This is a genomic window from Metapseudomonas cellulosilytica (assembly GCF_049334135.1).
Taxonomy (GTDB): domain Bacteria; phylum Pseudomonadota; class Gammaproteobacteria; order Pseudomonadales; family Pseudomonadaceae; genus Metapseudomonas.
This window is the reverse complement of record NZ_JBHZGN010000002.1, coordinates 392706-447132: the sequence shown is the minus strand read 5'-3', so window position 1 is coordinate 447132 and position 54427 is coordinate 392706. Positions and strand designations below refer to the sequence as shown.

The 54427-nt window shown below is 64.6% G+C and carries 55 protein-coding genes, 3 tRNA genes and 2 pseudogenes (2 of these 60 only partly in view); 34 read left to right on the top strand and 26 right to left on the bottom strand.

All coding sequences use genetic code 11. The features are described 5' to 3' along the window. The 3 genes in view from mksF to mksB are tightly spaced (each overlapping or abutting the next) and all read right to left on the bottom strand, a layout consistent with a single transcriptional unit that may run on beyond the window. Positions 1-2064: the 5' portion of an Mks condensin complex protein MksF gene (gene mksF / locus ACFW0H_RS04240; RefSeq protein WP_422912645.1), read on the bottom strand. The gene continues 771 nt to the left of window position 1, outside the view; only the first 2064 of its 2835 coding nucleotides appear in the window; it begins with the start codon at positions 2062-2064; the stop codon falls past the left edge of the window. Then, on the bottom strand, positions 2061-2762 hold the full coding sequence (mksE, locus tag ACFW0H_RS04235) for an Mks condensin complex protein MksE (protein WP_422912644.1): 702 nt from the start codon (positions 2760-2762) through the stop codon (positions 2061-2063). The genes mksF and mksE overlap by 4 nt, the downstream gene beginning before the upstream one ends. Further along, positions 2762-4018, bottom strand: a complete 1257-nt coding sequence (gene mksB / locus ACFW0H_RS04230) for an Mks condensin complex protein MksB (RefSeq protein ID WP_422912643.1) — start codon at positions 4016-4018, stop codon at positions 2762-2764. Before mksB ends, mksE begins: the two co-directional genes overlap by 1 nt. A gap of 235 nt (positions 4019-4253) precedes the next feature. Between mksB and ACFW0H_RS04225 the strand changes: the two genes are divergently transcribed. The 11 genes from ACFW0H_RS04225 to ACFW0H_RS04175 all read left to right on the top strand — a co-directional run bounded on the left by ACFW0H_RS04225 (position 4254) and on the right by ACFW0H_RS04175 (position 15771). Continuing rightward, positions 4254-4862, top strand: a complete 609-nt coding sequence (locus ACFW0H_RS04225; protein ID WP_422912642.1) for a hypothetical protein — start codon at positions 4254-4256, stop codon at positions 4860-4862. A gap of 175 nt (positions 4863-5037) precedes the next feature. Beyond that, positions 5038-6081 (top strand): DUF6160 family protein, encoded by a 1044-nt coding sequence (locus ACFW0H_RS04220; protein WP_422912641.1) that lies wholly within the window; start codon positions 5038-5040, stop codon positions 6079-6081. Between the two features lie 2 nt (positions 6082-6083). Continuing rightward, entirely contained in the window at positions 6084-7115 is a 1032-nt protein-coding gene (locus ACFW0H_RS04215) for a hypothetical protein (protein WP_422912640.1), read from the top strand. Then, positions 7105-7710 (top strand): DUF6160 family protein, encoded by a 606-nt coding sequence (locus ACFW0H_RS04210; RefSeq protein WP_422912639.1) that lies wholly within the window; start codon positions 7105-7107, stop codon positions 7708-7710. The genes ACFW0H_RS04215 and ACFW0H_RS04210 overlap by 11 nt, the downstream gene beginning before the upstream one ends. A gap of 10 nt (positions 7711-7720) precedes the next feature. Then, positions 7721-10045, top strand: coding sequence for a DUF6160 family protein (locus tag ACFW0H_RS04205; RefSeq protein ID WP_422912638.1), 2325 nt, complete (start codon positions 7721-7723; stop codon positions 10043-10045). A gap of 300 nt (positions 10046-10345) precedes the next feature. Beyond that, positions 10346-11896 (top strand): 2-isopropylmalate synthase, encoded by a 1551-nt coding sequence (locus tag ACFW0H_RS04200; RefSeq protein ID WP_422912637.1) that lies wholly within the window; start codon positions 10346-10348, stop codon positions 11894-11896. Then, complete coding sequence (locus tag ACFW0H_RS04195; protein WP_422912636.1) at positions 11893-12693, top strand: energy transducer TonB; 801 nt, start codon at positions 11893-11895, stop codon at positions 12691-12693. The genes ACFW0H_RS04200 and ACFW0H_RS04195 overlap by 4 nt, the downstream gene beginning before the upstream one ends. Further along, the gene (gene rimI, locus ACFW0H_RS04190) at positions 12690-13142 is read left to right on the top strand and encodes a ribosomal protein S18-alanine N-acetyltransferase (RefSeq protein ID WP_422912635.1); all 453 of its coding nucleotides are present in this window, start codon (positions 12690-12692) and stop codon (positions 13140-13142) included. The genes ACFW0H_RS04195 and rimI overlap by 4 nt, the downstream gene beginning before the upstream one ends. A gap of 69 nt (positions 13143-13211) precedes the next feature. Beyond that, positions 13212-13856, top strand: coding sequence for a carbonate dehydratase (gene can, locus ACFW0H_RS04185; RefSeq protein ID WP_422912634.1), 645 nt, complete (start codon positions 13212-13214; stop codon positions 13854-13856). 3 nt (positions 13857-13859) lie between these two features. Further along, a complete protein-coding gene (locus tag ACFW0H_RS04180) occupies positions 13860-14771 on the top strand; it encodes a DMT family transporter (protein ID WP_422912633.1) in 912 nt (303 codons plus the stop codon). 4 nt (positions 14772-14775) lie between these two features. Further along, entirely contained in the window at positions 14776-15771 is a 996-nt protein-coding gene (locus ACFW0H_RS04175; protein WP_422912632.1) for an isocitrate/isopropylmalate dehydrogenase family protein, read from the top strand. Positions 15772-15903: 132 nt separating this feature from the next. On the opposite strand, the gene ACFW0H_RS04170 is transcribed toward ACFW0H_RS04175, so the two are convergent. Next, positions 15904-16137, bottom strand: a complete 234-nt coding sequence (locus ACFW0H_RS04170; RefSeq protein ID WP_422912631.1) for a hypothetical protein — start codon at positions 16135-16137, stop codon at positions 15904-15906. Between the two features lie 600 nt (positions 16138-16737). Here ACFW0H_RS04170 and ACFW0H_RS04165 point away from each other — a divergent pair. From ACFW0H_RS04165 to ACFW0H_RS04155, 3 genes are all read left to right on the top strand, one after another. Further along, the gene (locus tag ACFW0H_RS04165; RefSeq protein WP_422912630.1) at positions 16738-18132 is read left to right on the top strand and encodes an amino acid permease; all 1395 of its coding nucleotides are present in this window, start codon (positions 16738-16740) and stop codon (positions 18130-18132) included. A 156-nt stretch (positions 18133-18288) separates the two neighbouring features. Continuing rightward, positions 18289-18567 (top strand): type II toxin-antitoxin system RelE/ParE family toxin, encoded by a 279-nt coding sequence (locus ACFW0H_RS04160; RefSeq protein ID WP_422912629.1) that lies wholly within the window; start codon positions 18289-18291, stop codon positions 18565-18567. Between the two features lie 10 nt (positions 18568-18577). Then, positions 18578-18883, top strand: a complete 306-nt coding sequence (locus tag ACFW0H_RS04155) for a HigA family addiction module antitoxin (RefSeq protein WP_422912628.1) — start codon at positions 18578-18580, stop codon at positions 18881-18883. A gap of 74 nt (positions 18884-18957) precedes the next feature. On the opposite strand, the gene ACFW0H_RS04150 is transcribed toward ACFW0H_RS04155, so the two are convergent. Together ACFW0H_RS04150 and ACFW0H_RS04145 are read right to left on the bottom strand one after the other, a co-directional pair. Continuing rightward, entirely contained in the window at positions 18958-19161 is a 204-nt protein-coding gene (locus ACFW0H_RS04150) for a hypothetical protein (protein ID WP_422912627.1), read from the bottom strand. 58 nt (positions 19162-19219) lie between these two features. Continuing rightward, the gene (locus ACFW0H_RS04145; protein ID WP_422912626.1) at positions 19220-19489 is read right to left on the bottom strand and encodes a DNA-binding protein; all 270 of its coding nucleotides are present in this window, start codon (positions 19487-19489) and stop codon (positions 19220-19222) included. 120 nt (positions 19490-19609) lie between these two features. On the opposite strand from ACFW0H_RS04145, the gene ACFW0H_RS04140 reads away from it, so the two are divergent. From ACFW0H_RS04140 to ACFW0H_RS04120, 5 genes and pseudogenes are all read left to right on the top strand, one after another. After that, positions 19610-19882 (top strand): DNA-binding protein, encoded by a 273-nt coding sequence (locus ACFW0H_RS04140; RefSeq protein WP_422912625.1) that lies wholly within the window; start codon positions 19610-19612, stop codon positions 19880-19882. Positions 19883-20646: 764 nt separating this feature from the next. Beyond that, a complete protein-coding gene (locus ACFW0H_RS04135; RefSeq protein ID WP_422912624.1) occupies positions 20647-21474 on the top strand; it encodes a phage integrase in 828 nt (275 codons plus the stop codon). Between the two features lie 24 nt (positions 21475-21498). Then, positions 21499-22071 (top strand): annotated as a pseudogene (locus ACFW0H_RS04130) (tyrosine-type recombinase/integrase); the annotation flags it as partial. 35 nt (positions 22072-22106) lie between these two features. After that, positions 22107-22352, top strand: a complete 246-nt coding sequence (locus tag ACFW0H_RS04125; RefSeq protein ID WP_422912623.1) for a FitA-like ribbon-helix-helix domain-containing protein — start codon at positions 22107-22109, stop codon at positions 22350-22352. Next, the gene (locus ACFW0H_RS04120; protein WP_422912622.1) at positions 22349-22771 is read left to right on the top strand and encodes a type II toxin-antitoxin system VapC family toxin; all 423 of its coding nucleotides are present in this window, start codon (positions 22349-22351) and stop codon (positions 22769-22771) included. The genes ACFW0H_RS04125 and ACFW0H_RS04120 overlap by 4 nt, the downstream gene beginning before the upstream one ends. Before the next feature lie 32 nt (positions 22772-22803). Here the strand turns inward: ACFW0H_RS04120 and ACFW0H_RS04115 are convergent, their stop codons facing one another. The 11 genes from ACFW0H_RS04115 to ACFW0H_RS04065 form a co-directional block, all read right to left on the bottom strand. After that, positions 22804-23673, bottom strand: coding sequence for an OST-HTH/LOTUS domain-containing protein (locus tag ACFW0H_RS04115; protein WP_422912621.1), 870 nt, complete (start codon positions 23671-23673; stop codon positions 22804-22806). Between the two features lie 166 nt (positions 23674-23839). Beyond that, positions 23840-23916: transfer RNA gene (locus ACFW0H_RS04110), tRNA-Met, on the bottom strand. A gap of 232 nt (positions 23917-24148) precedes the next feature. After that, positions 24149-25249: a redox-regulated ATPase YchF gene (gene ychF, locus ACFW0H_RS04105; RefSeq protein WP_422912620.1), complete on the bottom strand. Its 1101-nt coding sequence runs from the start codon at positions 25247-25249 to the stop codon at positions 24149-24151. Positions 25250-25275: 26 nt separating this feature from the next. Further along, positions 25276-25860, bottom strand: coding sequence for an aminoacyl-tRNA hydrolase (pth, locus tag ACFW0H_RS04100; RefSeq protein WP_422912619.1), 585 nt, complete (start codon positions 25858-25860; stop codon positions 25276-25278). Positions 25861-25898: 38 nt separating this feature from the next. Beyond that, complete coding sequence (locus ACFW0H_RS04095; protein ID WP_422912618.1) at positions 25899-26501, bottom strand: 50S ribosomal protein L25/general stress protein Ctc; 603 nt, start codon at positions 26499-26501, stop codon at positions 25899-25901. A gap of 108 nt (positions 26502-26609) precedes the next feature. Continuing rightward, entirely contained in the window at positions 26610-27551 is a 942-nt protein-coding gene (locus ACFW0H_RS04090) for a ribose-phosphate pyrophosphokinase (protein WP_028629917.1), read from the bottom strand. An 86-nt stretch (positions 27552-27637) separates the two neighbouring features. Continuing rightward, a tRNA-Gln gene (locus ACFW0H_RS04085) sits at positions 27638-27712 on the bottom strand. Between the two features lie 60 nt (positions 27713-27772). Beyond that, positions 27773-27847 (bottom strand) — tRNA-Gln (locus ACFW0H_RS04080). Between the two features lie 32 nt (positions 27848-27879). Then, positions 27880-28731, bottom strand: coding sequence for a 4-(cytidine 5'-diphospho)-2-C-methyl-D-erythritol kinase (gene ispE, locus ACFW0H_RS04075; RefSeq protein ID WP_422912617.1), 852 nt, complete (start codon positions 28729-28731; stop codon positions 27880-27882). Between the two features lies 1 nt (position 28732). Then, a complete protein-coding gene (gene lolB / locus ACFW0H_RS04070) occupies positions 28733-29350 on the bottom strand; it encodes a lipoprotein insertase outer membrane protein LolB (protein WP_422912616.1) in 618 nt (205 codons plus the stop codon). 3 nt (positions 29351-29353) lie between these two features. After that, positions 29354-31084, bottom strand: a complete 1731-nt coding sequence (locus tag ACFW0H_RS04065; protein WP_422912615.1) for a tetratricopeptide repeat protein — start codon at positions 31082-31084, stop codon at positions 29354-29356. Positions 31085-31270: 186 nt separating this feature from the next. Here ACFW0H_RS04065 and hemA point away from each other — a divergent pair, with 186 nt between their 5' ends. The 6 genes from hemA (at position 31271) to ACFW0H_RS04035 (ending at position 36611) form a co-directional block, all read left to right on the top strand. Next, a complete protein-coding gene (hemA, locus tag ACFW0H_RS04060; protein ID WP_422912614.1) occupies positions 31271-32545 on the top strand; it encodes a glutamyl-tRNA reductase in 1275 nt (424 codons plus the stop codon). Continuing rightward, complete coding sequence (gene prfA / locus ACFW0H_RS04055) at positions 32542-33624, top strand: peptide chain release factor 1 (protein WP_422912613.1); 1083 nt, start codon at positions 32542-32544, stop codon at positions 33622-33624. The genes hemA and prfA overlap by 4 nt, the downstream gene beginning before the upstream one ends. 1 nt (position 33625) lies before the next feature. Beyond that, positions 33626-34456: a peptide chain release factor N(5)-glutamine methyltransferase gene (prmC, locus tag ACFW0H_RS04050; protein WP_422912612.1), complete on the top strand. Its 831-nt coding sequence runs from the start codon at positions 33626-33628 to the stop codon at positions 34454-34456. After that, positions 34450-35205: a molybdopterin-synthase adenylyltransferase MoeB gene (locus tag ACFW0H_RS04045; protein WP_422912611.1), complete on the top strand. Its 756-nt coding sequence runs from the start codon at positions 34450-34452 to the stop codon at positions 35203-35205. Before prmC ends, ACFW0H_RS04045 begins: the two co-directional genes overlap by 7 nt. Further along, positions 35198-35992: a glutamate racemase gene (gene murI, locus ACFW0H_RS04040; protein ID WP_422912610.1), complete on the top strand. Its 795-nt coding sequence runs from the start codon at positions 35198-35200 to the stop codon at positions 35990-35992. Before ACFW0H_RS04045 ends, murI begins: the two co-directional genes overlap by 8 nt. A 103-nt stretch (positions 35993-36095) precedes the next feature. After that, positions 36096-36611 (top strand): acyloxyacyl hydrolase, encoded by a 516-nt coding sequence (locus tag ACFW0H_RS04035; protein WP_422912609.1) that lies wholly within the window; start codon positions 36096-36098, stop codon positions 36609-36611. A gap of 72 nt (positions 36612-36683) precedes the next feature. Here ACFW0H_RS04035 and phrB read toward each other — a convergent pair whose 3' ends face one another. The 3 genes and pseudogenes from phrB to ACFW0H_RS04020 all read right to left on the bottom strand — a co-directional run bounded on the left by phrB (position 36684) and on the right by ACFW0H_RS04020 (position 40031). Further along, positions 36684-38105, bottom strand: coding sequence for a deoxyribodipyrimidine photo-lyase (gene phrB / locus ACFW0H_RS04030; RefSeq protein WP_422912608.1), 1422 nt, complete (start codon positions 38103-38105; stop codon positions 36684-36686). A 15-nt stretch (positions 38106-38120) separates the two neighbouring features. After that, positions 38121-38666: pseudogene (locus ACFW0H_RS04025) on the bottom strand (YbgA family protein); the annotation flags it as partial. A gap of 381 nt (positions 38667-39047) precedes the next feature. Continuing rightward, positions 39048-40031 carry an NAD(P)/FAD-dependent oxidoreductase gene (locus ACFW0H_RS04020; protein ID WP_422912607.1) on the bottom strand — a complete coding sequence of 328 codons (984 nt, stop codon included), beginning with the start codon at positions 40029-40031 and terminating at the stop codon, positions 39048-39050. 197 nt (positions 40032-40228) lie between these two features. Here ACFW0H_RS04020 and ACFW0H_RS04015 point away from each other — a divergent pair, with 197 nt between their 5' ends. From ACFW0H_RS04015 to ACFW0H_RS04005, 3 genes are all read left to right on the top strand, one after another. Then, entirely contained in the window at positions 40229-41137 is a 909-nt protein-coding gene (locus ACFW0H_RS04015) for a TIGR01777 family oxidoreductase (RefSeq protein WP_422912606.1), read from the top strand. Next, complete coding sequence (gene hemH / locus ACFW0H_RS04010; protein ID WP_422912605.1) at positions 41137-42168, top strand: ferrochelatase; 1032 nt, start codon at positions 41137-41139, stop codon at positions 42166-42168. The genes ACFW0H_RS04015 and hemH overlap by 1 nt, the downstream gene beginning before the upstream one ends. 193 nt (positions 42169-42361) lie before the next feature. Further along, positions 42362-43732, top strand: coding sequence for a spinster family MFS transporter (locus ACFW0H_RS04005; protein WP_422912604.1), 1371 nt, complete (start codon positions 42362-42364; stop codon positions 43730-43732). Between the two features lie 133 nt (positions 43733-43865). Here ACFW0H_RS04005 and ACFW0H_RS04000 read toward each other — a convergent pair whose 3' ends face one another. Further along, a complete protein-coding gene (locus tag ACFW0H_RS04000) occupies positions 43866-45143 on the bottom strand; it encodes a uracil-xanthine permease family protein (RefSeq protein WP_422912603.1) in 1278 nt (425 codons plus the stop codon). A 3-nt stretch (positions 45144-45146) separates the two neighbouring features. Continuing rightward, the gene (gene upp, locus ACFW0H_RS03995; RefSeq protein ID WP_422912602.1) at positions 45147-45785 is read right to left on the bottom strand and encodes a uracil phosphoribosyltransferase; all 639 of its coding nucleotides are present in this window, start codon (positions 45783-45785) and stop codon (positions 45147-45149) included. A gap of 279 nt (positions 45786-46064) precedes the next feature. On the opposite strand from upp, the gene ACFW0H_RS03990 reads away from it, so the two are divergent. Next, a complete protein-coding gene (locus tag ACFW0H_RS03990) occupies positions 46065-46622 on the top strand; it encodes a hypoxanthine-guanine phosphoribosyltransferase (RefSeq protein ID WP_422912601.1) in 558 nt (185 codons plus the stop codon). Positions 46623-46625: 3 nt separating this feature from the next. Beyond that, on the top strand, positions 46626-47099 hold the full coding sequence (locus ACFW0H_RS03985; protein ID WP_422912600.1) for a WbuC family cupin fold metalloprotein: 474 nt from the start codon (positions 46626-46628) through the stop codon (positions 47097-47099). Here the strand turns inward: ACFW0H_RS03985 and dauA are convergent. Further along, on the bottom strand, positions 47066-48820 hold the full coding sequence (gene dauA / locus ACFW0H_RS03980) for a C4-dicarboxylic acid transporter DauA (protein ID WP_422912599.1): 1755 nt from the start codon (positions 48818-48820) through the stop codon (positions 47066-47068). The genes ACFW0H_RS03985 and dauA overlap by 34 nt on opposite strands. Before the next feature lie 128 nt (positions 48821-48948). On the opposite strand from dauA, the gene ACFW0H_RS03975 reads away from it, so the two are divergent. Then, entirely contained in the window at positions 48949-49437 is a 489-nt protein-coding gene (locus ACFW0H_RS03975; protein WP_422912598.1) for a hypothetical protein, read from the top strand. 64 nt (positions 49438-49501) lie between these two features. Next, on the top strand, positions 49502-49789 hold the full coding sequence (locus ACFW0H_RS03970) for a PA4642 family protein (protein ID WP_422912597.1): 288 nt from the start codon (positions 49502-49504) through the stop codon (positions 49787-49789). A gap of 235 nt (positions 49790-50024) precedes the next feature. On the opposite strand, the gene mqo is transcribed toward ACFW0H_RS03970, so the two are convergent. Together mqo and ACFW0H_RS03960 are read right to left on the bottom strand one after the other, a co-directional pair. Then, complete coding sequence (mqo, locus tag ACFW0H_RS03965) at positions 50025-51542, bottom strand: malate dehydrogenase (quinone) (protein WP_422912596.1); 1518 nt, start codon at positions 51540-51542, stop codon at positions 50025-50027. A 349-nt stretch (positions 51543-51891) separates the two neighbouring features. Then, entirely contained in the window at positions 51892-52125 is a 234-nt protein-coding gene (locus ACFW0H_RS03960; RefSeq protein WP_422912595.1) for a hypothetical protein, read from the bottom strand. Positions 52126-52302: 177 nt separating this feature from the next. Between ACFW0H_RS03960 and ACFW0H_RS03955 the strand changes: the two genes are divergently transcribed. Together ACFW0H_RS03955 and ACFW0H_RS03950 are read left to right on the top strand one after the other, a co-directional pair. After that, entirely contained in the window at positions 52303-52884 is a 582-nt protein-coding gene (locus ACFW0H_RS03955) for a YajG family lipoprotein (protein ID WP_422912594.1), read from the top strand. A gap of 233 nt (positions 52885-53117) precedes the next feature. Continuing rightward, positions 53118-53402, top strand: coding sequence for a hypothetical protein (locus tag ACFW0H_RS03950; RefSeq protein ID WP_422912593.1), 285 nt, complete (start codon positions 53118-53120; stop codon positions 53400-53402). Positions 53403-53465: 63 nt separating this feature from the next. Here ACFW0H_RS03950 and ACFW0H_RS03945 read toward each other — a convergent pair whose 3' ends face one another. Next, positions 53466-54427 carry the 3' portion of a 1-acyl-sn-glycerol-3-phosphate acyltransferase gene (locus ACFW0H_RS03945; protein ID WP_422912592.1) on the bottom strand. It continues 202 nt past the right edge of the window, so only the last 962 of its 1164 coding nucleotides appear in the window; its start codon lies off the right edge, out of view; it ends in the stop codon at positions 53466-53468.

Sequence of the window (54427 nt, the reverse complement as noted above, 5' to 3'; positions counted from 1 at the left end):
GGTCAGGGCCTCGTCCTGGCGATGGGCATAGGCGTTGATCAAAAGCTGCAGGCGGCGCTCGGCGTCGTCCTCGCTGTCGAACTTGGCCACGCCTTTCAAGCGCACCTGGGCGTAGAGCGCTTCGATCTGGCCGTCGACGCGCTGCAGCGCCTGCCAGGTGTCCTGGTAGTCGTTGAGCAGCGGCAGCAGGTTGTCCAGGCTGTCGTCCACCGGGTCCATGAAGGGCTTGCCGAAGGGCAGATCGGCGGGCAGCAACTGGCGGCGGCGCAGGGCGTCTTCCAGGGTGCGCTCCTTGGCTTCCAGGTCGGCCAGTTGGCGGCCCACCAGCTGCAGCTTGGCGGAGAGTTGCTGGACGCGCTCGGTGAAGGCGTCGGCAGAGCGCTTGAGTTCGTCCTGGGTGGCTTCCAGCTGCGCCAGCTCTTCCAGCTTGGCCGGTTCCTCGGCGGTGAGCGTCTGGGCCTTGCGGAAGTCTTCCAGGGCCTTCTGCGCATCCAGCACGTCCTGGTACAGCTTCTCGGCCTGAGCCTTGCTCGCGGCGCGGTCGGCGGCTACCGACTGCTGGGTCTTGAGCTGCTTCAGCTCGCGCTCCAGGCGGTCCTTCTGGTCGCGCAGGGCGGCGCGGTCGGCCAGGGCCTGCAGGGTCGGCGGCTCGATGTGGGAGAGGTCGATGGACAGGCCGGGTACCTCGAACTGGCTACCCTTGAACTGGTCAAGCACGGTTTCCAGGGTCTTCACCCAGGTGTCCCCATCGTCCAGCTGGATGCCTTTTTCGCCCAGGGGCAGGCTGAACAGCTGGCCGTTGAACAGGCGCATCAGGCGGTCCACGTCGGCCTGACTAAACTCCTCGCGCAGGCGCGAGTAGCTGTTGTTGTCGGCATGGTCGAGCTGCTGCTTGACCGCCTTCAGGCGTTTCTCCAGGTCGCGCAGGCGCTCGTCCAGGTCCTCGGCGGAGAACTGGCGGGACTGCGCCAGGGCGCCGGCCAGTTCGTCGTGGGCATCCTTGGCAGCGAGCAGCTGCTGCTCCAGCACCTTGGCGTCGTCCACCAGGGCGAAGCGGTTCTTCAGCACCGCCAGCTCGCCCAGCCAGCGCTGGTTCTCGGTGATGGCACGCTCCAGGCGCATCATTTCCTGGGTGCCGCCGCGCTGTTCGTTCTGCAGGCCGTCCTGCTCGTTGCGGTAATGCTCGGCCTGGATCACCAGCTCTTCCTTGCGCGCACCGGAGTAGTCCTGCCAAGTGCCCAGCAGGGAGTCCAGCAGCGGCGAGATGCGGTGCAGCTTGCCGCGCAGGATCTCGCGCTGGGCCACCCCGTTGGCCAGGGCTTCCACCAGCGGGCCGGCGGCCACCAGCGCCTGGTAGTCCTGCTCCATGCGGCGCACGTCGCGGAAGGCCTCCTCGCAGGCGGCGATGTAGTCCACGCTGCCGGAACGCAGGCTGTGCTCGAAGGCATCGAGGAACAGCTGCTTGAGCTTGGCCGCGGTGATTTCGCGCATGTGCAGCAGGTTGATGAACAGCGAGCGGAAAGTCTTAAGGCTCTGTTCGCTGGTGGAGCGCAGCGGGATCAGGGTCAGGTCCAGCGGGATAGAGGTGTGACCGCCCACCAGCAGGCGGCGCAGCTCATCGGGCTTGAGCTCGTAGGCCTTGATGCCTTCGCGCTCCAGGCTGTTGAACAGCTCACGCTGGCGCAGGCAGGTGCCGTCGCGCTGATAGTGCTCCAGGTCCAGCTCGCCGCGGTAGGCGAAGAACTGGTGGCCGAACCCGCCGCCCGGGCCGCGACCGGCGACACCGATCACGTGAGGGCCGTGGGGCAGGGAGACTTCGACGAGGATGTAGCTGGTGTCGGTGGCAAAGTAGAACTTGCGCGACTGCTCCAGGCTGTACTTGCCGAAGCTCATGTCCGACATGCGCGCCAGGATGGGGAACTGCAGCGCGTTGATCGAGGCCGACTTGCCGAGGTTGTTGGCGCCGTAGATCGACAGCGGGGTTTCCAGCGGGAACAGGCCGAGGCTGTATCCGGCGGTGTTCAGCAGGGCGAAGCGGCGGATGCCGTAGCGTTCCTGGCTCATGCGTCTTCCTCCTGGGCTGCGCGTTCTTCGGCCATGGCGCGGGCCAAGGCGTCTTCTTCGGACTCGTTGGTTTCTTCAGGGCTGTCGATGGGGATGATGGCGTCGCCGCTGTCATCGTCCATCAGCACTGGGGCGCGCAGCTCCAGGTCTGTGCTGTGCAGGCTGGCGGCCAGGTCGCGGTCGTGCTGCACGGCCAGGCACACATCGAGGAAGCGGTGCATGGGCGGCAGGAAGCGGTACACGCCGTTGCTGTCCTCGGCGAAGCCGAGTTGGGTCAGGCGGCGGATGACCTTTTCTTCCAGCTCTTCATGGGTGGTCACCTCGGCCTGCATGAACAGGTCGCGATACTTCTCCAGCAGGGCCGGCAGCTCGTCGCGGCCGATGCTGCCGCCGTCGAGCACGGACAGCGGATCGCGGCCCTGGTCGGCCAGGTGCTCCACCAGGATGAAGGTGAACAGCGCCAGGCGCTGCGCGGTCTTGTTCACCTGGGCGCCCATCTGCTCGGGCACGAAGTAGTAGAAACCGCGCGGGTCGCAGACCAGCTCGAAGCCCAGGCCCTTGAACAGGGCGCGGTACTGGTCCTGCATGGTGGACAGCTGGGCGTAGCACTCCGGCTCGCTGCGGGAGAGGTGGTAGCCCTTGAACAGCTCGCGGAAGATGGGCGCGAGCTGGGTCATTTCTTTCAGGTCGATATTCATCAGGAAGTCTTCTCGGCCGCGGCGGGGGGCTTGATCAGGGCATAGGAGCTCAGGCTGACCTGGTGCTCGGCGGTCAGGTACTCACGGCGTTCCAGGCGCTCGCGGGAAAAACGCGCATCGCGGGACAGGCGGGAGAACCAGTAGAGGAGTTCGTCGGTGGCGCCTTCGGGCTCCTGCTCCAGCAGCCAGACCATCAGGTCCGGCAGCGGCAGGGCCTGCTCGCAGCGGTCGAGCATTTCCCGCGCGGTCTTTGGCGAGCGCGGCGCGGCGGCCTTGCGGGGGCCGCCGGATTTGGGGAAGTGGGCCGGTTTGGGCTGGAAGCGCGCCAGGGCGTAGACGTAAGCCTCCACCTGCGAGCCGCTGCCGAGGAACGTGGTCTGCGGCCGGGTGAACAGCGGCATGGCCGCCTGGGGCACGGCGTCCAGGCCTTTCTTGCGGATCACCGACAAGGCAAGGGCGGCGCCGCGGGTCACGGCGTTGTGCCGGCGGGCCTCCTCACGCAGCGGCAGCAGCAGCTCGCGGGCCTTGCGCAGGGTGAGCTGGGCGCTGGTCTGCATCTCCAGGATGCGCGCGTGGGTGCGCAGCAGCAGGTCGTCGTCCACCAGTTGGCCGAGGCGCTGCTGTTCGCCCAAGAGGCGCAGCAGCACCTGCTCGACCCGGCGCACGCCTTGCTCGAAGGCGCCATCGGCGGCCACCAGCTGGATCATCGGCTCGACGTACTCGTCCCAGGTGGCCAGCACTTCGGCATAACGCTGGCGCAGCGGAATCTGCCGGTCGCTGGTCTTGGCGCGGTCGGCCACGGCCACCAGGGCCTGCTCGTCGTTGCCGAGCTTCTTCAGCACGTCGCGCACGCGCATGTCGAGCAGGCGCAGCTGGCGCGCCAGGTCGTTGCCGTCGCGGATCTCGAAGGCTTCCTGGATATAACCGGCGAGGCGTTCGAGGTGGCGCAGGTAGGCTTCGATCTCCAGGCACAGGCCCAGGCGGTGTTCGCGCCGCAGGTAGGCGAGGAAGTCGTGGATCTGCGCGTTCAGCTCGAAGCGGTTCGGGCTCTTGGCCACGGGAACCAGGATATCCAGGCGCACCCAGAGGTCGAGCAGGGCGGTCACGTCGGTGGGCGTGCCCTCCGGCAACTGGCCGGCAAGCTGCACGCGCAGCTCCACCAGGCTCAGGGTGCCGCTATCGAAGCGCTCGCAGAGCGGCTCGAGCAACGTCCAGTGTTCGGCTAGGGCGCGCAGTACGCGCTTGGGATCGATCATCGATTGGCCGGGTTCGCTGAAAAAAGAGGCGATTGTACTTCAGGTTGCCGGTGGCGACTGAGCCTCAACCGATCAGAGGAGCGACAGCCCTACCTGAGTGACGTTTTTCGGCAGATTGCGACTGGCGTCGTGTTAGCGATCATCTTGAACGCCGATAATAGGCCCGGCCAAGTGCTTGAATTCCCTGGCATGTTTTCTGCGTTGGGGGACTGTCCACTGCCTGACCGCTGGAACCATGAACCTCGAATCCGCCCTGATTGCCGACGCCCGCTGGGCCGAACTGGAACGCCAGCCCGACCTGGACTGGGGGCTCGACGCCGTCACCAGCCGGCAGGAAGCCGTCGACTTCCTGCTGCACTTCGAGAACCGTCTGTGCGTCTACTCGGCCTACGTGGAAAAGCTCTACAGCCGCTACAGCTTCGTGGTGCCTGAGGAGGAGCACGGCAGCATCACCATTCTCCCGGATGAGCGGGCCTGGCACGACATCTTCCATGAGATCCCCGCCGACGCCGTGCTGCCTACCGGCGCCCATATCCTGCCCGGCGAGGTGCTGGGCGCGACCGGCCTTTACATGAAGGTTCCCGGCGAGCATCGCCTGAGCAGCTCCCGCGAACTGCCCTTCCACGCCGGCCTCAGGTTGCTGATCCAGCGCTTCCGGGCCCGGGGCGAGCAGTTCCTGCCCGTGCTGGCCAAGGGCGACCTGCGCGAGTACGAGTCGCGCATGCCATCGCTGCACCTGCACCGCATCGACCTGCGGCGCCTGGGGCGCAAGTCCCGGTTGGAGGTGGAGAACATCAAGGGCGCCATCGCCGAGCACCTGATCGGCCTGTTCCGCCCGCGCTGAAGCCTGCGTTACCCCGCTGTGGTGATGGGTAACAGCCAGCCGTCGGGCGGCAAAGGGCCATCGCCGTTCAACTCGACTATGGGTCGGGACGCTTCCCGGCGGCGCTCCCTATAGTGGCCGGAAAGGAGACGGGCCAGCCGCGCGTGTCCGTACAAGAACAAGAAGGGAAGTCGCCATGCGATCGATCCTGCTTCCAGCCAGGCAACTGTCGGCCGTTTTCCTCGCGGGGGTCCTGACAGCATCCGTGGCCCAGGCGCGCATGGAGGAAATGGCCGACGACGAACTCTCCCAAGTCACCGGGCAGGCCTTCATCAACCTCACCACGGACGCCAACGCGGGGATCAACTACACCCGGGTCAACTTCGGCGTGAACGTGGATACCCAGCTCAACCTCAAGAAGCTGCAGCTCGGCCAGTACGACGACGCCCTGACCCGGACGGGCGAAGTAGCGGGCTCGTCCGACATCCTGATCAACAACTTCGCCCTGGGCACGGTCAACGCCGATGGCTCGGTGAACCCTTTCAAGATCGCCAACCCGTTCGTCGAACTGGCCTATTCCGGCAGCAAGGTGGTGGGCGTGCGCATCGGCTTCGGCGAGTCCAAGGGTGTGCTCTCCGGCGACATCCAGCGCCTGACCGGCAGCATCCCGGTGCACATCAAGGGCACCGGCAACGCCATCTATGACAGGTCCAACTTCGCCCAGCAGACTGCTCTGTTCTTCGCCGGCGTGTACCGCAGCAGCATCGTCGAAGCGGATGCGGAACTGGTGACCGCCCAGGGTGTGGCCGACCCGATCCGCGCCACCATGTCCGGCATCAAGAACGGCGACGGCATGACCTGTACCTCGGGTTGCGCCGGCGGCTGGACCGATGCCCTGCTGGGCGCCTTCGCTTCGCAGAACTGCGGCATCCTCGGCATCTCCACCTGCTTCCCGCTGACCCAGTTCCAGTCCCTGCCGGTGGGCAACATCAGCAACATGAGCAGCATGGAAGGCGCGGCCCGGGGCTTTTTCGTCTCCTTCCAGACCCAGGACCTGGCCTGGAAGGACATGGACCGCAACGCGTTCATCACCGCCCTCAAGGGCGCCTTCATGAACATGCCCAAGTACAAGGACGCCAACGGCAACCTGGTGGCACCGATCAACATCAACTTCGACCAGGCGTTCAATGGCATTCCGCGCCAGGACACCTGCCTCGGAACGGCCACCGCGGGGTGCTGAACATGCTGAGACTGCTGCCCCTGCTGGGTATCGCGCTGCTCGCAGGCCCTGCGCGGGCCGAACTCCAGGCCCTGGACGACCAGGAGCTGTCCGGCGTGCAGGGGGCCGGTATCGGCTTCGTGCTGGACAGCGTGCTGATGGATGCCGGCAACGCCACCATCACCATCAACGACATCACCAACGGCAGCGGGCAGAACGTGCCCATCGCGGTGAAGGAGTTCTACCTCGGCGCCACCGGTAGCAACAAAGGGGCGAACCTCAACCCGGTGACCATCGGCCGGCTCAGCCAGCCGTTCGCCCTCAACCTGGCCAAGGGCGAAACCATGCGCACCCTGCGCGACGACGGCCAGTGGGTGCAGACCACGCCAAGTAACGTCACCGTTCTCGAGTTCACCTTTCCCGAACGCCTCACCGGCACGGGTGGCCAGCCCTGCATCGCGGGTTTCGCCGCGGCCGGCAACAACTGCTCCAGCCGTACCAGCGAGAAGGTCGACCTCGGCATCCGTTACGACTTCCAGGTCGCCGCGGGGCGCACCGATATCCTCAACCTGGACTTCGCCGAACTCGCCATGGACGGATCCTACCTGCGCCTGTGGGGCGACAGCGGGCGTAGCCAGATGGTCGGCGAAGCGCGCATCAACCTCTTCGCCAAGGGCCTGCAGTTCATGAGCTGCGCGGCCAATACCAGTGGTTGCACCACGGCCACCGAGCAGCGGGATCGCACCCTGTTCCTCAGCGACGCCTATGCCAACATCGCCCTCGGTTACGGCAAGAGCCAGCCGTTGCTGTTCGACGTGAGCAGCAACGGTCAATTCGTGCTGGAGCTGCCCAATCCCACGGCCTCCGGAGCCACCCAGGCGCAGAAGGACGCCCTGGCCGCTGATTTCTACGCCAACGCCCCACGCACCAACATCGTCATCAACAGCCTCAAGGCCGGCAGCGGCGATTTCGCCAGTGGCGGCTACAACTTCGGCTACAACGCCATCCAGGGCATCGGCATCAACTACCTGAAGGTGACCAGCCATGACCTCTAGCCGCCTTTGCCTGGCGCTGCTGGCGCTGCCGCTGCTGGCCCGGGCCGAACTGCAGCCGCTGGATGACCGCGACCTGAGCGAGATGCACGGGCAGGGTGGGGTCTATCTCTCCGGCGAGTTCAGCATCAACAAGAACGGCGGTGTGTTGTGGAAAAACCCGCTATCCAACAACCCCGCCACCTGGGCGGTCAACGAGCGCAGTTGTGCCGGTGCCGGCGCCGCCACACCTGAAAGCTGTGGTCTGCGCATTGCCATCCGCACCGAGTCCAACGGCGGCTGGTACGTGCTGGACAACCTCAAGGGCATCTTCAGTTTCGAGGGGCTGACCCTCAATACCCGCCTGATAAACAGCGGGTTCGGTGGCGATGGCGCGGCCTTCAACCAGGACGTGCTGGCCCTGGGGCTGCCCAACGAAGTGCGCTTCAAGGGCGCCAGCCACACGTTCGGGGTGGCCAACCAGGGCGGCTGGCGCAATCGGGCCGGCACGGTCGCCAACGGCGGCGATGCCAGTTATCAACAGACCAATATCTTCTCGGCGAAGGTCGACGGCAGCATCCGCATGCAGGGCAGCGTGCTGGTCTTCCCGAAGAACTGAGGCACCGGCCATGCACCCAGCCCCCTTGCTGCTCGGCATCCTCCTCGCGTCCCCGGCCCAGGCCATGGAGGCGCTGGATGACAGTGCGCTGTCCTCGGTCAGCGGCCAGGACGGCATCAGCCTGGAAACCACCAGCCAGGGCTGGTCCGCCGGCAGCGTCAGTTACACCCAGGACGGCCGCAGCTTGAACCTGAAGGCGGTGAGTAACCGGCCCGCCAGCGGCGGCGCCAGCACCTCCAGCACCACCCTCGACGTCCGTGATGGCCAGTTGCAGGTCCAGCACAGCGACAGCCCCCAGGTGCTGGCGGTGAACGACATCGAAATGGACGGCAGCAGCAAGAGCTTCGGGACCTTCCGCGCCTTCTACACCCTCGGCGCCAGCCTGCACCTCAAGGGGGGCGGGGCCAGCGGGGTCAGCGGCATCGCCGTCGACGACAGCCGGCTGTCGCTCGCCAACGTGACCTTCTACTACCGCGACAACGGCTTCGACCTGATCGTCAAAGGCCTGTCCTTCGATACCTACCTGGACAACGCCTATCTGGACATCGTCAGCGGCGGCAGCGGCCAGGAGGTCAAGCTGAACCTTGGGGATGCGCGCTTCGTCGGCACGATCGGCGGCATCAGCCTCGACCTTGCCCATGGCGACCCAACGGCCTCGCCTGTCACCCCCGAAGCGGCGGACCTGCGCGACGCCAATGCCGGCCGCAGCTTCGGCAAGCTCAGCATGGACCTGCGCCTGGGCGGCAGCCTCAGCGTCGCCAGTGGTGGCGCCAGCGGCGACGGCATCCGCATCCGCCCCGACCTGAGCATCGGTAGCAGCCTGTTCCAGTACCAGGACGAAGGCATCCTGCGCGCCGAGAACTTCTCCGGCACCCTGCGCAGCCTCAGCGGCCTGACCCTCGACCTGGCCCAGGACGGCGGCGGCAGTCATGCACAGGTCGCCTTCCAGGACCTCAAGCTGAACGCCACCCTGGGCGGCCTGATCATGGGCAACCCGACCAACCAGAAGCTCGGCAGCCTGGCCATCGACCTCAACTTCGTGGATCAAGGTGCCCGGCAGAACTGGCTGAAACTGCGGCCGGGCGGCGACCCCAACTCCGGCCTCAAGGGCCTGACCGCCGATGTCAGCTGGAACATGGCCAACAGCTCGGTTTCCCTCACCGATAACGGCAACAGCATGTGGTTCAGCGGCCTGCGCACCAACGGCAGCGGCCAGTTCACCCTGGACCTGACCCGAAGCTGCGCCGCCGGGGCCAGCGCCGGTTGCTACGCCGGCACCCAGAGCGACATGGGACAGGGCAGCTACAACGGCCATTTCGATGGCCTGCGCCTGGGCCTTGCCAACATCAAGGGCGGCTACAGCTTCGACGGTTTGCGCGTCGGCTCGTCCACCGCGCCCCTGCAGGGCGGCACCGAGCTGCTGGTGCTGATGGAAATCTTCCCGGCCTACGACTTCACCCTCAACGGCCAGATGACCTTGCTGCCGGGGGGCAGCAGCGGCGACGGGGTGCGCTACAACGGCGACCTGTTCTTCACCGACGCCCGCGCTGCCATTTCCGTGGACGAAACCGGCAAGGGCCTGTGGTTGTCCGGCACCCAGTACGATATGCACTTCCGCGACGGCTCGGTGGACGTCAGCAACAACGGCGTCGAGCTGCGCAAGGGCACCTACTGGTCCAAGCTGGAAGTCAGCGACCTGCGCTGGGGTGACCGCAGCACCGGCGCCAGCCTCGGTCGCCTGGTGCTCAAGCGCTTTGAGCAGGGCTCCACCCTGGCCATCAGCTCCGGCGGCGCCGGCGCCCTCTGTGTCGGCGGCAGCGGGGCGAATGCCGGAGCCTGTTCGGCTAGCGGCGGACGCTGGGAGGATCGCGGCAACGAAGGCCTGTCGGTGAAGCTGAAGAACGTCTTCGTGCGCGACACCAGCATCGAATCCAGCAGCAACGGTGTGGCGACCGACGAGAAGCGCAACCAGATCGTCTGGGAAACCGACCGCGTCAACGGCGCCGCCGGCAGCGGCAGCCAACTGGTTGTGGATAACTTCCACACCTCCGACGGCAATCCCGCCGATCCCAATGCCAACACCTACGGCTTCAACGCCGACCTCAACCTGGACGTGGCGCCCACCAAGGCCTGCACCCGCAGTGGCGGCACCTGCACCCCGGTCACCCCGGCCCCCCTGGGCTTTGCAGTGAACGGGCGGATCCACTTCAAGGAAATCAATGTCGACCGGCTGCAGCACGTCCACCCCACCGGCGGCGCCGTCACCTCCATGTATGGCATCAAGGTGCAGAACGCCGATATCAGCACCAACCTGACGGCCACGCCGATCAATTGAGGCCCTGCTCGTCATCGCCGTAGGGCGGGCGCTTCTGTAGGGGCGAATTCATTCGCCAAGGGCTGCGCAGCAGCCCCCTGGGACCTCCAAAGGCAGCCCTTCGGCCTGCTTGGCGAATGAATTCGCCCCTACAGGTGTTTCCCGACACCATCCCAGCCCTGGACTCACCCGCCCGCCGACCTTTCCGCCCACCGCATTTCACGCCACAATTCCCTGAATCTGGAGCCGTCGCCACAAGCAGTCCGGCACCATCAGCCTGAGCCCCGGCCGCACGCACGGTGGGGCCGTGAGGAGCGAAGCATGAGCAGCAATGATCGCGTCATCATTTTCGACACCACCCTGCGCGACGGCGAGCAGAGCCCCGGCGCCTCCATGACCAAGGAAGAGAAGCTGCGCATCGCCAAGGCCCTGGAACGGCTGCGGGTGGACGTGATCGAGGCCGGTTTCGCCATCGCCAGTCCCGGCGACTTCGAGGCGGTCAAGGCCATCGCCGACAGTATCAAGGACAGCACCGTATGCAGCCTGTCGCGGGCGGTGGATGCCGACATCGAGCGCGCCGCCGAGGCCCTGGCCGGCGCCAACTCGGCACGCATCCACACCTTCATCGCCACCAGCCCCATCCATATGCAGTACAAGCTGCGCATGCAGCCGGACCAGGTGGTGGAGCAGGCGGTCCGCGCGGTGAAACGCGCGCGCAACCTCTGTGCTGACGTGGAGTTCTCCTGCGAAGACGCCGGTCGCTCCGAAATCGACTTCCTCTGCCGCATCATCGAGGCCGCCATCGACGCTGGCGCCACCACCATCAACATCCCCGATACGGTCGGCTATGCCATCCCGCACCAGTACGCGGAGACCATCCGTCAGCTGCTGCAACGCATCCCCAATGCCGACAAGGCGATCTTCTCGGTGCACTGCCACAACGACCTGGGCCTGGCCGTGGCCAACTCCCTGGCCGCCGTCGCCGTGGGGGCTCGCCAGGTGGAATGCACCATCAACGGCCTGGGCGAGCGTGCCGGCAACGCCGCGCTGGAAGAGATCGTCATGGCCATCAAGACGCGCCAGGATGTGCTCGGCGTCTACACCAACATCGACACCCCGCACATCCTCAGCACCTCGCGGCTGGTCTCCGGCATCACCGGCTTCCCGGTGCAGCCGAACAAGGCCATCGTCGGCGCCAACGCCTTCGCCCATGAGTCGGGCATCCACCAGGACGGCGTGCTCAAGCACCGCGAGACCTACGAAATCATGTCTGCCCAGTCCGTCGGCTGGAACACCAACAAGATGGTGCTGGGCAAGCTCTCCGGGCGTAACGCCTTCCGCACCCGCCTCGAGGAGCTGGGCATTGCGCTGGCCAGCGAGGCCGAGCTGAACGCCGCCTTCGCCCGTTTCAAGGAATTGGCGGACAAGAAGCACGAGATCTTCGACGAGGACCTGCAGGCGCTGGTCTCCGACACCCTGGGCGATGAAGCCCCGGAACACTTCAAGCTGGTCTACCTGGAAGTGGCTTCCAAGACCGGCGAGGTGCCCCAGGCCAAGCTGGTGCTGTCCATCGACGGCGTCGAGCAAGGCTCCAGCGCCGAGGGTTCCGGCCCGGTGGACGCCACCTTCAAGGCCATCGAAAGCCTGGCTTCCTCCCAGGCCAGCCTGCAGCTCTACTCGGTCAATGCCATCACCCAGGGCACCGATTCCCAGGGGGAAGTCACCGTCCGCCTGGAAAAAGCCGGACGAATCGTCAACGGCAACGGCGCCGATACCGATATAGTTGTCGCCTCCGCCAAGGCCTACCTCAACGCGCTGAACCTGATGCAGGCAGGCGTGCGCAAGGCTCATCCACAGGTTGCTGACGTTTGATCACTGAACACCGCCGTCGCGCGTATCTCGATGCCATGCAGGTAGCCACCTGGCTACCTCGCGTGGCATTGCCCTTTGCCGCGCCTTCCAACCCCGAATTGCTCGCCCTGGCGCCGGAAGTCCCCCTCGAGGAAGCACCCACGCCGGTTGCCGAGACAAGCACTCCCGCGACCCCGGCCCCCGAGGCCCGCCCGGCCTCCGCGCGCGCGAAGATCGAGATTCCCCGCCCTGGCAGCACGCCGCGCCCGGCCGCGCAGCCCGAGCCTGAGGCTGGCACCGAGCCCGAAACCGCGCCGGCCAAGGCCGAGGTGCTGCCGCCGCCGCGTTTCTCCCTGCAGCTGTTGCGGGCCGGCAACTGCCTGCTGCTGGTGGAATTGCCCACCGGCGAGCCCTTCCAGAGCCGCGACCCGGCTTACCTGCTGCTGAAGGACCTGCTGCGTGCCGCCGGGCTGCCCGATAGCCCGCAGATCCTCGGCGAGCCGGTGCGCTGGCCGCTGCTCAACGGCGGCAGCATGGACCAGGGGCACGACGCCGCCCGTGACTTCGTCCAGGGCTTCGTCGGTGCACGCCTGGAAGAGCAGGGCGCATGCGCCTGCCTCTGGCTGGTGGGGCTGCCGGCAGTGCGCTTCGCCGGCGAGGCCGATGCTGGCGCTTTCAACCGCGAACTGCAGGTCGAAGGACTGGGCGCCGCCTGGGCGCTGCCGGGTCTGGAACCGCTAATGGATGAGCCCGAGCGCAAGGGCGAGCTCTGGCAAGCCATGCGCCGCGTGATGCGCCGCTGGAAGAACCCCGAATGACCGATGCCGTTTCCTTCCGCCCGATGACCGAGGCGGACCTCGATGCCGTACTGAAAATCGAATTCGCCGCCTTCAGCCACCCCTGGACCCGCGGCATCTTCACCGACAGCCTCAAGTCCTACGACTGCTGGCTGATGTTCGAAGGCAGCCAGCAGGTCGGCCACGGCGTGATCAACGTGATAGTGGGCGAAGCCCACCTGCTGAACATCACCGTCAAGCCGGAAAGCCAGGGCCGCGGCCTCGGCCTACGCTTGCTGGAGCACTTGATGGAGCGCGCCCGCGAACTCGAGGCTGCCGAATGCTTCCTCGAAGTGCGCGCCAGCAACCAGTCCGCCTATCGCCTCTACGAGCGCTATGGCTTCAACGAGATCGGCCGGCGCCGCGACTACTACCCGGCCGTGGGCGGGCGTGAAGACGCCCTGGTGATGGCCTGTACCCTGCTCGACTGAGCCCGCGCCGGCCATTGCCAAAGCTCCCGGCGCTCCGTAAGGTGCGCCAGCCAGAAGAGGAGAAGACGCATGAGCGACCTGCAACAGCTGATCGACAACAACGCGCGCTGGGCCGAAAAGATCAAGCAGCAAGACCCGGATTTCTTCGCCAAGCTGGCCAAGCAGCAGGTGCCGGAGTTCCTCTGGATCGGTTGTTCCGACGCCCGCGTGCCGGCCAACGAAATCGTCGGCATGCTGCCCGGCGACCTGTTCGTCCACCGCAACGTGGCCAACGTGGTGCTGCATACCGACCTCAACTGCCTGTCGGTCATCCAGTACGCGGTTGACGTGCTCAAGGTGAAGCACATCCTGGTCACCGGCCACTATGGCTGCGGTGGCGTGCGAGCCGCCATGCGTGACACCCAGTACGGCCTGATCGACGGCTGGCTGCGCACCATCCGCGACCTCTACTACGAGCAGCGCGAGCACCTGGCCACCTTCGCCACCGAGGAGGAGCGGGTCGACCGCCTTTGCGAGCTCAACGTCATCCAGCAGGTGGCCAACGTCAGCCACACCACCATCGTCCAGAACGCCTGGCACCGTGGCCAGGAACTGTCCGTGCATGGCTGCATCTACGGCATCAAGGACGGTATCTGGAAAAACCTCAACGTGACCGTCAGCGGCCTGGAACAATTGCCGCCGCAATACCGCCTGCGCCCACTCGGACAGAACTGAGCCATGCCACAACAAAGCAGCCGGGCCGTCGGCCTGGCCTGGCTCGGCCTGCTCGTCGCCAGCCTCTTCTGGGCCGGCAATGCCCTGGTGGCCCGCGCCTTCCACGATGCCATCCCGCCCTTCACCCTGGCCTTCTGGCGCTGGAGCCTGGCGCTCGCCATCCTCCTGCCCTTCGTCGCCCGGCCCATGTGGGAACACCGCAGCGCGCTGCGCCGCGCCGGCTGGCGCCTGGTGCTGGTGGCGGCCCTGGGGATCAGCACCTTCAGTGTGCTGCTGTACTTCGCCGCTCGCACCACGGTGGCCATCAACCTGACCCTGCTCAACACCTGCCTGCCGCTGGCCACCTTCATCGGCGCCGGGGTATTGCTCAATGAGTGGCCACCGCGCCGTGCCTGGCTGGGCCTCGGGGTGGCAACCGTCGGCCTGCTGGTGCTGATCGCCCAGGGGCAACTGGAGCAGCTGGCCGCGCTGTCGTTCAACCCGGGCGACCTGATCATGCTCGTCGCCGTGCTCGACTGGGCCCTCTACACCCTGCTGCTGCGCCGCTGGAGCCACCACTTCCAGCTGCCGCCGCTGGTGCTGCTGGGAGCGCTGGTGGCCTGCGGCGTTCCCCTGTTGTTGCCGTTCTACTTGCTGGAACTGGTCGCTGGGCAGCGCTTCGAGCTCTCTGTGGAAAACCTCGCCGCCATCGGCTACACCGGCATTTGTGCCTCACTGCTGGCCTATCTGCTGTGGAACCAGGGCATCCGCGTGCTGGGCGTGGCCAAGGCCGTGCTCACCAACTACCTGATGCCGGTGTTCACCGCCTTGCTCGGCTACCTGCTGTTGGGCGAGGGGCTGCAGGCTTACCATTGGTTCGGTGGGGCGCTGATCTTCGCCGGCCTGCTGCTGGCGACACGCCCCTCCCTGAGGTGAGCCCATGCACAAGCTAGTCGTAATCGCCGGGGACGGCATCGGCCGCGAAGTGGTGCCGGTGGCGGTCGAGGTTCTGGAGAAACTCCTGCCCGACCTGCAAACGGTGGAAGCCGACGCCGGCTGGGAGTGCTTCCAGCGCAGTGGCTGCGCGGTGCCCGAGGCCAGCTTCCAGGCCCTGCGCGACTGCGGTGCCGGTATCTTCGGCGCAGTGTCCTCCCCCAGCCAGCGGGTGCCCGGCTACCGCAGCGCCATCCTGCAACTGCGCCAGCAGCTCAAGCTCAATACCAATCTGCGTCCGGTGCGCAGCTGGCCCTGCGTTTCCCACAGGCAGGGCGTCGACCTCATCATCCTTCGCGAGAACAGCGAAGGCCTCTACAGCGGCCGGGAGCACTGGGAGTCCGAAGGCGTGGCCATCGCCGAACGGGTCATCAGCCGCGACGCCAGCGCAGCCCTGGCCCGACGCGCGCTGGAAGTGGCCAAGGCGCGCAAGGCGCGGCGCATCACCCTGGTCCACAAGGCCAATGTCCTGCCCGTGACCTGTGGCCTGTTCCGCGATACCTGCCGCGAAGTGCTGGAAGGGGAGGGCTGGGCCGCGGAAGTGGACGAACGCCTGGTCGACCTTGCCGCCCTGCAACTGGTGGAACAGCCCGAAGCCTTTGACCTGATCGTCACCAGCAACCTCTTCGGCGACATCCTCTCCGACCTCGCCTGCCACTGGAGTGGTGGCCTGGGGCTGGCGCCGTCCCTGAACTGGGGCGACGGCATCGCCCTGGCCGAACCCGTCCACGGCAGCGCTCCCGACATCGCCGGCAGCGGCCGCGCCAACCCCCTGGGCGCCATCCTCAGCATCGCCCTGCTGTTGCGCTACCACTGGCAGAACCCTGTCCTCGCCAAGCGCCTGGAACAGGCTGTGGAAAACTTCCTGCGCGAGGAAGGCAAGGCCGACTTCGGCTTCGAAACCACCCGAGTGGTGGGCCAGGGCATCCTTGCTGCGCTGTAGCCGGAGACCCCGCTCAGCACCCACCCAGCTGGCACGGATAGCTCCCTCTGGGAGAGGGCTGGGGTGAGGGAGGCTGGACATCGCAGGGGCATCGCCCCAAAAGAAAACCCCGCCGAAGCGGGGTGCAAGGAGTCAACTGGAGTCGAGCGCCAGGGACATTGGCATCGGCAGGACACGCTCCTCCAATAACAGCATCCGCTTCGGCGCCCGCAGCTCGATGCGTGCCGTGCCATTGGCTATTGGCCCGACCACGATCTCGATGCCTTCCGCCTTCAGCATCTCCATCAACACTGATTCGCTGACTCCTTCCAGAACCCTCAATGTCAGAACGTCACCTTCCCTGCGTTCGCCAACATGAATCTGCATGTGGATTGCCTCGCATGGATGACCGCGCAACGTCATCACGAAGTGTGAGTTCGGGTCTACGCGGTGAAGAGGCTTTCAGAACTTTCCTAATGGATGACGGGATAGGGGAGTAATAACAGGGCGATGGCCGACTGCCTCGGAAGAAGGGGCGACGAATCGAGGAGGAGGGGGCAAGAAACGCTTCGGACCTGTCTTGGCGGAAATCGGACGGCTTGGACGACGAGCGACGCGAACTGCAGTGAATTCCTGATCCAACGATCAGAAACCGAAAATACCCCGCCAAATCGCTAGAAGAACGAGCGTCCCACTCAATACGCCACTGCCAAAACGTCTTATCGAAGTCGATTTGCCTGTGCTTTATAATCCGTGCGGCAGATTCAGCTGTTTTAAACTCCAAGCCGATTGCCAGGTTGCCCCCTGGCGACCCCGCCTATACAACAGCCAGCCGTCCGCCCCCGTCCGACATCTACCCGGGTGTCCCAGGACAGGAGCGGCCTGCCTCTGCCCCGGACCTGTACCCCAGGCACCGGGATTACGAGAGCACTCGCCAGCCGACCCAGCCAGCGGGTGTCAGCCCTTTTACAAAAATAAGAGGTCCACATGTCCAGCAGCGATCAACTGCAACGTGGTTTGGGTGAGCGGCATATCCGTCTCATGGCTCTTGGCGCCTGCATCGGCGTCGGCCTGTTTCTCGGATCCGCCAAAGCCATCCAGATGGCCGGCCCCGCCATCATGCTGTCCTACATCATCGGCGGTCTCGCCATCCTCGTGATCATGCGCGCCCTCGGCGAAATGGCCGTCCACAATCCCGTGGCCGGTTCCTTCAGCCGTTATGCACAGGATTACCTCGGCCCGCTGGCCGGCTTCCTCACCGGCTGGAACTACTGGTTCCTCTGGCTGGTGACCTGCGTCGCGGAAATCACCGCCGTCGCCATCTACATGCAGATCTGGTTCCCCGAAGTGGACCGCTGGATCTGGGCCCTCCTGGCCCTGGCGAGCATGGGCACCGTCAACCTGATCACGGTGCGCGCCTTCGGCGAGTTCGAGTTCTGGTTCGCCCTGATCAAGATCGTCACCATCATCGCCATGGTCCTCGCGGGCGCCGGGATGATCTTCTTCGGCCTCGGCAATGGCGGTATCGCCACCGGCATCAGCAACCTCTGGAGCCATGGCGGCTTCATGCCCAACGGCATCCAGGGCGTGCTCATGTCCCTGCAGATGGTCATGTTCGCCTACCTGGGCGTGGAAATGATCGGCCTCACCGCCGGCGAAGCGCGCAACCCGCAGAAGACCATCCCCGACGCCATCAACTCGGTGTTCTGGCGCATCCTGCTGTTCTACGTCGGCGCCCTGTTCGTGATCATGTCCATCTACCCGTGGAACGAGATCGGCAGCCAGGGCAGCCCCTTCGTGATGACCTTCGAACGCCTGGGCATCAAGACCGCCGCCGGCATCATCAACTTCGTCGTCATCACCGCCGCGCTCAGCTCCTGCAATGGCGGGATCTTCAGCACGGGACGCATGCTCTACAGCCTCGCCCAGGACGGACAGGCCCCACGCGCCTTCGCCCGCACCTCCAGCAACGGTGTACCGCGCAACGCGCTGCTGCTGTCCATCTTCGCCCTGCTGCTGGGGGTGCTGCTGAACTACCTGGTGCCGGAGAAGGTGTTCGTCTGGGTAACCTCCATCGCCACCTTCGGCGCCATCTGGACCTGGGCAATGATCCTGCTGGCGCAGCTGAAATTCCGCCGCGGCCTGAGCCAGGCCGAGCGCGACAAGCTGCAGTTCAAGATGTGGCTGTTCCCGGTGAGCTCCTACCTGGCCCTGGCGTTCCTGGTGCTGGTGGTGGTGCTCATGGCCTTCTTCGAAGACACCCGCATCGCCCTCTATATCGGTCCGGCCTTCCTGGTGCTGCTCACCGTGCTCTTCAAGGCGCTGAACCTCGGCAGCCGTGAAGAAACCCGCGGCGCAGTGGTCGGTAACGCCGCTTCCTGATCCGGCGCTGCAAACAAAAACACCCCGACTTGTCGGGGTGTTTTTGTTTGGGGGCTCGCCGCTCCGTTGGCGCTGAGTGCCGCTCACCATCCGCCTGATTGACGCCCCCGTCATCTCGGGTATCCTTCATTAACGCTTAACGTTAAGGATTATTGGATGATCCGGGGCTTCAAGTGTGAAAGCACAAGGCGGCTATTCGAGACAGGGCAGTCGCGACGTTGGGGAAACATCTTGAATGTGGCGACGCGGAAGCTTGCAATGCTGCACTACGCCACAGAGTTGCGAGACCTCCGTTCTCCTCCGGGCAATCGTCTGGAGGCACTCCTGCGTGACAGGACTGGTCAGCACAGCATCAGGATCAACGACCAATGGCGTATCTGTTTCGTCTGGACCGATGCCGGCCCGACTGACGTAGAAATTGTCGATTACCACTGAGGAGGTGCACATGGTTGTGAACGGTATGCGACCTATTCACCCGGGCGAGATCTTGCGCGAGGAGTTCCTGGAGCCCCTCAACATCACCCCGGCTGCACTTGCTCGCGCACTTCACGTTTCCGCCCCGACCATCAACGAGATTGCACGTGAGCGGCGGGGCATCACGGCAGACATTGCAATTCGACTGGGGCGTTACTTCGACACGTCCGCCCAGTTCTGGATGAATATGCAATCCGAGTACTCACTGGCCACGGCGTATGCGGAAAAGGGCGAAGCCATCGAGCATGAGATCGAGCCGCTGGCAGCGCATGGCTAGGGTTCGATCGGTTGGCGTCGGCGCAAAAGAAAATCCCGCCTAGGCGGGATCTTCGCGATCTGGTCGGGCTGGCGCTAGGGGATGTTGACCTGAAGGCTTCCCATGGCGAGCTTGGCGACGATCAGCCAGCCAACTGCACTCAGGAGTCCAACCGCGGTATAGCCGACGACGATGCCCAGGGCGATCTGCTTCCAAAGCCCGGAATACTTGTTGGTCTGGGCCTGTCGGTACGGCAGGGCGTCGCGCTCGGCCCGAATGTTCTCGAAGTCGTCTTTCATGCTTTCAATCCAATTTTCTTTCGGGTGTATCAGCGCCTGGCCACTTGCTTGGTGATCGTCATCTCTCGATTTGATCGGTCAAGCCTTGATTGGCCTGGTCATAGTCCGGGCTCCGGTGCCCATTCTCGGGTTCGACCTTTCCAGAAATCAGCCAGAGGGCGTACTGGGGATATGCATCGGCAAGGATGCCTACCTCTTCAGTGCTGATCCTGATCTTTCCCCCGCTGATGTTTCTCCAGCGCTCGTAGTTCTTTCCCCCGAGTTCGCTCAGATGCTTTGGGCCAACCGTCCGGATCAACTGGAGTGCTCTGTTTCTTACAGCGTCCATGGCATTTTCTCAGCCAGAGTAATCTTTACTCAATCCATGCTTATGAGTAAATTTTACTCCTTGAGTGATGTTTACTCTGTTTCTGTGTGGATAACGTCTGGCCGATTATAGGGACATTGTATGGAACAGTCTGGTGTAACGAGGTTCTCCGTCGAAGGGCAGGGCGACCGCATCCCGGATCTTCGCGATCCACCCTTCTGCTCGCAGCTCGCCCTGGCGCGGATGCTGGGCATCGAGCAGATCACCGAAGACGTTGTACGCGGTTGGGTGGAGTCGTCCACGCTGCCGACGGTGAAGATCGGCCGCCGCCGGGTCATCAACCTCCACCGCATCCGCAAGGACCTGGAGCAGGGCAAGACGGTATTCAGCGCGGGGGACTATGCCGGTGGTTGAATCCGTGCCCGTTATGCGATCCCGAAATTTGCGCCCCTGCCAGCTGTGGCTGCTTTGTCTTTTGTTCCGCATGAAGGGCGGCAAGAAGCGATCATTGCCTATCCAGACTCAACATCGACAAGCGCCATTCAAGGGACCGTCAGGCTGCTATGCCAAGGTCCTGAACAACCCTGTGTCCATCGCAGTCGATCTGCGTGGCCTACCAGACGGGCCGGGGATTTACCTGCGCCATGTCGACATTCGCCTACCTCGCACTGAGGTGTTGGTCCGTAGTCAGTGATGGTGCGAGTGAAGGTTTAGCTGTAGGCACTGAATCCAATTGAGACTTGAAGGCCAAGGAACGGCCCGGCGGCAGGAGCTGCAATACCCTACGCGAGGGTTATTGATCGCTGACATGTGAATAACTTTCTCGCCCCGTCAATCTGTTGCTCTCAGTCGCCTGGAGTGCTGTATCTATTGATGAGGGGCGAGCACGACGGGGGGAACTGGGAGGTCTTTGAAACCTATGAGAGGGCTTTGGGCGGGACTGATTCTTGCGCTCATTCCGCTGTGGGTCCTCGCGGCCGTCGTTTACCGGAGCAGTCGGGTGCGTGCTGGACGGAAGCTGTCCAGAAAAAGGATCTGGCTCGAGAACACGCTGTTCGTGGTGGTCGGGCTTGCGCTGGTGCTGCTGGCGTTCAGGCTCGACTGAGCGTCGCATTTGGAGGATTTGCAATGCGGGTTGAATACAGGGACGAGGGCGCGGGGCACGAGAGGAGGGCGGCATGACGGCACGCAGGGAGGGCTCGCGCTGGACGGTGGACTTCTGCGAGAACGGCCAAACGGGGCGACGAGTGTGCAAGCGCGGTTTCAAGTCCCGCAAGGCTGCCGAGCGCTACGAGGTCGACTTCATCGCCTTGCGAAGGCTGGCGGGCTGCCCATTGGACGAACGCCTTTCGGACCTGGTGCTGCTCTGGTACGAGCGGCGCGGCGGCTTTCTCCGGAACTCGAAAAGGCAACTGTCCTTCATCCTGGGCACGGTGAAGCGTCTGGGCGATCCTCGCATCTATGACTTCAACGCAGAGACCTGGACGCGGTATGTGCAATCACGCCGAGATAAGGTTGCTCCCAAGCATCTCAGACGCGAGTGGCTCTGGTTGTCGAGGGTGTATGCGGAGCTGATCCGTTACGGCGACTGGCGCGGGGAGAATCCCTTTGCCGGGCTTGGTGATGCGGACACTGATGACCCCGACTCCATGACTACACCTCGGCGTGGTGCTTGCGGGCGCTTCGCTGGGGTAGGAACCCTGGAGCTGGATCTGCCTTCCCGAAGGTGCAAGGCGCGCGCCGCGCAGTTCAATGATTCGGACTTCACCATTATTTCTGGCCGCGATGCGCCGGACGCCGCGCTGCTTTCGCTCGATAGCTTCAACAGCCTTGTGGAAACCGTCCATCTCCTGAAGTCCCCGGCCAACGCCACTCACCTGGCTCGCTCGCTGGCTCAGATGGAGTCCGGCAAAACGGTAGAGCGGGAGCTCGTAGGGGACGATGAGCAACCCCATAAGGCCGGCACCTGCCAAATCTGCAGCGAAGAAGGTGACTATCCCGGCTGAATCCTTGGGCGGCCGCACCCACTAGGCACTAACCCGCTGGCCAACATCCGCCAGATCAAGACGGACCAGATCGAGCTGTTGTTCCTCTCCCTGCAGCAGATCGAGCAGCTGCTGGAAGAATGCCGCAGGTCAACGAACAACCACACCTATCCGGTGGCGCTGATCTGTCTGGCTACCGGGGCACGTTGGGATGAGGCTGAGTCGCTGCAGCGCAACGCCATCTTCGGCGGCAAGGTGCATTTTCATCGAACCAAAAACCGCCAGTCCCGGTCGGTCCCGATTCCTGGCGAGGTAGAGACCATCGCGCTCAAGGTGGGGTTGCCTGGGAATGGCCGCCTGTTCATGTCCTGCAGGGCCGCATTTCGTAGTGCCTACCAGCGCTGCGGCTTCAATACGCCGGGGCAGATGACGCACATCCTCCGGCATACCTTCGCCAGTCATTACATGATGGGGGGAGGGGACATCCTCAGCCTGCAGCGAATCCTCGGGCATTCCTCGATCGCGATGACGATGCGTTATGCGCACCTGTCGCCGGATCACTTGGAGTCTGCCTTACGTCTGTCGCCATTGGCGCAGAGCGGGCACGTTCCAGTATGATTTCAGTGATTGCAATGATTTCACTGGAGGTTCCCATGGCCAGCATCACGATTCGCAACCTGGACGACGACCTGAAAGCTCGACTTCGTGTCGTTGCCGCCAGCCACGGCCGATCGATGGAGGAAGAGGTGAGGGTGATCCTTGCTGAAGCTCTTGCAAAGCAGGACAAGCCAAGTGGATTGGGAACCCGTATCCACAAGCGCTTTGCGGCATTGGGTGGTGTAGACCTCGAACTTCCCCCGCGCACCGAGAAAGCCCGAGCGGCGGACATTGACGAATGATCCTGCTAGATACCAATGTCATTTCCGAGTTGATGAGGGCCAAGCCAAATCCGAATGTTCTGGCTTGGGTAGACGCGCAGCCAGGCCGTCTCCTGGTGATTTGCTCCGTCTCTGTCGCAGAGATCCTCTTCGGCATCGCGCGGATGCCGGATGGCAAACGGAAGGACGCCCTGCTGGAAGCTGCTACAGCCATCATTGAGGAGGACTTTGCTGGCCATGCCCTGCCCTTCGATGTGGATGCCGCAGTGCATTACGCTGAGTTGGCGGCGATGAGTGAGGCCAAAGGAAGAGTGGCGGGGGTGGCTGACGCACAGATCGCCGCTATTGCCCGACTGCATGAGGCGACGATCGCTACACGTAACGTTCGCCACTTTGAGGCGCTTGGTGTTCCTGTGGTGAATCCTTGGGGAGAGGAATAGGGCCAGCAGCCGGCGACGGGGTCTAAAGCGCCCTAGTTTGCGGCCTTGCTCCGATACCAGGTCTCTCTGCCAACCCCACTGGCGGCCGGCCGCCTTTCGGTCAGGAAGAGCTTCGATTCGTGAAGCACCTGACGCCAGCTACTGCACTCGTACTTCTTCGGAGTCAGCTCCAACGGGTAAGAGCGGATCAGTCCTATGGCCATCTCAAGATTGGTCCAGCCATCAACGCCAAGGTGCCTTTCGACCTCCCGCAGTGCCGAGACGATAGTCGTGTTCGGCCAATTCGTTTCCTGCCCAGCGACAATGCCATATTTCACAAAGTCGTCTAAACCGGGTGTCTGCATAAGATCCACCAGGTCTCTCCTAGCCTGATCGAATGACTTTGCCCAGTTCGTGAGTTGCTGGTGCTTGCGCCTTACCTTGTCCAGAGCTTCGTCAAGGAAGCGAATTGCAGCATGGCATCCTTCCGAGTCGTGGTCAGGGAACTCCTCTAGAAAGTGGTGAACCAGCCTGTTTCGAAGATCGACGAGGGATTGGAGGTCTGAGCAGAGTGCCTCATGGTGCTCTTCGGCGACGCCAATGCTTTGGCGAATTTGCACGAACGAATCGAGCGTCTCTTGCGGGCTGCCGTCGATGCTGAATTCGTCCATGTTGTCGGTAGAGGGACGAAGGACTCTTTTCGTGAACTGTTTTACCAACTGCCCAAGTGTCTGATCGCTGAAGTGTTCTTCGCGGTTTGCTCGGTATCCTGCCAAGGCATCCACGGGACCAGCGTACTCGTGGTGAGCTAGAAGCCTTTTCAACAGAATTTCGTATTGCTGCAGCACCAGGACGCACCGGCCCATCCTCTCCGCAATGGCTGAGCGAAGCTCTTCCAATGAACGGTCTTCCATAGCAGTCATGATTTCCCCGGAGCGAATCCCCATTGGGCTCAATGTAGCGAAGTGGCGCGGGGTGAAAGAAGAGGGGAGGGGGTGACAGAGGGCTAGGTAGACAGGGTGTAGTCACTTCGTAGTCACTACCCCAGAAAGCACAAAGGGCTAGCTTTCGCTAACCCTTTGTTTTGTATGGTGGCTACACCGGGACTTGAACCTGGGACATCAGCATTATGAATGCTGCGCTCTAACCGACTGAGCTATGTAGCCGAGTGGCGCGCATTTTCCGTATCTCTCGGGGGGCTGTCAACCCCTTTGCTTAGATAATTTTGTGATCTTTCAATTGTTTAGGTGGCGGATGCGTTTTCAAGGGGGCGCATCGGGTGGGTGGGCTTTGTTCGAGAGGGGGGCCATGCGGGAGGGCGATGGGTATCGCTTCGCTCCACCCATCCTACGGTTCCGCACAAAGAAAAAGCCCCGGAGGTCCGGGGCTTTTCGTGGATCAGACGTTGAAGCGGAAGTGCATCACGTCACCGTCCTTGACGATGTACTCCTTGCCTTCCAGGCGCCATTTGCCGGCTTCCTTGGCACCGTTTTCGCCTTTGAACTGGATGAAGTCATCATAGGCGACCACTTCGGCGCGGATGAAGCCTTTCTCGAAGTCGGTGTGGATAACCGCGGCGGCCTGGGGGGCGGTGGCGCCGACGCGCACGGTCCAGGCGCGGACTTCCTTCACACCCGCAGTGAAGTAGGTCTGCAGGTTGAGCAGGTCGTAGCCGGCGCGGATCACGCGGTTGAGGCCCGGCTCTTCGAGGCCGAGGGCTTCGAGGAACATGTCCTTCTCTTCACCGTCGTCGAGTTCGGCGATTTCGGCTTCGATCTTGTTGCACACCGGCACCACGATTGCGCCTTCTTCTTCGGCGATGGCTCTCACCACGTCCAGGTGCGGGTTGTTGTCGAAGCCGTCTTCGGCGACGTTGGCGATGTACATCACCGGCTTGCTGGTGAGCAAGTGGAAGCCGCGGACAAGGCGCTTCTCCTCGTCACCCAGGTTCTTCAGCAGGGAGCGCGCCGGCTTGCCTTCGCTGAAGTGGGGGATGAGTTTTTCCAGCAGGGCCTTCTGCGCGAGGGCGTCCTTGTCGCCGCCCTTGGCGTTGCGGGCGACCTTCTGCAGTTGCTTCTCGCAGCTGTCGAGGTCGGCGAAGATCAGTTCGAGGTCGATGATCTCGATGTCGCGCTTGGGGTCGACGCTGTTGGAAACGTGGATGACGTTCTCGTCTTCGAAGCAGCGCACCACGTGGGCGATGGCGTCGGTTTCGCGGATGTTGGCGAGGAACTTGTTGCCCAGGCCTTCACCTTTCGACGCGCCCGCTACCAGGCCGGCGATGTCGACGAATTCCATGGTGGTGGGGATCACGCGCTCGGGCTTGACGATCTCGGCCAGCGCATTGAGGCGCAGGTCGGGCATCGGCACGATGCCGCTGTTCGGCTCGATGGTGCAGAAAGGGAAGTTCTCCGCCGCAATGCCGGACTTGGTCAGGGCGTTGAACAGGGTGGACTTGCCGACGTTGGGCAGGCCGACGATGCCGCAATTGAATCCCATGGAATGTGCCTCTGCGCGGAGTGGTTTCAGGCCTTCTGGCTGTGCAGCTTCTGCATCGCGCGGGTCCAGTCACCAGCGAGCATTTCCGGCAGCACGCCGAGGGCGAAGTCGATGCTGGTATCCAGGAGTTCCTGTTCGCTGCGCGGGGCGCGGCTGAGAACGAAACCGGAAACCAGGCTGCTGTGCCCCGGATGGCCGATGCCAAGCCGCAGGCGATGGAACGAATTCTGGTTGCCGAGCTGGGCGATGATGTCGCGCAACCCGTTGTGGCCACCGTGGCCGCCGCCGGTCTTGAGCTTGGCGACGCCGGGGGGCATGTCGAGTTCGTCGTGGGCCACCAGGATGGCCTCGGGGGGAATGCGGAAGAACCCAGCCAGGGCCGCCACGGACTGGCCGCTGCGGTTCATATAGGTGGTGGGGATCAGCAGACGAACATCGCGACCTTGATGGGAGAACTTTCCGACCAGGCCGAAGTACTTCTTGTCGAGGCTCAGGTTGACGCGTTCGCGATCCGCCAGGCGCTCAACGAAAAGGGCCCCTGCGTTATGCCGGGTCTGGTCGTATTCGGGGCCGGGATTACCCAGGCCGACGATCAGTTGAATGGCAGTCACTACAGGGGCCCTTTGTCAGGCTGACGCAGAGTAAGAACTTACTCGGCTTCGCCTTCTTCCTTCACCACGCGGGAAGCATGGATGTTGGCAACTGCCAGGTCGTTGCCGTGGGCCAGGGCCACCAGCTCGACGCCTTTCGGCAGATTGAGGTCGGACAGGTGAATGATCTGGCCGACTTCGACCTTGGCCAGGTCGACTTCGATGAACTCCGGCAGGTCTTTCGGCAGGCAGGAGACCTCGACTTCAGCGATGGTGTGGGAAACTTCGCCGCCGCCTTGCTTCACGCCAACGGAGGTCGCTTCGTTGATGAAGTGCAGGGGTACGTGGGCGGTCAGTTTCTGGCCGGCAACTACGCGCTGGAAGTCAGCGTGCAGTACGAAGCCTTTGGCCGGATGACGCTGCAGGGCCTTGATCAGAACGGTTTCGGTAGTGCCGGAAACGTTCAGGGCGATCACGTGGCTGAAAGCAGCTTCGTTTTCCAGCAGCTTGGCCAGTTCTTTGGCCAGCAGGCTTACGGATTGCGGGGCTTTCTCGCCGCCGTAGACAACAGCGGGAACCAGGTTGGCGTTACGACGCAGGCGGCGGCTCGCACCTTTCCCCAGGTCAGAACGCGCTTCGGCATTCAGGGCAAACTCAGACATTGCATTTCTCCAAAATAACCAAAACGCCCGTAATGCTTGCGACCAGCATCCGGGCGGTTGGGCAAAAAGCCCCGCCGTAGCGGGGCGCGTTTCGTCAGGGATGCCCGCTTAGCGGAACATCGCGCTGATCGATTCCTCATTGCTGATGCGGCGGACCGCTTCAGCCACAACCGGCGCGATATCCAGCTGACGGATACGCGAGCAGGCTTGTGCCGCGGCGGACAGCGGGATGGTGTTGGTCACCACCAGCTCGTCCAGCACGGAGTTTTCGATGTTCTCGATGGCACGGCCGGACAGCACCGGGTGGGTGCAGTAGGCGTAGACCTTGGCAGCGCCGTGGTCCTTCAGGGCCTTGGCGGCATGGCCCAGGGTGCCAGCGGTGTCGACCATGTCGTCGACCAGCACGCAGGTGCGGCCTTCGACATCGCCGATGATGTGCATGACTTCGGACTGGTTGGCCTTGGGACGACGCTTGTCGATGATGGCAAGGTCGACGCCCAGGGACTTGGCCACGGCGCGGGCGCGAACCACACCGCCGATGTCCGGGGAAACGATCATCAGGTTTTCGAAGCGCTGGTCTTCGATGTCATCGACCAGGACCGGGGAGCCGTAGATGTTGTCCACCGGAATGTCGAAGAAGCCCTGGATCTGGTCAGCGTGCAGGTCGACGGTGAGCACGCGGTCGATACCGACCACGGTCAGCATGTCGGCCACTACCTTGGCGCTGATGGCCACGCGGGCGGAACGCGGACGGCGATCCTGGCGGGCATAGCCGAAGTAGGGGATGACCGCGGTGATGCGGGAGGCCGAGGAACGGCGGAAGGCGTCAGCCATCACCACCAGTTCCATCAGGTTATCGTTGGTCGGTGCGCAAGTCGGCTGGATCAGGAAGACGTCCTTGCCGCGGACATTTTCATTGATTTCAGCACTGATTTCGCCGTCGGAGAACTTGCCTACGGAGGCATCACCGAGGGGAATATGCAGTTGACGTACGACGCGACGCGCCAGATCGGGGTTGGCATTCCCCGTGAAGACCATCATCTTGGACACGCGCAGTACCTGCCGGCTGAGGGTAGACCTGATGAATCAAAAAGCCGTTCAAAGGCCGTGGGCTTTTGAACAGCTTTTCAAGTGTATGGCAGGGGCGGCTGGATTCGAACCAACGCATGGCAGGATCAAAACCTGCTGCCTTACCGCTTGGCGACGCCCCTATGTATGTAACTCGCTCTGCAGGACTTTCGTTTCGTTGTACGCATAACCCGTTGGGTTAATGGCAGGGGCGGCTGGATTCGAACCAACGCATGGCAGGATCAAAACCTGCTGCCTTACCGCTTGGCGACGCCCCTGTATCGTACAACCGACTGTCTTGCAGTCCTTCTCAAGCCAGACCTTGAAGCTTGCGATGCAACATCGAGATGTTGCGCCCCTGGGCGACAAAGCTCGGCAGAGTGGCCGGAAGTTGGCGGCGAACTTTATCAGCATCGCCTTTGTTTGGGAAGCTCCCAAACACACAAGCTCCAGTGCCGGTCAATCTAGCTGATGTGAATTTATTCAACAAGATCAGCGCGTTACGAACATCCGGGTAACGCTTCTCGACCACCGGCTGGCAGTCGTTTCGACCGCCCCCCTCAAGAAGGCTGCGAACTTTAATGGGCGGAGTATCCCGTGTCAACTCGGGATCGGAGAAAACTTCTGCTGTGCTGACAAAGACTTGCGGCACGGCAACGAGGAACCAGGGTTCCGGCAGGTCCACGGGCGTCAGCTGCTCGCCGACGCCCTCGGCGAAGGCCGCGCGGCCACGTACGAAGACTGGTACGTCGGCGCCCAGAGACAGCCCCAGGGCGGCCAGGCGATCCTCGCTCCAGCCCAGGTTCCACAGACGATCCAGGGCAAGCAGGGTGGTCGCGGCGTCAGAGCTGCCACCGCCGATGCCGCCGCCCATGGGCAGGCGCTTGTCGAGCCAGATGTCGGCACCGAGTCGGCAGCCGGACTCGGCCTGCAGCTTGCGGGCGGCGCGGACGATCAGGTTGCTGTCGTGGGGAACGCCGGGCACCTCGGTGCGCAGATGGATTTCACCGTCCTGGCGCACGGCGAAGCCCAGTTCGTCGCCGTGGTCGAGGAACTGGAAGAGGGTCTGCAGCTCGTGGTAGCCATCGGCGCGGCGGCCGAGGATGTGCAGCATCAGGTTGAGCTTGGCCGGCGCCGGCAGGACGAGTTGTGCGTGTTGCATGTCACTGGCCGAGCTGGCGCGGCTGCCAGTCCTTGATCACCAGGGTGACGTCGAGATTCTCGCCGCTGAGCTTGATGCGCTCGGGCAGGGCGTAGCCGTTCTGTTCCACGTAGCTCAGGTACTGCACCTGCCAGCCGTCCTGCTCCAGCTGGGCCAGCCGGCTGGACGCGTCCAGGGTCAGGCGGCTGCGGCTGTCCGGCGCGGGCAGGCCGCGGACCCACCAGAGCAGGTGGGACACCGGCAGGCGCCAGCCGAGTTGTTCTTCCAGCAGGGCCTCGGGTGATTCGGCCTGATAGCGGCCCTGGTTGGCCACTTCCAGCTCGATCTTGCCCGGGCGCCCGGTCAGGCGCGCCGCGCCACGGCCGAGGGGGCCGGACAGGCGAATGTCGTAGTAGTCCTGGCGCTGCAGCCAGAACAGGGTGCCGCTGCCGGAATCCTTGGGCGCGCGGATGCCGACCTTGCCGCTGATCTGCCAGCCATCGAGGGCACTGACCTGGGCCTTGTGGGCCTTCCAGGTGGCCTGGTCGCCCTGGCCTTCGAGTGTTTCGTGGGGGGCGAGGGCGGCACAGCCGGTGAGCAGGAGGAGCGCACCGGCGGCCAGAAGGTTACGTAGACGCATGGATCAGAGGGTTCCGGAGCCGGTCAGGCGTTGCAGGGTGTCACGGAGGATAGAGCTGTCAGGCTGCTTCTGCAGCGCCTCGGCCCAGACCTTGCGGGCTTCGACCTGCTTGCCGCGGGCCCAGAGCACCTCGCCCAGGTGGGCAGCGACCTCGTGATCGGGGAACTCCTGCAGGGCCAGGCGCAACAGCCGTTCGGCTTCGTCCAGATTGCCCATGCGGTAGTTTACCCAGCCGAGGCTGTCGAGGATGGCCGGATCGTCCGGGTTGAGCTGGTGGGCCTGTTCCACCAGCTTCTTGGCCTCGTCGTAGCGGGTGGTGCGGTCGGCCAGGGTGTAGCCGAGGGCATTCAGGGCCATGGCGTTTTCCGGTTCGCGCTCGATGATGAAGCGCAGATCCTTTTCCAATTGGGCCAGGTCGTTGCGTTTCTCGGCGAGCATGGCGCGGGTGTAGAGCAGGTTGAGGTCGTCCGGGAACTGCTGCAGGCCCTGGTGGATGACCTTCCAGGCGCGTTCCGGCTGCTGGCGCTCGGCCAGGCTCTCGGCCTCGATCAGGTAGAGCTGGATGGCGTAGTCCGGCTGGGTTTCGCGGGCCTTGGCCAGGCGCGCTTCAGCTTCATCGGTGCGGCCGCTTTCCAGGAGGATTTGCACCTGGCGCATCTGCGCAGGCAAGTAGTCGTTGCCAGGGCCGACCAGGGCGTATTCGAGCAGGGCGCTGTTCTTGTCGCCACGCTTCTCGTAGACCTGGCCGAGGTTGAAGTGGGCCGAGTCGACGTGGCTGCCGCGATCTACCAGCTCTTCCAGGTAGACCTGGGCTTCGTCCCAGGCTTCGCCTTCCAGGCAGACCAGCGCCAGGGAGTAGCGCAGGTCGTCGTCATCGGGGAACTGCTGGACCAGGCTGGAGAACTCGGCCTTGGCTTCCTCCAGTTTGTCCTGCTCGACCAGCATCCGGGCATAGGTCAGACGCAGGCGCTTGTCGTCCGGGTGTTGCTTGATGGCTTTCTGCAGCAAGGGCAGGGCTTCGTCGCCGCGCTTCAGGCTCTGCAGCAGGCGGGCGCGGAGCAGGATCGGGGCGATTTCCTTGTCGTTCGCGGGGATGCCTTCGAGCAGCGCGAGGGCTTCGTCGGTGCGGCCATCCTGTTGCAGCAGCACGGCCTTGCCGAATACCAGTTGGCTGTTGTCCGGGTGCTTGGCCAGCAGGCGGTCGAAGCTCTGCAGCAGGCCGGCGCGGGTATCGGCGTCGGTCTCCGCGGCGGACAGGGCGAGGAAGTCGAAATGGGTGTCGCCCTGGCCCTGGAGCACCTTCTCCATATAGGTCATGGCTTCGTCGTAGCGACCGGCACGGGCCAGTTGCACGGCGGCGGCGCGCTGGGCGTCGAGGTTGTCCGGGGCGTTCTTGGCCCAGATGAGCGCGGTGTCCAGGGCGGCCTGATCGGCGCCCAGGTACTCGGCAATGCGGAAGGCGCGCTCGGCCACGCCAGGGTCCTGGGTGGCATTGGCCTGTTGCACGTAGCTGCCGAGGGCGATGTCGAAGCGATTGCGTTGCCCGGCCAATTCGGCCGTAAGCAGGGAATAGAGGGCTTCGCGGCTGAACGAACCATAGACCTCGGGCTTGGCGGGCGCGGAGGCCTTGCTGCCATCCTCGACCGGCGGGGTGCCGTCCGGGGACTTGTGGGTCAAGCTCTGACAGCCGCCGAGGAGCAGCAGGGCGGTCAGTAACGCGAGGGATCTATTCATAGAGGCGGAAGGCGTCTAACCAGCGAGTGGCCCATCATGACACAAGCATTCAGGCAAGCCCATGGGGCACGCCGCAACCCGGGCGCGACAAAAAGCTGTTCGAGGAGACAATTATCGGCGGTGGTTGTCGTCGCCAGGGTGAAGTAGGACAATTGCGCGCCCTCCCGATTCAGTTAGCGACCCTGCATGGCCTTCATTGCTCTTGGTATCAACCACAAGACCGCTTCGGTGGACGTCCGCGAACGTGTGGCCTTCACTCCCGAGCAGCTGGTGGAGGCCCTGCAGCAGCTGTGTCGCATCACGCCCAGCCGCGAGGCGGCCATCCTCTCCACCTGCAACCGCAGCGAGTTGTACCTGGAGCAGGATCACCCGGCCGCCGATGAAGTGCTCGCCTGGCTGGCCGGCTATCACAACCTCAGCCTGGAAGAACTGCGTGCCTGTGCCTACGTGCACCAGGACGACGACGCGGTGCGCCACATGATGCGCGTCGCCTCGGGGCTGGACTCCATGGTCCTCGGCGAGCCGCAGATCCTCGGCCAGATGAAGTCCGCCTACGCCGTGGCGCGTGAGGCCGGCACCGTCGGTCCATTGCTCGGCCGGCTGTTCCAGGCCACCTTCAGCACCGCCAAGACGGTGCGCACCGACACCGCCATCGGCGAGAACCCGGTTTCCGTGGCCTTCGCCGCCGTCAGCCTGGCCAGGCAGATCTTCTCCGACCTGCACCGCAGCCAGGCGCTGCTGATCGGCGCCGGCGAGACCATCACCCTGGTGGCCCGCCACCTGCACGAGCAGGGCGTCAAGCGCATCGTGGTCGCCAACCGTACCCTGGAGCGCGCCAGCATCCTGGCCGAGGAGTTCGGTGCCCATGCCGTGCTGCTGGCCGATATGCCCCAGGAGCTGGTCAACAGCGATATCGTCATCAGTTCCACCGCCAGCCAGCTGCCGATCCTCGGCAAGGGTGCGGTGGAGCGCGCGCTGAAGCAGCGCCGACACAAGCCGATCTTCATGGTCGACATCGCCGTTCCCCGGGACATCGAGCCTGAAGTCGGCGAACTGGACGACGTCTACCTCTATACCGTGGACGACCTGCACGAGGTGGTCGCGGAGAACCTCAAGAGCCGCCAGGGCGCGGCCCAGGCGGCCGAAGAGCTGGTGGTCGCCGGCGTCGATGACTTCATGCAGCGCCTGCGCGAATTGGCCGCGGTCGATGTGCTGCGTGCCTACCGCCAGCAGGCCGAGCGTCTACGTGATGACGAATTGGCCAAGGCCCAGCGCATGCTGCAGAACGGCAGCGCCGCCGAAGAGGTGCTGGCTCAGTTGGCCCGCGGTCTGACCAACAAGCTGTTGCACGCGCCCAGCGTGCAACTGAAGAAACTTTCCGCCGACGGCCGCTTCGACGCGCTGGCCGTGGCCCAGGAACTCTTCGCCCTCGACGAGGGCCCGGATAAACGTTCGCAATGAAAGCTTCCCTGCTGAATAAGCTCGACCTCCTCCAGGATCGCTACGAGGAACTCACCGCCCTGCTCGGCGATGCCGAAGTCATCAGTGACCAGGGCAAGTTCCGCGCCTATTCCAAGGAGTTCGCCGAAGTCGAGCCGGTAATCCTGGCCTTCCGCGAGTTCCGCAAGGTGCAGGGCGACCTCGAAGGCGCCCAGGCCCTGCTCAAGGACAGTGATCCGGATCTGCGCGAGATGGCCGAGGAAGAAGTGGCCCAGGCCCGCGAACAACTGGTGGGGCTGGAGGACCGCCTGCAGCGCATGCTGCTGCCCAAAGACCCCAACGACGGCCGCAACGTCTTCCTGGAAGTCCGCGCCGGCACTGGCGGCGACGAGGCGGCGATCTTCTCCGGCGACCTGTTCCGCATGTACTCCCGCTATGCTGAGCGCCAGGGCTGGCGCGTCGAGATCCTCTCCGAGAACGAGGGTGAGCACGGCGGCTACAAGGAAGTGATCGCGCGGGTCGAGGGCGACAACGTCTATTCCAAGCTCAAGTTCGAGTCCGGCGCCCATCGCGTGCAGCGCGTGCCGGAAACCGAATCCCAGGGCCGCATCCACACCTCCGCCTGCACCGTCGCCGTGCTGCCGGAGCCGGACGAGCAGGCCGCCATCGAGATCAACCCCGCCGACCTGCGCGTCGACACCTACCGTGCCTCCGGCGCTGGCGGCCAGCACGTGAACAAGACCGATTCGGCGGTGCGCATCACCCACATCCCGTCGGGCATCGTCGTCGAGTGCCAGGAAGAGCGCTCCCAGCACAAGAACCGCGCCAAGGCCCTGGCCTGGCTGGCGGCCAAGCTGAACGACCAGCAGGAGGCCGCCGCACACAAGGAAATGTCCGATACCCGCCGCCTGCTGGTGGGTTCCGGCGATCGTTCCGAGCGCATCCGCACCTACAACTATCCGCAGGGCCGGGTCACCGACCACCGCATCAACCTCACCCTCTACGCCCTGGACGACATCATGGCCGGCGGAGTGGAAGCGGTGATCGAGCCGCTGCTCGCCGAATACCAGGCCGACCAGCTGGCGGCCCTGGGAGACTGACGTGACCATCATCGCCAGCCTTCTGGGCGAAGCCCGCCTGCCGGACTCGCCCACCCCGCGACTGGATGCCGAACTGCTGCTGGCAGCAGCCCTCGGCAAGCCGCGCAGTTTCCTGCGCACCTGGCCCGAGCGGGTGGTTTCCGGCGAAGTGGCCGAGCGTTACGCCGCTTACCTGGAACGCCGCCGCAAGGGCGAGCCGGTGGCGTACATCCTGGGTCACCAGGGCTTCTGGAGCCTGGACCTGGAAGTGGCGCCGGACACCCTGATCCCGCGCCCCGATACCGAACTGCTGGTGGAAGCCGCCCTGGCCCTGCTGCCGGCGAGCCCCGCCGAGGTGCTCGACCTGGGCACCGGCACCGGTGCCATCGCCTTGGCGCTCGCCTGCGAGCGACTGGCCTGGAAGGTCACCGGCGTCGACCGGGTTTCCGCCGCCGTGCAGTTGGCCGAGCGCAATCGCGCGCGGCTCAAGCTGAACAATGCGCAATTCATGGAAAGTCACTGGTTCGCCGCCCTGGGCGAGCAGCGTTTTGCCATGATCGTCAGCAATCCGCCCTATATTCCGGCCAAGGACCCGCACCTGGCCGAGGGCGACGTGCGCTTCGAACCTGCCAGTGCCCTGGTGGCTGGCGCCGATGGCCTGGACGATATCCGCCAGATCATCCAGAAAGCGCCCCGGCACCTGCTCGCCGGCGGCTGGCTGTTGCTGGAACATGGATACGACCAGGCGCCTGCAGTGCGTGGCCTGCTGACCCGCCAGGGCTTTGCCCGGGTGGAGAGCCGTCGCGACCTGGGCGGCCACGAACGCATTTCCCTTGGGCAATGGCCATGCTGAGTGATCAGGAACTCCTTCGCTACAGCCGGCAGATTCTCCTGCCGCAAATCGACGTCGACGGCCAGCTGCGACTGAAGCAGGGGCGTGTCCTGATCGTCGGCCTCGGCGGCCTGGGCTCGCCGGTTTCCCTCTACTTGGCGGCTGCCGGGGTCGGTGAGCTGCACCTGGCGGACTTCGACAGCGTCGACCTGACCAACCTGCAGCGGCAGATCGTCCACGACAGCGGCAGCGTGGGGCAGAGCAAGGTCGACTCGGCCATGGCGCGCCTCGCCGCGCTGAATCCGGAAGTGCGCCTGGTGCCCATCACCCGAGCGCTGGACGAGGATTCCCTGGCCGCCGCCGTGGCCGCCGTCGACCTGGTGCTGGATTGCACTGACAACTTCGGCACGCGCGAGGCGGTGAACGCGGCGTGCGTGGCCGCCGGCAAGCCGCTGGTGTCCGGCGCCGCGATCCGCCTCGAAGGGCAGCTCTCGGTGTTCGACCCGCGCCGTGACGACAGCCCCTGCTACCACTGCCTCTATGGCCATGGCAGCGAGGCGGAACTGACCTGCAGCGAAGCCGGTGTGGTCGGCCCGCTGGTGGGCCTGGTGGGCAGCCTGCAGGCCCTGGAGGCACTGAAGCTGCTGGCTGGTTTCGGCGAACCGCTGGTTGGCCGGCTGTTACTGATCGACGCTGTGGGCACCCGTTTCCGCGAGCTGCGGGTCAAGCGCGATCCGGCCTGCGAGGTCTGTGGGGTTCGGCATGCCTGAGATGGCGCCGGTAGGCGTTTTCGACTCGGGCGTCGGTGGCCTGTCGGTACTGCGCGAGATCCGTGCGCTGTTGCCCCGCGAGTCGCTGCTTTACGTCGCCGACAGCGGCCATGTGCCCTACGGCGAGAAGAGCGCCGACTTCATCCGCGAACGCAGCCATCGCATCGCGGAGTTCTTCATCGAGCGTGGCGCCAAGGCGCTGGTGCTGGCCTGCAACACGGCGACGGCCGCTGCGGTGGCTGACCTGCGCGATCGCTATCCGCAGCTGCCCATCGTCGGCATGGAGCCGGCGGTCAAGCCTGCCGCCGCCGCCACCCGCAGCGGCGTGGTCGGCGTGCTGGCCACTACCGGGACGCTCAAGAGCGCCAAGTTCGCCGCCTTGCTGGACCGCTTCGCCAGCGATGTGCGGGTAATCACCCAGCCCTGTCCTGGCCTGGTGGAGCGTATCGAGGCCGGTGACCTGATGGGGTCGGATACCCGCAGGCTGCTGGCCGGTTATGTCGAGCCGCTGCTGGCCCAGGGCTGCGACACGCTGATTCTCGGCTGCACCCACTATCCATTCCTGCGTCCGCTGCTTCAGCAGCTGGTATCGGCGTCGGTCAGCCTGATCGATACCGGGGCTGCGGTGGCTCGTCAGTTGCAGCGGTTGCTGGACGCGGACGGGTTGCTGGCAGAGGGCAGGGCCGAACCCTGCCGTTTCTGGTCCAGCGGTGACCCGGCGGCTATGCAGGAGATCCTTCCTACGCTCTGGGGGGACTCTGCCCGGGTGGATAGATTTCCCGGATGACCTCACAGTTCTGCAGATTTCGATCTCCAATTAAAAAGCTATCTATAATCGCTGTCAGGTATTAAAGCTTTCTGTCAGCACTTCCAGAAAAAGGACTGTTTTCATGAAGAATCTTTTCTGCTGGGTCGCAGCTGCAGCTATCACCCTCGGCCAGGCCGTTACCGCCCAGGCTGCGGATGTGTCGCTGGACATCGGCCAGACCGGCGAATCCACCATGACTTATCGTCTGGGCACCCAATTCGACTTTTCCAGCAGCTGGTACCAGAGCGACGTGGGGCGCCTGACCGGTTACTGGGACGCCGCCTACACCTACTGGGAAGGCGATGAGGCGTCGAGCAACCACAGCCTGTCCTTTTCCCCGGTGTTCGTCTACGAGTTCGCCGGTGAGACCGTCAGGCCCTATATCGAAGCCGGTATCGGCCTGGCCGTGTTCGACAGCACCGAGCTGGAAGACAACGACCTGAGCACCTCCTTCCAGTTCGAGGACCGCCTGGGCCTGGGCCTGCGCTTCGCCAACCAGGAAGTGGGCGTGCGTGCCTTCCACTACTCGAACGCCGGCATCAAGCAGCCGAACGATGGCGTGGAAACCTACAGCCTGCACTATCGCCTGTCCTTCTGAGGCGTAGCTGCACGAAAAGGACCGGGCCTCGCGCCCGGTTTTTTATTGGCTGCCGATCCGCTGCCAATCGATTCATACCGAGAGATTTCTGAAGGCCGCCAGCGCCCGCTCGCGGCTGGCGGCAAGGTCCACCAGCGGTGGCGGGTAACCGTCCACCGCGAAGAGTCCGCCGTGGCTGGCGGGGTTGTGGATATCCCGCCTGTCCAGGTGCGCCAGTTCCGGCAGCCAGCGCCGCAGGAAGCGACCGTCGGGATCGAAGCGCTCGGATTGGCTGATGGGGTTGAAGATGCGGAAGTAGGGCGCCGCATCTGTGCCGGTGGAGGCACTCCACTGCCAGCCACCGTTGTTCGCCGCCAGATCGCCGTCGATCAGGTGGCGCATGAACCAGCGCTCGCCTTCGCGCCAGTTGATCAGCAGGTTCTTGGTCAGGAACATCGCCACCACCATGCGCAGGCGATTGTGCATCCAGCCAGTGGCCAGCAGCTGGCGCATCGCCGCGTCGACGATCGGGATGCCGGTGCGGCCCTGCTGCCACGCTTCCAGTTCATCCGGTGCATCGCGCCAGGCCAGGGCCTCGGTATCCCGGCGGAAGGGGAGGTGCCGGGATACCCGAGGGAAGCCCACCAGGATGTGCTTGTAGAACTCGCGCCAGAGCAGTTCGTTGATCCAGCTGATGGCGCCCGGATCACCGCTGTCGAACTCGCCCTGGTTGTTCCGCAGGGCCGCGTGCAGGCACTGGCGGGGGGACAATACACCGGCGGCCAGATAAGGCGAGAGCTGGCTGGTTCCGGATTGGGCGGGGAAGTCGCGGCGCTCTGCATAGCAGCAGAGTTCTTCCATGGCGAAGGCTTCCAGGCGCTCGCCGGCTGCGTCCTCTCCGGCCGGCCAGAGCTGGCGTAGGCTGTCCGGCGGCGTGGGGAAACCGTCCACCGCACTGGGGGGCGTATCGCCGGCGATGCCCAGTGGGGCCTGGGGCCGCGGGGGCGGCAGGCAGCCGGGCAGGGCGCTGTGCAGGCGCTGGTAGCAGACCTTGCGGAACTGGCTGTAGACCTGGAAGTAGCCGCCGGCCTGGGTCAGCAGGCTGCCGGGCCGAAAGAACAACTGGTCGAGGTGGCTGCGCAGGACAATGCCGGCTGCGGCCAGGCGCTCGCTTGCCAGGCGGTCGCGCTCCTGCTCGTTGACGCCGTATTCCTCGTTCACCTGCACCGCGTGGATATCGAACTCATGGCAGAGATCCAGAACCAGGCGCGGGGCGTCGGCCCAGGTGTCGGCATGACGAATCAGCAGCGGCACCTCGAGTTGCCGCAGGGCCTTGGACAGCCCGGCCAGGTTGCGCAGCCAGAAGTCCACTTTGGCGGCGGCGTCGTCGTGGGCCTGCCATTGGCCGGGACTGATGATGTACAGGGCGATGGTGGGGCCGGCCGCAAGGGCGGCGTGGAGGGCGCTGTTGTCCTGCACGCGCAGGTCGGTGCGGAACCACATGAGTTGGCGCATGGCGCTTTCCTTTGATCAGTGATGCGGCAGGCCGAGGTCGTCCGGATGCGACTGCAGGTAGACCTGCCGGGCGATGTAGCGATCCGGGTGGCGGTTGAAGTGGTGCCTGAGTCGGGTGATGGGGACTGCCAACGGCACCATGCCGGTGCGGTACCGCTCGATCAGGCATTGCAGTTCGGCCTTCTCGTCGCGACTCAGGTGGTTCTTGAGGTAGCCGCAGAGGTGCTGCAGCACATTGCTGTGGGTGGAGCGGGTGGCACGTTTCTTCAGACCAGCCATCAGCAACGAGAAGTAGCGTGGGCCAATCTCCTGCGCCGGATAGTTGCCGATGTCGCCGAGCAGGCGTCCCAGGGCCTTGTACTGCACCGGGTCGTTGGCCATCAGTTGGTACTTGTAGCAGGAGTGGAAGTCGAGGATCGCCTTGTGGCTGAGGCCTGCACGGCACAGCGCCTGCCACCGGGCGCAGGCGTAGACGCGGGTGAGGAAGTTCTCCCGCAGTGCGGGGTCGTTGAGGCTGTCGTCCTCTTCCCCCTGCAAGTCCGGGTGCCGGGCGCAGAAGGCGCTGATGTCCAGTGTGGGGCGCTGTGGCTGGTTGAAGGGTGGCGTCATGCTGCTTTGCCTGGACATGAGTTGTACAAAGGGCTTTTCATGTACAGATTTCTGAGAATGATAGGCATGAAGTTGTACAAGTCAAACGACTTGTACAGGATTTGGATAAGAGGTGCGCACCGGCAGCCAAGTCGCCAGTGACGGGGTCAGGTCGGTGCCTACCAAAGGTGCCGTTGTCTGAGATGGCTGTGCGGTGCTTCGCGTGCAGCGTCGTGCGGGTGGCCGGCTCCTTTCCCGATGAGCCGGCTGGCGGAAAGGTGTTTCACACGGCAGGACGGCCGACAGGCCGTCCATTTCGAGCGCAGCAGCTGGCGCGGGTCAGCTGCTGCTTGGTTACAGGTGCTCGAGCAGGCGGCGGGCGGCTTCCTGGCCGCTGAGCCAGGCACCTTCCACGCGGCCGGACAGGCACCAGTCGCCGCAGGCATAGAGGCCAAGGTCGGCATCGGCAAGGGCGCCCCACTGGTGCGCCTGGCTCGGACGAGCGTAGAGCCAGCGGTGGGCCAGGCTGGAATTCGGTGCCGGAACGGCGCAGCCGATCATCTCGGCGAAGGCGCCATGGAGTTGTTCGATCACCGCTTCCTTGGGCATGTCCAGATGCTGCTTGCTCCAGGCGCTGCTGGCGTGCAGGACCCAGGTATCCAGGCTGGCTTCGCGGCCGGGTTTGGAGCGGTTGCGGGCCAGCCAGTCCAGCGGGCTGTCCTGCAGGAAGCAACCTTCGACTCGGGTATCCAGCGGCTCGCTGAAGCCCAGGGCCACGGCCCAGGTCGGTTCCATGGCGACGCTGGCGGCGGCGCCGGCCAGTTTGGGGGCTGCGGCCAGCAGGGCGGTGGCCTGGGGCGCCGGGGTGGCGACTATCACATGGCTGAAGGGGCCGTGGCTGAGCCCTTCGGCGTCCTGCAGGCCCCAGTGGCGCTCACCGCGAAAGACCTCGGTGATGCGGCAGGCGAAGTTCACCGGCAGGGCGCCCAGGAGGGCTCGGGTGATGGCGCTCATGCGCGGGGTTCCGACCCAGCGGATCTGCTCGTCGGGGGAGGGCAGGAGCCTGCCTTCGCTGTAGTTGTAGAGGCTTGGCGACCACTCGGCCACCCAGCCCCGGTCGCGCCATTGCTGCACCACTTCGGCGAAGCGGCGATCGCGGGCGGTGAAATATTGCGCGCCAAGATCCACGGAGCCGGCATCGCTGCGCTTGCTGGCCATGCGCCCGCCACTCCCTCGGCTCTTGTCGAAGAGTTCCACATTCTGCCCAGCCGCATTCAGCGCCTGGGCGGCGGAGAGGCCGGCAATGCCCGTTCCGATGATGGCGATAGGTGCACTCATGGTCTACCTCGTTACCTATGGCTACAGGCTACGCTTTAGACAAGACCTGTACAATATTCAAGCGCTGTATAGGTCGTTCGGTTCCAATCGCGGACTTCTGTGTGTCAGACGGTGCGAGGCCCAATCCGGGGCACGTCGAATCGCCATAAACCAGACTAGGGCGATATCCGCACTTAGCGCCATGCGAGGAGGATGCCATGCACATATTGCTGACCGGCGGTACTGGTCTGATCGGTCGGGCGCTCTGTCAGCGCTGGCTGGTCGACGGGCACCAGCTTACCGTGCTGAGCCGTCGGCCACAGAGTGTCGCCAGCCTGTGCGGTCGTGCGGTGCGCGGCATCGGTCAGTTTTCCGACTATGGCGACGAGCCGTTGGACGCCGTCGTCAACCTGGCCGGCGAACCCATTGCCGACCGGCCCTGGAGCAACAAGCGCAAGGCACAGCTTTGGGGCAGCCGCATCACCCTGACCGAGCAGTTGCTGGAATGGTTGGGCAAGCGCGAACAGAAACCGCGGGTGCTGCTCAACGGCTCAGCCGTGGGCTGGTACGGGGACGCTGGCGAGCGCGAGTTGACGGAGGATTCGCCTCCTGTCACCGACGACTTCGCCAGCCAGCTCTGCGTGGCCTGGGAGGAGACGGCGCAACGGGCCGAGGCATTCGGCATCCGTGTGGTGCTCATACGCACCGGTCTGGTGCTGGCGCGCGGCGGGGGCTTTCTCAAGCGGCTGGTGCCGCCCTTTCGCCTGGGGTTGGGCGGCCCCCTGGGCAATGGCCGGCAATGGGTGTCCTGGGTGCACCTGGAGGATCAAATTGCCTTGATGGATTTTCTCTTGCGGCGGGAAGACGCTCGCGGTCCCTATAATGCGTGCTCGCCGCAGCCGGTACGCAACGGCGATTTTGCCCGCAGCCTGGGACGAGTGCTGGGGCGGCCCGCCGTCATGCCGGCGCCGGCCATCGTCCTGCGCCTGCTGCTGGGGGAGCTGGCCGGCCTGTTGCTGGGTGGCCAGCGTGCGATGCCGGCCCGCCTGCGGGCGGCGGGTTTCACCTTTGCATTCACCGATCTGGACACGGCGCTCGGCGACCTGCTGAAGCCTAAGGATGTTTGATGACTGATCACGCCCTGCTGCTGGTCAACCTGGGGTCCCCGGCTTCCACCAAGGTGGAGGATGTGCGGAGCTACCTCGATCAGTTCCTGATGGACCCCTATGTGGTCGACCTGCCCTGGCCCCTGCGGCGCCTTCTGGTTTCGCTGATCCTGATCAAGCGTCCGGCGCAATCGGCTCATGCCTATTCGTCCATCTGGTGGCCGGAGGGCTCGCCGCTGATCGTCCTCAGCCGCCAATTGCAGGAAGCCATGGCTCCACACTGGCCGAACGGGCCGGTGGAGCTGGCGATGCGCTATGGCGACCCCTCCATCGAAGGCGCCTTGCGCAAGCTGGCCGACCAGGGCGTCAAGCAGGTGACCCTGGCACCGCTCTATCCGCAGTTCGCCGAGAGCACCACCACCACCGCCATCGAAGAAGCGCGCCGGGTCGTTCGCGAACTGGGCCTGAAGCTGCAGGTGTCGGTGCTGCCGCCCTTCTTCGCCGAGCCGGACTACCTGGATGCCCTGGTGGCCAGCGCCAGGCCCTATCTGGAGCAGCCCTTCGACCACCTGCTGCTGAGCTTCCACGGACTGCCCGAACGGCATATCCGCAAGCTGGTGAAAGGCATCGACCCGCAGCACGACCTGCGCGCCAGGGACAGCCGTGGCGTCAGCGACGAGGTCCTGGCGGTCTGCTACCGCAGCCAGTGCCAGCGGACCGCCGAAGCCTTTGCCGAGCGCGCCGGGCTCCAGCCCGGACAATGGTCGGTGTCCTTCCAGTCGCGCCTGGGGCGTGACAAGTGGATCGAGCCCTACACCGAAACCCGCCTCGAGGAGCTGGCGCAGCAGGGCGTGAAGAAGCTGCTGGTCATGTGCCCGGCCTTCGTCGCCGACTGCATCGAGACACTGGAGGAAATCGGCCAGCGTGGCAGCGAACAGTTCCAGGCTGCCGGTGGCCAGGAGTTGGTGCTGGTGCCCTGCATGAACAGCCATCCGCAATGGGTGTCGGCCTTGGCGAAGTTGTGCGAGACGGCGGTGCGGCCACTGGTGTAGGAGCGCGCTTTGATCGCGAAGGCCATTCGCGAGCAGAGCTCGCTCCTGCGAGGTTCTCTATCAACTGGAGGACACGCTGCGCATTCATCTCGCCTATATCGCCTGCTCGGCGGTATTCAGGCCACCCATGGCCACCTAAGCTGGGTTTTCCTTCAACCGTCGTGCGCCGCACCGGCGGCGCCGAGGAGAGCCCATGCAGAACAAGAACAACGGCTACCCCTCGAGCCTGTGTGCCTGGACCACAGTCGCCATTCTGATGGTGGCCTACGTGCTGTCCTTCATCGACAGGCAGATCCTCAACCTGCTGGTGGAACCCATCCGCCGCGACCTCGCCATCAGCGACACGCAGATGAGCCTGCTGATGGGGCTGTCCTTTGCGCTCTTCTACACCGTCTGCGGCATTCCCCTCGGGCGCCTGGCCGACAGCCGCAGTCGTCGCGGGCTGATCGCCATTGGCGTGCTGTTCTGGAGTGCGGCCACCGCGGCCTGCGGCATGGCCAAGCTCTACTGGCAGTTCCTGCTCTGCCGCATCGGTGTCGGCGTGGGCGAGGCGGCCCTGTCGCCGGCGGCCTATTCGCTGATCGCCGACAGTTTTCCCAAGGAGCGCCGGGCTACGGCGATCAGCGTCTATTCGATGGGTGTCTATCTCGGTTCCGGGCTGGCGTTCCTGCTGGGCGGGCTGGTGATCAAGTTCGCCTCGGCCCAGGGCGACGTCCATCTGCCGCTGCTGGGCGAAGTACGGCCCTGGCAGCTGATCTTCCTGGCCCTGGGCGCCGCCGGCGCGCTCTTCACCCTGCTTACGCTGGCGGTGCGCGAGCCCCAGCGGCGCGGCGTCGGAGCTGGCGTAGTGGTGCCCCTGGCGGAGGTCGGCCGCTACCTGCGCAGCAATCGGCGCACCGTGGTCTGCCACAACTTCGGCTTCGCCGGCCTGGCCTTCGCCGGCTACGGCAGCGCCGCCTGGATTCCCACCTTCTACATCCGCACCCACGGCTGGGACGCGGGCCAGGTGGGTATGATCTACGGCAGCCTGGTGGCGGTTTTCGGCTGTCTCGGGATCGTCTTCGGTGGTCGTCTGGCCGACTGGATGGCCAGGCGCGGGCGTGCGGATGCCAACATGCGCGTCGGCCTGTTCGCCGCGCTGGGGGCGTTGCCCCTGGTGGTGCTGTTTCCGCTACTGGACGACGCCTTCTGGGTGACGGTGCTGATGGCGCCCACGGTGTTCTGCCTGAGCATGCCCTTCGGTGTGGCGCCGGCGGCGATCCAGGAGATCATGCCCAACTCCATGCGCGGCCAGGCCTCGGCGGTCTACCTGTTCGTTATCACGCTGCTCGGACTTGGCATCGGTCCTACGGCCGTGGCGCTGGTGACTGACTACCTGTTCGCCGACGACAACGCGCTGCGCTACTCGCTGCTGATCGTCACCAGCCTGGCGGTGGCCAGTTCGGTGCTGCTGCTGGGGGCGGGACTCAAGCCCTATCGCGAAAGCCTCAAGCGCCTGCAGCAGTGGGGCGTGGAGGCTCGGCAGGACGCCACCATGCCCCAGGACGCGCAGCTGTCTTCGTAGGATGGGTAGAGCGGAGCGAAACCCATCAATGCAGGGCGATGGGGTTCGCAGGCTCGCGGAACGCCGCCCGATCCTACGGTGATAATGCCCAAGAAAAAGCCCCGCAATCGCGGGGCTTTTTCATGAAGCTGCCTCAGATATGCGGCGCATCGTCTGCAGCTTGATGCTTCCAGGTCTGGTGGCCCGGCAGGATCAGGTTCAAGGCGATGGCGACAATGGCGCAGAGGGCGATGCCCTTCAGGCCGAAGTCGTCTTGGCCGGTGCCACTGCCCACCAGCATGCCGCCGATGCCGAACACCAGGGTCACGGAAACGATCACCAGGTTGCGCGCCTCGGCCAGGTCCACCTGATGGCGGATCATGGTGTTCAGGCCCACCGCGGCGATGGAGCCGAACAGCAGGCAGAGGATGCCGCCCATGACCGGCACGGGGATGCTCTGCAGCACCGCGCCGAACTTGCCGATGAACGCCAGGCTGATGGCGAAGATGGCGGCCCAGGTCATGATCTTCGGGTTGTAGTTCTTGGTCAGCATCACCGCGCCGGTCACTTCTGCGTAGGTGGTATTCGGCGGACCACCGAACAGGCCGGCGGCCGAGGTGGCCAGGCCGTCGCCCAGCAGGGTGCGGTGCAGGCCGGGGGTCTTCAGGTAGTTCTTGCCGGTCACGCTGCCCACCGCGATCACCCCGCCGATATGCTCGATGGCCGGAGCCAGCGCTACCGGGACGATGAACAGGATGGCCTGCAGGTTGAATTCCGGCGCGACGAAATTCGGCAGCGCCAGCCAGGGAGCGGCGGCTATCTTCGCGGTATCCACTACGCCGAACCAGAAAGACAGCGCGAAGCCGACGAACACACCGGAGATGATCGGCACCAGGCGGAAGATGCCCTTGCCGAACACGGCGACGATCAGGGTGGTCAGCAGCGCCGGCATGGAAATCCACATGGCGGTGGCGTAGGGGATCAGCTCAGCGCCGTCACCGCCCTTGCCCATGGCCATGTTGGCGGCGATGGGGGCCATGGCCAGGCCGATGGAAATCACCACCGGGCCGATCACCACTGGTGGCAGCAGGCGGTCGATGAAGCCGGTGCCCTTGAGCTTCACCGCCAGGCCCAGGAAGGTGTAGACGAAGCCTGCCGCCACCACGCCGCCCATGGTCGAGGCCAGGCCGAACTGGCCCTTGGCGAGGATGATGGGCGTGATGAAGGCGAAGCTGGAGGCCAGGAACACCGGCACCTGGCGGCCAGTGACCAGTTGGAACAGCAGGGTGCCTAGGCCGGCGGTGAAGAGCGCTACGTTCGGGTCCAGTCCGGTGATCAGTGGCATCAGCACCAGGGCGCCGAAGGCCACGAAGAGCATCTGGGCGCCGGAAACGATCTGGCGCCAGAGCGGGTCCTTGAATTCGTCGCTCATCGATCAGGTGTCCTTCTGCTTGGTGCCGAAGATCTTGTCGCCGGCATCACCCAGGCCCGGGATGATGTAGCCGTGCTCGTTGAGCTTCTGATCGATGGAGGCGGTGTAGATCATCACGTCCGGGTGGGCGTCGTTGACTACCTTGATGCCTTCGGGCGCGGCGACTAGCACCATCGCGCGGATTTCCTTGCAGCCGGCGCGCTTGAGCAGCTCGATGGTGGCGACCATGGAGCCGCCGGTGGCCAGCATCGGGTCGATGATCAGCGCCAGGCGCTCGTCGATTTCCGGCGCCAGCTTCTCCAGGTAGGTGTGGGCTTCCAGGGTTTCCTCATTGCGCGCCACGCCCACGGCGCTGACCTTGGCGCCGGGGATCAGGCTGAGCACGCCGTCGAGCATGCCGATACCGGCACGCAGGATGGGCACCACGGTGATCTTCTTGCCAGCGATCTTTTCCACCTGCACGGTGCCGGCCCAGCCCTGGATTTCGTAGCTCTCCAGGGGCAGGTCGTTGGTCGCCTCGTAAGTCAGCAGGGCGCCGACTTCCTGTGCCAGTTCGCGGAAGTTCTTGGTGCTGATATCGGCGCGGCGCATCAGGCCGAGCTTGTGGCGGATCAGCGGGTGGCGAATCTCACGGATGGGCATGAAAGGGGTCTCCGGCGGGCTGGCAAAAAAATTGCGTTAGCTTAATCCAATGACTACAGGCTGTGCTGAACTGACTGGCGGGTCCTGGCCGCGATGTCGCGCCAAAGCAAGGAACTGTCCGCCAGCGGAAGGGGCCTGCTGCAGTATGGTCGACGCTCGTCCGTCAGGGCTTGCTCCGGGGCAGGCGGATGAGTACCTTTGCCGACTTTTATCTTGACGCCCCGATCAAGTTTCCAGCGGGAACCGCGCATGTTCCCCGTCGAACCCAGAGGAATTGCCATGTCCGCCGATCTCGCACATATCCGCCAGGTGATGGCCGAAGCCGATTGCCTGTACAACGACGCCCAGGTCGAAGCGGCCATTTCGCAAGTCGCCGAAGCCATCAACGGCGAGCTGGCCGAGCGCAACCCGGTGGTCTTCTGCGTGATGAACGGTGGCCTGATCTTCGCCGGCAAGCTGTTGCCCAAGCTGAACTTCCCCCTGGAGCTGTCCTACCTGCACGCCACCCGCTACCGCAACGAAACCAGCGGCGGCGAGCTGTTCTGGAAGGCCAAGCCGGAAATTTCCTTCATCGACCGTGACGTGCTGATCATCGACGACATCCTCGACGAGGGGCACACCCTGGCGGCCATCATCGATTTCTGCAGGCACGCCGGCGCCGCCCATGTGCACACCGCCGTGCTGATCGACAAGACCCATGACCGCAAGGCGCGCCCGGACCTGAAGGCCGACTACGTGGGCCTCCCGTGCGAAGACCGCTATATCTTCGGCTATGGAATGGACTACAAGGGCTACTGGCGCAACGCCGCCGGCATCTACGCGGTGAAGGGGCTCTGAACCATGAGCGCGCCGCGTTTCCTTGATCAGGCGCTGTTCGCCGAACTGGCCGAAAAGGCCGCGGCGAGCCCGCGCAAGCGCCAGCACCACAACTTCCACGCCATGGAAGAGCCTTGCCACCGTCTGGCGGTGGGGCTGCAGCCCGAGACCTACATCCCGCCGCATCGCCACCTTTCCCCGGACAAGGCGGAAGGCCTGCTGGTGCTCAAGGGTCGCCTCGGCCTGCTGATTTTCGACGAGGACGGCAACGTCACCGATAAGCGCGAGCTGGTGGCCGGTGGCGACTGCGTGGGCGTCGACCTGCCGCCGGGCGTGTTCCATGCCCTGGTGGTGCTGGAGCCGGACAGCCTGCTCTTCGAATGCAAGGCCGGCCCCTACCGCCCCGTGGGCGAGGGCGAGCAGCCAGCCTGGGCGCCCCGCGAGGGTGAGCCGGGCGCGGCCGGTTATCTCGCCTGGATGCGCTCGCTGTTCTCTTGATGCTGGTCACCCTCCAACCACTGGAGGGCCTTTGCTCGCGCCTGGTCGAGCGATTGCACATAGGCCAGGCGGCCGGTCTCGCGGTGGACGCCGGCGCGGCGCAGTTTCAGCCGCACACGCGGTGAGGTGCCTGCCAGCACCAGTCCTATGCCCTGGCGACCATAGTCGTGCAGCAGGTTTTCCAGGGCGGCCAGCGCCGTCATGTCCAGCATGGGCACGGCGCTCATCTCCACGATCACGACCTTGACCTCCGGATTGAAGCGGCGCAGCACGCTGAGCGCCTTTTCCGCAGCACCGAAGAACAGCGGCCCGCGAATGGCGTAGGCCAGCACCTGCTCGGGCAGTTCGCGCAGGGCTTCGTGGAAGTGGTGGGGGAGGGGCGCCGTATCGGTGAGGTCACTCATCCGCTTGATGAACAGACCGGCCGCCAGCAGCAGGCCGACGCCCACCGCCAGCACCATGTCGAACAGGACCGTCAGTACCAGGCAGGTGAGCAGCACCACCACATCGTTGCGTGGTGCGATGCGCAGGGTGTGCGCCACGTGGCGCGCCTCGCTCATGTTCCAGGCCACCATCAGCAGCAGTGCGGCCAGGGCGGCCATGGGCAGGTAGCTGAACAGCGGCGCCAGGAACAGCATGGCCAGCAGCACCACGCCGGCATGGATGATGGCGGCGATGGGCGAGCGGGCCCCGGCGCGCACGTTCGCGGCGCTGCGGGCAATGGCGGCGGTAGCGGTGATGCCACCGAACAGCGGGGCAACCAGGTTGCCCAGGCCCTGTCCGAGCAGTTCGGCATTGGGATCGTGGCGGGTGCCGGCCATGCCGTCGGCCACCACGGCGCAGAGCAGCGATTCGATGGCGCCGAGCATGGCGATGGCGAAGGCCGGGGCCAGCAACTGGCGGATCAGTTCGAATGACAGGCCCAGGGGCCGGCCATCCGGGCCGGGGAGCTGCCAGGGCCAGGCGAATTCCGGGAGGAAGGGTGGGATGCCGGGATGGCTGACGCCATCCACCACATAGCTGAAGCGCTCGCCCAGGGTGGCGACCGGGACGTCCAGGGCCTCCAGCAGCAGGCCGAGCAGGGCGCCCAGGGCCAGGGCCGCCAGGTGCCCCGGCACCTTTTTCACCAGGCGCGGCCAGATCACCAGCACGGCGAAGCTCGCAACCGCCACCAGGGTATCGCCCAGGTGCGTGGTGGGCAGTGCCTCGGCCAGCAGGCGCAGTTGGTCCACATAGTTCTGCGGTGGTTGGGACAGCTGCAGGCCGAGCAGGTCCTTGACCTGCAGGGTGGCGATGACAATGCCGATACCGGCGGTGAAGCCCAGGGTCACCGGATAGGGAATGAACTGGATCAGGCGACCCAGGCGTGCGAGGCCCATGGTGATGAGGATCACGCCGGCCATCAGGGTGCACAGCAGCAGCCCAGCCACGCCGAATTGCTGGGTGATGGGCAGGAGGATCACCACGAAGGCCGCGGTGGGGCCGGAGACGTTGAAGCGCGAACCGCCGGTGAGGGCGATCAGCGGGGCGGCCAGCAGCACGGTGTAGAGGCCGTGCTGCGGGGCCACGCCGACGGCGATGGCCAGCGCCATGGCCAGGGGAATGGCGATGATACCGACCGTGACCCCGGCGGCCACGTCGCCTCGCAGGGCGTTCAGGGAATAGCCCTCGCGCAGGGTCTGACGTGCGGCCGCGAACAGGGGGGGCAGGTATCGGGACATGGTCACTCCTGTGGCAGAGGCCTGGAGTATAGGGTGCGGGCCGGGGGCCGGTAAGTCGGCGAGGATCGAATGCCAGCGTCCGAAAGGCCCGTGCTAGAGTGTGCGCCCGCCCGAATCCGGAGTTGCCGATGCCTGTTCCCTTGCGTCTCGGGGCCTGTCTGGCCCTGTTCCTGAGCCTGCCCGTCGGTGCCGCCGAAAACGCCCCCATGCATGCCCAGTTCCTGCCGCCGGACGACCTGTCGCTGCGCCAGGAACAGCCCGATCAGCAGCAACTGATCCAGATCACCGAATATTCCGTGGTGCTGGGCAGCCAGCGCCAATCCAACCAGCAGCCGATCCCCATCAGCTCGCCCGCCCTGGTGCGTCTGAAGGGCAAGCCCTTGAGCAAGGGGGCCGATGTCCGCCAGGTGGTGATCCAGTTCGACGTCGAAGGTAAGAGCCTGAAGAAGCCGAGTTACGACCCGCAGAGCCGGGTACTGAGCCTGAATTACCCTCTGGCGCAGTACGCGGCGGTGCTCGACCTGTTGCGCAACGGGCCCGTCTACTGCCAGTTCCTCAGCTACCCCAATGGTCACGTCTGGGCCGATCTGCACAGCGGCGCGGTACGCCTGCGTTGAGCGCGAAGGCCGGCCGGAGGTAAACTGCCCGCCCCCGTGATACCCGGCCCGAGAGAAGTGAGCGATGCGTAAAGACAAGAAACAGGTGATTGGCGAAGAAATCTCCGATGACTCGATCAAGCTGTTCCTCGCGGTCGAGCCGGCCGATGCCACGCCGCCTTCGCTGCACAAGCTGATCAAGGCCTACCGTGGCCTGCGCATCGATGACTTCGAGCGTTTCGTGACCTTCTTCGTCCAGGCCGGCTATGACCTCAATGCCAAGGACGAAAAGGGCAATGACTTCATCGCCCTGATCCAGGACCAGCGTCAGGCCGAGCCCTACATCGAGGTGATCAAGGCCGCGCGCGGCTGATCCCTTGCGTTGTTGAAAGAGCCCGCCATCGAGCGGGCTTTTTTGTGGGCGAGATACGCCGCGTAGTCGGTGGAGTGGGCAGTTCCAAGGGTGGATATCGCTTTTTATATCCACCAACGCGGCCAAGGCCGGACCGCGATGGTGGATCGGTGAAGCGTGATCCACCCTTGGCTGGTGGAGGCGGCGCAAAAAAAACCGCCCCGAAGGGCGGTTTCGTTCAGCGTACTGCCGAAGCTCAGGCGATGCTCTGGGCTGCGGTGCCGACGCTGGTCAGGCCCAGGCGCTCGTCGGAACGGGCGCTGACCTCGCGGTACAGGGCCGCATCGCTTTCCAGGACTTTTTCGCGAGCCGGGAAGATTTCCTTCAGCTTGGCCGTCCACTGCTCGGAGCGGGCCTGCTCGGCGAAGCAACGCTCGATCAGGTTGAGCATGATGGAGACGGTCACCGATGCACCCGGGGACGCGCCCAGCAGGGCGGCGATGCTGCCATCTTCGGAGGAGACCAGCTCGGTGCCGAACTGCAGGACACCACCCTTCTTGGTGTCTTTCTTGATGATCTGCACACGCTGGCCGGCCACTTCCAGGCGCCAGTCCGCCGGGTTCAGTTCCGGATAGAACTTGCGCAGGGCGTCCAGACGTTGTTCCTGGGACTGCATCACTTCCTTGATCAGGTAGCGGGTCAGGTCCATGTTGTCGCGGGCCACGGAAAGCATCGGCAGGAGGTTGCCCGGGCGAACCGAGAGCGGCAGGTCCATGAAGGAACCGTGCTTGAGGAACTTGGTGGTGAAACCGGCATAGGGTCCGAACAGCAGGGATTTCTTGCCATCGACCACGCGGGTGTCCAGGTGCGGCACGGACATCGGCGGGGCGCCGACTTCGGCCTGGCTGTAGACCTTGGCCTGGTGCTGCTTGACCACTTCGGGGTTGTCGCAGCGCAGCCACTGGCCGCTTACCGGGAAGCCGCCGAAGCCCTTACCCTCGGGAATGCCGGAAAGCTGCAGCAGCGGCAGCGCGCCGCCGCCGGCGCCGAGGAACACGAAGCGCGCGGAGACCTCGCGGGAGGCGCCGGTCTGGGTGTTCTTGATGCTGACGTTCCAGCCCTTGTCGGTACGGGTCAGGTTGGTGACCTTCTGGAAGTAGCTGACACGGGTGCCCTGCAGGCTTTCGAGATACTGCAGCAGCTGGTTGGTGACCGCGCCGAAGTTGACGTCGGTGCCGTTCATGGCGCGGGTCGCGGCGATCTTTTCGGACGCGTCGCGGCCTTTCATCATCAACGGCGCCCATTTGGCCATGGTGGCGCGGTCTTCGGTGTATTCCATTCCGCGGAAGGCATGGTGTTGACTGAGCAGCTCGAAGCGCTTCTTGAGGAAGGCAGTGTCCTTGTCGCCGCGCACGAAGGAGAGGTGCGGAACAGGGTTGATGAAAGTCTTGGGCGAGCCGAAGGCGCTCTTGCCGCTCATGTAGGCCCAGAACTGTTTGGAAACCTCGAACTGGGCGTTGATGTTGACGGCTTTCTTGATGTCGATGGAGCCATCAGCCGCCTGGGGCGTGTAGTTCAGCTCGCACAGGCCGGCGTGGCCGGTGCCCGCGTTGTTCCAGGGGTTGGAGCTCTCGATGGCTCCCGATTCCCGGAGTTCCGCGATCTCCAGCTTGATGCCGGGATCGAGCTCTTTAAGCAGTACCGCCAGCGTAGCGCTCATGATGCCGGCCCCGACCAGCAACACGTCCACTGCTTCGTAATCGTCTTGCGCCATTTGCTCGCCACTCTCTCGTGAAGTAGTGAAAAACCGTCTTCTCACGCTCTTTTGGAGTCGTGAACCTCAAAAGGATCGCCTACCGCCGGGCAGGCCGCTTCCATCTGCGTGCGTGTTACGCATGCGTCCCTGCAAAAGCGTTTGCATTTCGGGCGGAAGGATGCGGCGAGCCATCAAATGGCAGCGCGATAAAGTGGACGGCTCTCTGTGGGGCTGTGCGGGTGCCCAAGCAGGCGCGAGGAGCGGTGTTGCGAGGCCCGATCAGGAGACGACCTTATAATCGGGGGGCGATTATAACGATGAAATCGGGCGAATAGGGCGCTTGGTGTGACTTTTCTTCGTCCGCCGGTCAGGCTGCCAACGCGCGGCCGCGCGCAGGCTGTCCGACGACCGGTGCGACCCGGGCACTGCCGGGCAGGGGTTGGCCGATCCAGGCCAGGTGGGATTCAGTCACTTCGACCCACTTGCCGCTGGCCGGGGATTCGCTCCCCTGGTGCAGGCCACGGCAAAGGCCGGCGGCGTCCAGCAGGGCAAAACTGCGGCGTTGGGAGCGGCGGGCGAACAGGGACTGGAAGAGAGACATCGGTACGACTCCGGGCAGGACCGGCCCGTTATCCCACGCAGGCGTGACAGGGGCATGACAGGAACCGGGTTCCCGGGTGGCTGTCTGACATTGCATGAGGTGCTGGCGCTCTGTCAGTACCCTTGCCGGCTGGTTATACTGCCGGCCGTTTTGCCTTCACTCCTGGAGAGATAAAGCATGCTGAAACGCCCGTTGCTTGGCCTGCTGGCCGCCCTCAGCCTGACCCTGGTCGGTTGTGCCCTCAGCCCGCAGCAACTCAGCCCGCAACCCAAACTTACCGGCCCGCTGACCCCGGTCGGCCAGGGCCAGCCGGTGGTGGTGCGCGTCGCCGACGGTCGTCCGTCGCCGGTTCTCGGCACCCGCGGTGGCATCTACGCCGAAACCAGCGCCATCAGCGTGCAGAGCCAGGACATCCTGCCGCGCCTGCAGGCCGAGGCCGAAGCCGCTGTGCGCCTGCTGGGCTTCACCCCTTCGCCGAACGCCTACAACGCGCCGCAGCTGACCCTGACCCTGGCCGACCTGAAGTACCAGTCGCCCAAGGAAACCTATGTCACCGAGGCCACTATCAGTGCCAGCTTCCGCGTCGACGTGCAGAACAGCACTCGCCGCTACAGCGGCAAGTACGGCGCCTCGATGAACCAGCGCTTCGGCACCGCGCCGAACCAGCAGACCAACACCAAGCTGGTGGGTGATGTGCTGAGCGATGCCCTGACCCGCGCCTTCAAGGACCCGACCATCGGCCAGGTGCTGGCCCAGTAAGGCGTCCTCGCATGGAGAAGCCCGGCCTTGTGCCGGGCTTTTTCGTTCCTGCACAAGCGATTTCATCTGCCAACGGAGGACGTCCGTGCAACGGCATTCGTCGGAACGACCGCCCGGTCAGTAGCCGCTTTCGGTACACTCGGCGCCGTTGAATGAACCGCCCGGACCAGGGCGGGCAGATCCTTGTCTTGCAGGTTGCGTGCACGGCCGCACCGCCTGAAGCGGAGTTTAAGATGTCGCTGCAGGCGCTTTGGGCCATGTTTCTGGCCCACCCCGCACAGGTCGTGAACGGCCTGGCCTTGTTCTTTGCATGTGCCGGAGCCTGGGTGCTGCTGGCCACCCGGCTGCGTGAGCGGCGCTCCATTGCCCGCCTGGCCGCCGAGAGCGAGTTGGAAGAGGTCGATGGCCCCACGGTCCAGGATGAATCGGCCCAGCGCCTGAACCGCTTCTTCTATGCATTCGGTTACTTCAGCCTGGCGGTGGCCCTCGGTGTGTCCTGGGCCAGTACCCAGCTCTGACGGCATCCGGCAAGAAAGAAAAACGGCGACCCCAGGGTCGCCGTTTTGCATTTCAGGGCCGGTCTACAGAGGGAGGCCCTGCTTGATCCGGTACTGATTGCGCACCGGGTTCGCATACTGCTGGATCAGGTACGGACGCTGCTCCGCCGGGCAGGCGTCGAGGCGCTTCTGCCACTGGGACTGGGCGCGGGCCAGTTCGTCGGCGCCAAACACCTCGGCCGCCGTCGGTACGGCCAGCTCGGGATCGCGCTCGCCCCACATGGCATAGGCCAGGTAGTGCGCGGGAAACAGGCGATAGCCGCCAAGGATCTGCTTGTCGATCTCCTGGGCGAGCTGTTTGGCGTCTTCGCTGGCGCTGCCGATCTCGCTGCCGAAGGTGATGTGCACCCGGCCCTTGTAGCCGGTAATGCCCAGGGCAATGCTGGCGTCGTCCTCGCCCGGCGCCTTGGTATAGCCGCCAGTGCTGGCACGGACTTGCAGCTCGCGGGCCTTGGCCTGGTCGCAGGGATCGTACTCGTAGCTGATGGAGACCGGGATCAGGTGCAGGTCGCGGATCACATCGACGAAGGGCTCGTCCTTGCGGCTCATGTGGAACATCTTGAGGATCGCCGAATCGGTGCGGTCGTCCCCGTCCTTGGCGCGGCCCTCGGCCTGGGCGATCCAGATCGACTGGCCGTCCACACGAATCGAGTGGTTGATGTAGGCCGACAGCAGTTGGAAGGCTGCCAGCTTCTCGCGACGCCCGGCCAGGTTGCGGTGCACGATGAAGCTCTTGTTCAGGCGCATCAGGTCGCTGACGAAGGGCTTCTGCAGCAGGTTGTCGCCAATGGCGATGCGCGGCGTCGGCAGGCCGGCGTGGTACACGGCGTAGTTGACGAAGGCGGGGTCCATCACGATGTCGCGGTGGTTGGCCAGGAACAGGTAGGCGGTGCCGGGCTTCAGCCGCTCCACGCCGGAGTAGGTGATGCCATCGGTGGCACGCCCGATGGTGTTGTCGACGTAGGGCTCGATACGGTCCTGCAGCT

Excerpts from the sequence above, each read along its gene's own strand:
- mksE (WP_422912644.1), bottom strand. The coding sequence starts at position 2,762 with ATGAATATCGACCTGAAAGAAATGACCCAGCTCGCGCCCATCTTCCGC.
- mksB (WP_422912643.1), bottom strand. The coding sequence starts at position 4,018 with ATGATCGATCCCAAGCGCGTACTGCGCGCCCTAGCCGAACACTGGACG.
- ACFW0H_RS04225 (WP_422912642.1), top strand. The coding sequence starts at position 4,254 with ATGAACCTCGAATCCGCCCTGATTGCCGACGCCCGCTGGGCCGAACTG.
- ACFW0H_RS04220 (WP_422912641.1), top strand. The coding sequence starts at position 5,038 with ATGCGATCGATCCTGCTTCCAGCCAGGCAACTGTCGGCCGTTTTCCTC.
- ACFW0H_RS04215 (WP_422912640.1), top strand. The coding sequence starts at position 6,084 with ATGCTGAGACTGCTGCCCCTGCTGGGTATCGCGCTGCTCGCAGGCCCT.
- ACFW0H_RS04210 (WP_422912639.1), top strand. The coding sequence starts at position 7,105 with ATGACCTCTAGCCGCCTTTGCCTGGCGCTGCTGGCGCTGCCGCTGCTG.
- ACFW0H_RS04205 (WP_422912638.1), top strand. The coding sequence starts at position 7,721 with ATGCACCCAGCCCCCTTGCTGCTCGGCATCCTCCTCGCGTCCCCGGCC.
- ACFW0H_RS04200 (WP_422912637.1), top strand. The coding sequence starts at position 10,346 with ATGAGCAGCAATGATCGCGTCATCATTTTCGACACCACCCTGCGCGAC.
- rimI (WP_422912635.1), top strand. The coding sequence starts at position 12,690 with ATGACCGATGCCGTTTCCTTCCGCCCGATGACCGAGGCGGACCTCGAT.
- can (WP_422912634.1), top strand. The coding sequence starts at position 13,212 with ATGAGCGACCTGCAACAGCTGATCGACAACAACGCGCGCTGGGCCGAA.
- ACFW0H_RS04180 (WP_422912633.1), top strand. The coding sequence starts at position 13,860 with ATGCCACAACAAAGCAGCCGGGCCGTCGGCCTGGCCTGGCTCGGCCTG.
- ACFW0H_RS04175 (WP_422912632.1), top strand. The coding sequence starts at position 14,776 with ATGCACAAGCTAGTCGTAATCGCCGGGGACGGCATCGGCCGCGAAGTG.
- ACFW0H_RS04170 (WP_422912631.1), bottom strand. The coding sequence starts at position 16,137 with ATGCAGATTCATGTTGGCGAACGCAGGGAAGGTGACGTTCTGACATTG.
- ACFW0H_RS04165 (WP_422912630.1), top strand. The coding sequence starts at position 16,738 with ATGTCCAGCAGCGATCAACTGCAACGTGGTTTGGGTGAGCGGCATATC.
- ACFW0H_RS04160 (WP_422912629.1), top strand. The coding sequence starts at position 18,289 with ATGATCCGGGGCTTCAAGTGTGAAAGCACAAGGCGGCTATTCGAGACA.
- ACFW0H_RS04155 (WP_422912628.1), top strand. The coding sequence starts at position 18,578 with ATGGTTGTGAACGGTATGCGACCTATTCACCCGGGCGAGATCTTGCGC.
- ACFW0H_RS04150 (WP_422912627.1), bottom strand. The coding sequence starts at position 19,161 with ATGAAAGACGACTTCGAGAACATTCGGGCCGAGCGCGACGCCCTGCCG.
- ACFW0H_RS04145 (WP_422912626.1), bottom strand. The coding sequence starts at position 19,489 with ATGGACGCTGTAAGAAACAGAGCACTCCAGTTGATCCGGACGGTTGGC.
- ACFW0H_RS04140 (WP_422912625.1), top strand. The coding sequence starts at position 19,610 with ATGGAACAGTCTGGTGTAACGAGGTTCTCCGTCGAAGGGCAGGGCGAC.
- ACFW0H_RS04135 (WP_422912624.1), top strand. The coding sequence starts at position 20,647 with ATGACGGCACGCAGGGAGGGCTCGCGCTGGACGGTGGACTTCTGCGAG.
- ACFW0H_RS04125 (WP_422912623.1), top strand. The coding sequence starts at position 22,107 with ATGGCCAGCATCACGATTCGCAACCTGGACGACGACCTGAAAGCTCGA.
- ACFW0H_RS04120 (WP_422912622.1), top strand. The coding sequence starts at position 22,349 with ATGATCCTGCTAGATACCAATGTCATTTCCGAGTTGATGAGGGCCAAG.
- ACFW0H_RS04115 (WP_422912621.1), bottom strand. The coding sequence starts at position 23,673 with ATGACTGCTATGGAAGACCGTTCATTGGAAGAGCTTCGCTCAGCCATT.
- ychF (WP_422912620.1), bottom strand. The coding sequence starts at position 25,249 with ATGGGATTCAATTGCGGCATCGTCGGCCTGCCCAACGTCGGCAAGTCC.
- ACFW0H_RS04095 (WP_422912618.1), bottom strand. The coding sequence starts at position 26,501 with ATGTCTGAGTTTGCCCTGAATGCCGAAGCGCGTTCTGACCTGGGGAAA.
- ispE (WP_422912617.1), bottom strand. The coding sequence starts at position 28,731 with ATGCAACACGCACAACTCGTCCTGCCGGCGCCGGCCAAGCTCAACCTG.
- lolB (WP_422912616.1), bottom strand. The coding sequence starts at position 29,350 with ATGCGTCTACGTAACCTTCTGGCCGCCGGTGCGCTCCTCCTGCTCACC.
- ACFW0H_RS04065 (WP_422912615.1), bottom strand. The coding sequence starts at position 31,084 with ATGAATAGATCCCTCGCGTTACTGACCGCCCTGCTGCTCCTCGGCGGC.
- hemA (WP_422912614.1), top strand. The coding sequence starts at position 31,271 with ATGGCCTTCATTGCTCTTGGTATCAACCACAAGACCGCTTCGGTGGAC.
- prfA (WP_422912613.1), top strand. The coding sequence starts at position 32,542 with ATGAAAGCTTCCCTGCTGAATAAGCTCGACCTCCTCCAGGATCGCTAC.
- ACFW0H_RS04045 (WP_422912611.1), top strand. The coding sequence starts at position 34,450 with ATGCTGAGTGATCAGGAACTCCTTCGCTACAGCCGGCAGATTCTCCTG.
- murI (WP_422912610.1), top strand. The coding sequence starts at position 35,198 with ATGCCTGAGATGGCGCCGGTAGGCGTTTTCGACTCGGGCGTCGGTGGC.
- ACFW0H_RS04035 (WP_422912609.1), top strand. The coding sequence starts at position 36,096 with ATGAAGAATCTTTTCTGCTGGGTCGCAGCTGCAGCTATCACCCTCGGC.
- phrB (WP_422912608.1), bottom strand. The coding sequence starts at position 38,105 with ATGCGCCAACTCATGTGGTTCCGCACCGACCTGCGCGTGCAGGACAAC.
- ACFW0H_RS04020 (WP_422912607.1), bottom strand. The coding sequence starts at position 40,031 with ATGAGTGCACCTATCGCCATCATCGGAACGGGCATTGCCGGCCTCTCC.
- ACFW0H_RS04015 (WP_422912606.1), top strand. The coding sequence starts at position 40,229 with ATGCACATATTGCTGACCGGCGGTACTGGTCTGATCGGTCGGGCGCTC.
- hemH (WP_422912605.1), top strand. The coding sequence starts at position 41,137 with ATGACTGATCACGCCCTGCTGCTGGTCAACCTGGGGTCCCCGGCTTCC.
- ACFW0H_RS04005 (WP_422912604.1), top strand. The coding sequence starts at position 42,362 with ATGCAGAACAAGAACAACGGCTACCCCTCGAGCCTGTGTGCCTGGACC.
- ACFW0H_RS04000 (WP_422912603.1), bottom strand. The coding sequence starts at position 45,143 with ATGAGCGACGAATTCAAGGACCCGCTCTGGCGCCAGATCGTTTCCGGC.
- upp (WP_422912602.1), bottom strand. The coding sequence starts at position 45,785 with ATGCCCATCCGTGAGATTCGCCACCCGCTGATCCGCCACAAGCTCGGC.
- ACFW0H_RS03990 (WP_422912601.1), top strand. The coding sequence starts at position 46,065 with ATGTCCGCCGATCTCGCACATATCCGCCAGGTGATGGCCGAAGCCGAT.
- ACFW0H_RS03985 (WP_422912600.1), top strand. The coding sequence starts at position 46,626 with ATGAGCGCGCCGCGTTTCCTTGATCAGGCGCTGTTCGCCGAACTGGCC.
- dauA (WP_422912599.1), bottom strand. The coding sequence starts at position 48,820 with ATGTCCCGATACCTGCCCCCCCTGTTCGCGGCCGCACGTCAGACCCTG.
- ACFW0H_RS03975 (WP_422912598.1), top strand. The coding sequence starts at position 48,949 with ATGCCTGTTCCCTTGCGTCTCGGGGCCTGTCTGGCCCTGTTCCTGAGC.
- ACFW0H_RS03970 (WP_422912597.1), top strand. The coding sequence starts at position 49,502 with ATGCGTAAAGACAAGAAACAGGTGATTGGCGAAGAAATCTCCGATGAC.
- mqo (WP_422912596.1), bottom strand. The coding sequence starts at position 51,542 with ATGGCGCAAGACGATTACGAAGCAGTGGACGTGTTGCTGGTCGGGGCC.
- ACFW0H_RS03960 (WP_422912595.1), bottom strand. The coding sequence starts at position 52,125 with ATGTCTCTCTTCCAGTCCCTGTTCGCCCGCCGCTCCCAACGCCGCAGT.
- ACFW0H_RS03955 (WP_422912594.1), top strand. The coding sequence starts at position 52,303 with ATGCTGAAACGCCCGTTGCTTGGCCTGCTGGCCGCCCTCAGCCTGACC.
- ACFW0H_RS03950 (WP_422912593.1), top strand. The coding sequence starts at position 53,118 with ATGTCGCTGCAGGCGCTTTGGGCCATGTTTCTGGCCCACCCCGCACAG.